Annotated in this window: 56 protein-coding genes; 19 read left to right on the top strand and 37 right to left on the bottom strand. The window is 70.5% G+C overall.

Annotation, left to right across the window (positions count from 1 at the left end; all coding sequences use genetic code 11):
- Positions 1–453 precede the first annotated feature (453 nt).
- Positions 454–777: a hypothetical protein gene (locus ACFVST_RS21755; RefSeq protein ID WP_390154452.1), complete on the bottom strand. Its 324-nt coding sequence runs from the start codon at positions 775–777 to the stop codon at positions 454–456.
- Positions 778–1959: 1182 nt separating this feature from the next.
- Between ACFVST_RS21755 and ACFVST_RS21750 the strand changes: the two genes are divergently transcribed.
- Entirely contained in the window at positions 1960–2760 is an 801-nt protein-coding gene (locus ACFVST_RS21750; RefSeq protein WP_390154450.1) for an aminoglycoside adenylyltransferase domain-containing protein, read from the top strand.
- 182 nt (positions 2761–2942) lie between these two features.
- Here the strand turns inward: ACFVST_RS21750 and ACFVST_RS21745 are convergent, their stop codons facing one another.
- Together ACFVST_RS21745 and ACFVST_RS21740 are read right to left on the bottom strand one after the other, a co-directional pair.
- Positions 2943–3653, bottom strand: coding sequence for a TetR/AcrR family transcriptional regulator (locus tag ACFVST_RS21745; RefSeq protein ID WP_390154455.1), 711 nt, complete (start codon positions 3651–3653; stop codon positions 2943–2945).
- Positions 3574–3738, bottom strand: coding sequence for a DUF1707 domain-containing protein (locus ACFVST_RS21740; RefSeq protein ID WP_390154447.1), 165 nt, complete (start codon positions 3736–3738; stop codon positions 3574–3576). Before ACFVST_RS21740 ends, ACFVST_RS21745 begins: the two co-directional genes overlap by 80 nt.
- Positions 3739–3940: 202 nt before the next feature.
- Here ACFVST_RS21740 and ACFVST_RS21735 point away from each other — a divergent pair, with 202 nt between their 5' ends.
- The 3 genes from ACFVST_RS21735 (at position 3941) to ACFVST_RS21725 (ending at position 5664) form a co-directional block, all read left to right on the top strand.
- Positions 3941–4273, top strand: coding sequence for a Rieske (2Fe-2S) protein (locus ACFVST_RS21735; RefSeq protein WP_390154444.1), 333 nt, complete (start codon positions 3941–3943; stop codon positions 4271–4273).
- A gap of 142 nt (positions 4274–4415) precedes the next feature.
- Positions 4416–5465, top strand: a complete 1050-nt coding sequence (locus ACFVST_RS21730) for an ester cyclase (RefSeq protein ID WP_390154442.1) — start codon at positions 4416–4418, stop codon at positions 5463–5465.
- A gap of 73 nt (positions 5466–5538) precedes the next feature.
- Entirely contained in the window at positions 5539–5664 is a 126-nt protein-coding gene (locus ACFVST_RS21725; RefSeq protein WP_390154439.1) for a hypothetical protein, read from the top strand.
- Positions 5665–5758: 94 nt separating this feature from the next.
- Here ACFVST_RS21725 and ACFVST_RS21720 read toward each other — a convergent pair whose 3' ends face one another.
- Positions 5759–6367 carry a TetR/AcrR family transcriptional regulator gene (locus ACFVST_RS21720; protein ID WP_390154436.1) on the bottom strand — a complete coding sequence of 203 codons (609 nt, stop codon included), beginning with the start codon at positions 6365–6367 and terminating at the stop codon, positions 5759–5761.
- 70 nt (positions 6368–6437) lie between these two features.
- Between ACFVST_RS21720 and ACFVST_RS21715 the strand changes: the two genes are divergently transcribed.
- The 10 genes from ACFVST_RS21715 to ACFVST_RS21670 all read left to right on the top strand — a co-directional run bounded on the left by ACFVST_RS21715 (position 6438) and on the right by ACFVST_RS21670 (position 17433).
- Complete coding sequence (locus ACFVST_RS21715; protein ID WP_390154433.1) at positions 6438–7040, top strand: hypothetical protein; 603 nt, start codon at positions 6438–6440, stop codon at positions 7038–7040.
- An 83-nt stretch (positions 7041–7123) separates the two neighbouring features.
- Positions 7124–8731, top strand: a complete 1608-nt coding sequence (locus ACFVST_RS21710) for a DHA2 family efflux MFS transporter permease subunit (protein WP_390154430.1) — start codon at positions 7124–7126, stop codon at positions 8729–8731.
- A 67-nt stretch (positions 8732–8798) separates the two neighbouring features.
- Positions 8799–9899 carry an FAD-dependent oxidoreductase gene (locus ACFVST_RS21705; protein WP_390154427.1) on the top strand — a complete coding sequence of 367 codons (1101 nt, stop codon included), beginning with the start codon at positions 8799–8801 and terminating at the stop codon, positions 9897–9899.
- A 103-nt stretch (positions 9900–10002) separates the two neighbouring features.
- Complete coding sequence (locus ACFVST_RS21700) at positions 10003–10566, top strand: ester cyclase (protein WP_390154424.1); 564 nt, start codon at positions 10003–10005, stop codon at positions 10564–10566.
- Entirely contained in the window at positions 10563–11120 is a 558-nt protein-coding gene (locus tag ACFVST_RS21695; RefSeq protein WP_390154421.1) for an ester cyclase, read from the top strand. The genes ACFVST_RS21700 and ACFVST_RS21695 overlap by 4 nt, the downstream gene beginning before the upstream one ends.
- Before the next feature lie 109 nt (positions 11121–11229).
- The gene (locus ACFVST_RS21690) at positions 11230–12744 is read left to right on the top strand and encodes a phytoene desaturase family protein (RefSeq protein WP_390154418.1); all 1515 of its coding nucleotides are present in this window, start codon (positions 11230–11232) and stop codon (positions 12742–12744) included.
- Between the two features lie 56 nt (positions 12745–12800).
- Positions 12801–13349 (top strand): ester cyclase, encoded by a 549-nt coding sequence (locus tag ACFVST_RS21685; RefSeq protein ID WP_390154415.1) that lies wholly within the window; start codon positions 12801–12803, stop codon positions 13347–13349.
- A gap of 28 nt (positions 13350–13377) precedes the next feature.
- On the top strand, positions 13378–14772 hold the full coding sequence (locus tag ACFVST_RS21680) for a cytochrome P450 (protein WP_390154413.1): 1395 nt from the start codon (positions 13378–13380) through the stop codon (positions 14770–14772).
- Positions 14772–16334, top strand: a complete 1563-nt coding sequence (locus tag ACFVST_RS21675) for a cytochrome P450 (RefSeq protein WP_390154410.1) — start codon at positions 14772–14774, stop codon at positions 16332–16334. The genes ACFVST_RS21680 and ACFVST_RS21675 overlap by 1 nt, the downstream gene beginning before the upstream one ends.
- A gap of 430 nt (positions 16335–16764) precedes the next feature.
- Positions 16765–17433: an RNA polymerase sigma factor gene (locus ACFVST_RS21670; protein ID WP_390154407.1), complete on the top strand. Its 669-nt coding sequence runs from the start codon at positions 16765–16767 to the stop codon at positions 17431–17433.
- On the opposite strand, the gene ACFVST_RS21665 is transcribed toward ACFVST_RS21670, so the two are convergent.
- The 14 genes from ACFVST_RS21665 to ACFVST_RS21600 form a co-directional block, all read right to left on the bottom strand.
- Positions 17404–17595: a hypothetical protein gene (locus ACFVST_RS21665; protein ID WP_390154405.1), complete on the bottom strand. Its 192-nt coding sequence runs from the start codon at positions 17593–17595 to the stop codon at positions 17404–17406. The two genes, ACFVST_RS21670 and ACFVST_RS21665, sit on opposite strands and share 30 nt — an antisense overlap.
- Before the next feature lie 193 nt (positions 17596–17788).
- Positions 17789–18751 (bottom strand): ACP S-malonyltransferase, encoded by a 963-nt coding sequence (gene fabD / locus ACFVST_RS21660; RefSeq protein WP_390154402.1) that lies wholly within the window; start codon positions 18749–18751, stop codon positions 17789–17791.
- A 59-nt stretch (positions 18752–18810) separates the two neighbouring features.
- Complete coding sequence (locus ACFVST_RS21655; RefSeq protein WP_390154400.1) at positions 18811–19377, bottom strand: flavin reductase family protein; 567 nt, start codon at positions 19375–19377, stop codon at positions 18811–18813.
- A 14-nt stretch (positions 19378–19391) separates the two neighbouring features.
- Positions 19392–20480 carry a 3-oxoacyl-ACP synthase III family protein gene (locus ACFVST_RS21650; RefSeq protein WP_390154397.1) on the bottom strand — a complete coding sequence of 363 codons (1089 nt, stop codon included), beginning with the start codon at positions 20478–20480 and terminating at the stop codon, positions 19392–19394.
- 14 nt (positions 20481–20494) lie between these two features.
- Positions 20495–20896: an acyl carrier protein gene (locus tag ACFVST_RS21645; protein ID WP_390154394.1), complete on the bottom strand. Its 402-nt coding sequence runs from the start codon at positions 20894–20896 to the stop codon at positions 20495–20497.
- A 169-nt stretch (positions 20897–21065) separates the two neighbouring features.
- Positions 21066–21833: a 3-oxoacyl-ACP reductase family protein gene (locus ACFVST_RS21640; protein WP_390154391.1), complete on the bottom strand. Its 768-nt coding sequence runs from the start codon at positions 21831–21833 to the stop codon at positions 21066–21068.
- The gene (locus ACFVST_RS21635; RefSeq protein ID WP_390154389.1) at positions 21830–24208 is read right to left on the bottom strand and encodes a beta-ketoacyl-[acyl-carrier-protein] synthase family protein; all 2379 of its coding nucleotides are present in this window, start codon (positions 24206–24208) and stop codon (positions 21830–21832) included. The genes ACFVST_RS21640 and ACFVST_RS21635 overlap by 4 nt, the downstream gene beginning before the upstream one ends.
- A gap of 2 nt (positions 24209–24210) precedes the next feature.
- Positions 24211–25512 (bottom strand): beta-ketoacyl-[acyl-carrier-protein] synthase family protein, encoded by a 1302-nt coding sequence (locus tag ACFVST_RS21630; RefSeq protein ID WP_390154386.1) that lies wholly within the window; start codon positions 25510–25512, stop codon positions 24211–24213.
- Complete coding sequence (locus tag ACFVST_RS21625) at positions 25509–25892, bottom strand: 3-hydroxyacyl-ACP dehydratase FabZ family protein (RefSeq protein ID WP_390154384.1); 384 nt, start codon at positions 25890–25892, stop codon at positions 25509–25511. The genes ACFVST_RS21630 and ACFVST_RS21625 overlap by 4 nt, the downstream gene beginning before the upstream one ends.
- The gene (locus ACFVST_RS21620; protein ID WP_390154381.1) at positions 25889–27220 is read right to left on the bottom strand and encodes a beta-ketoacyl-[acyl-carrier-protein] synthase family protein; all 1332 of its coding nucleotides are present in this window, start codon (positions 27218–27220) and stop codon (positions 25889–25891) included. The genes ACFVST_RS21625 and ACFVST_RS21620 overlap by 4 nt, the downstream gene beginning before the upstream one ends.
- Entirely contained in the window at positions 27217–27678 is a 462-nt protein-coding gene (locus ACFVST_RS21615) for a hotdog domain-containing protein (RefSeq protein ID WP_390154378.1), read from the bottom strand. Before ACFVST_RS21615 ends, ACFVST_RS21620 begins: the two co-directional genes overlap by 4 nt.
- Positions 27679–27680: 2 nt before the next feature.
- Complete coding sequence (acpS, locus tag ACFVST_RS21610) at positions 27681–28070, bottom strand: holo-ACP synthase (protein ID WP_390154375.1); 390 nt, start codon at positions 28068–28070, stop codon at positions 27681–27683.
- A 130-nt stretch (positions 28071–28200) separates the two neighbouring features.
- Positions 28201–28872, bottom strand: a complete 672-nt coding sequence (locus ACFVST_RS21605; RefSeq protein WP_390154373.1) for a response regulator — start codon at positions 28870–28872, stop codon at positions 28201–28203.
- On the bottom strand, positions 28869–29996 hold the full coding sequence (locus tag ACFVST_RS21600; RefSeq protein ID WP_390154370.1) for a sensor histidine kinase: 1128 nt from the start codon (positions 29994–29996) through the stop codon (positions 28869–28871). The genes ACFVST_RS21605 and ACFVST_RS21600 overlap by 4 nt, the downstream gene beginning before the upstream one ends.
- A gap of 267 nt (positions 29997–30263) precedes the next feature.
- Between ACFVST_RS21600 and ACFVST_RS21595 the strand changes: the two genes are divergently transcribed.
- From ACFVST_RS21595 to ACFVST_RS21585, 3 genes are all read left to right on the top strand, one after another.
- A complete protein-coding gene (locus tag ACFVST_RS21595) occupies positions 30264–30680 on the top strand; it encodes a DUF6223 family protein (RefSeq protein ID WP_390154367.1) in 417 nt (138 codons plus the stop codon).
- The gene (locus tag ACFVST_RS21590) at positions 30677–32890 is read left to right on the top strand and encodes an MMPL family transporter (RefSeq protein ID WP_390154364.1); all 2214 of its coding nucleotides are present in this window, start codon (positions 30677–30679) and stop codon (positions 32888–32890) included. The genes ACFVST_RS21595 and ACFVST_RS21590 overlap by 4 nt, the downstream gene beginning before the upstream one ends.
- Positions 32891–33305: 415 nt before the next feature.
- A complete protein-coding gene (locus ACFVST_RS21585) occupies positions 33306–34916 on the top strand; it encodes an adenosine deaminase (RefSeq protein WP_390154362.1) in 1611 nt (536 codons plus the stop codon).
- 100 nt (positions 34917–35016) lie between these two features.
- Here ACFVST_RS21585 and ACFVST_RS21580 read toward each other — a convergent pair whose 3' ends face one another.
- From ACFVST_RS21580 to ACFVST_RS21535, 10 genes are all read right to left on the bottom strand, one after another.
- A complete protein-coding gene (locus ACFVST_RS21580) occupies positions 35017–36120 on the bottom strand; it encodes an FAD-dependent oxidoreductase (RefSeq protein ID WP_390154359.1) in 1104 nt (367 codons plus the stop codon).
- Between the two features lie 137 nt (positions 36121–36257).
- Positions 36258–37220 carry an ester cyclase gene (locus ACFVST_RS21575; protein WP_390154356.1) on the bottom strand — a complete coding sequence of 321 codons (963 nt, stop codon included), beginning with the start codon at positions 37218–37220 and terminating at the stop codon, positions 36258–36260.
- A 75-nt stretch (positions 37221–37295) separates the two neighbouring features.
- Positions 37296–38408: an ester cyclase gene (locus ACFVST_RS21570; RefSeq protein WP_390154353.1), complete on the bottom strand. Its 1113-nt coding sequence runs from the start codon at positions 38406–38408 to the stop codon at positions 37296–37298.
- A 251-nt stretch (positions 38409–38659) separates the two neighbouring features.
- On the bottom strand, positions 38660–39295 hold the full coding sequence (locus tag ACFVST_RS21565) for a hypothetical protein (RefSeq protein ID WP_390154351.1): 636 nt from the start codon (positions 39293–39295) through the stop codon (positions 38660–38662).
- Complete coding sequence (locus ACFVST_RS21560; protein ID WP_390154348.1) at positions 39292–39810, bottom strand: hypothetical protein; 519 nt, start codon at positions 39808–39810, stop codon at positions 39292–39294. The genes ACFVST_RS21565 and ACFVST_RS21560 overlap by 4 nt, the downstream gene beginning before the upstream one ends.
- 76 nt (positions 39811–39886) lie before the next feature.
- Positions 39887–40540: a hypothetical protein gene (locus ACFVST_RS21555; protein WP_390154345.1), complete on the bottom strand. Its 654-nt coding sequence runs from the start codon at positions 40538–40540 to the stop codon at positions 39887–39889.
- Entirely contained in the window at positions 40540–40854 is a 315-nt protein-coding gene (locus tag ACFVST_RS21550) for a hypothetical protein (RefSeq protein WP_390154342.1), read from the bottom strand. Before ACFVST_RS21550 ends, ACFVST_RS21555 begins: the two co-directional genes overlap by 1 nt.
- 61 nt (positions 40855–40915) lie before the next feature.
- Complete coding sequence (locus ACFVST_RS21545; protein WP_390154339.1) at positions 40916–41335, bottom strand: DUF4190 domain-containing protein; 420 nt, start codon at positions 41333–41335, stop codon at positions 40916–40918.
- 101 nt (positions 41336–41436) lie between these two features.
- Complete coding sequence (locus ACFVST_RS21540; protein WP_390154336.1) at positions 41437–41841, bottom strand: hypothetical protein; 405 nt, start codon at positions 41839–41841, stop codon at positions 41437–41439.
- Positions 41842–41881: 40 nt separating this feature from the next.
- On the bottom strand, positions 41882–42040 hold the full coding sequence (locus ACFVST_RS21535; RefSeq protein WP_390154333.1) for a hypothetical protein: 159 nt from the start codon (positions 42038–42040) through the stop codon (positions 41882–41884).
- A gap of 839 nt (positions 42041–42879) precedes the next feature.
- On the opposite strand from ACFVST_RS21535, the gene ACFVST_RS21530 reads away from it, so the two are divergent.
- Complete coding sequence (locus ACFVST_RS21530) at positions 42880–43080, top strand: hypothetical protein (protein WP_390154330.1); 201 nt, start codon at positions 42880–42882, stop codon at positions 43078–43080.
- 140 nt (positions 43081–43220) lie between these two features.
- Here ACFVST_RS21530 and ACFVST_RS21525 read toward each other — a convergent pair whose 3' ends face one another.
- The 5 genes from ACFVST_RS21525 to ACFVST_RS21505 form a co-directional block, all read right to left on the bottom strand.
- On the bottom strand, positions 43221–44054 hold the full coding sequence (locus ACFVST_RS21525; protein WP_390154327.1) for a hypothetical protein: 834 nt from the start codon (positions 44052–44054) through the stop codon (positions 43221–43223).
- 283 nt (positions 44055–44337) lie between these two features.
- A complete protein-coding gene (locus ACFVST_RS21520) occupies positions 44338–44946 on the bottom strand; it encodes a hypothetical protein (RefSeq protein WP_390154323.1) in 609 nt (202 codons plus the stop codon).
- Between the two features lie 282 nt (positions 44947–45228).
- A complete protein-coding gene (locus ACFVST_RS21515; RefSeq protein WP_390154320.1) occupies positions 45229–45885 on the bottom strand; it encodes a DUF1345 domain-containing protein in 657 nt (218 codons plus the stop codon).
- Between the two features lie 284 nt (positions 45886–46169).
- On the bottom strand, positions 46170–46973 hold the full coding sequence (locus tag ACFVST_RS21510) for an IclR family transcriptional regulator (RefSeq protein WP_390154317.1): 804 nt from the start codon (positions 46971–46973) through the stop codon (positions 46170–46172).
- Positions 46974–47001: 28 nt separating this feature from the next.
- Positions 47002–47496 (bottom strand): VOC family protein, encoded by a 495-nt coding sequence (locus ACFVST_RS21505; RefSeq protein ID WP_390154314.1) that lies wholly within the window; start codon positions 47494–47496, stop codon positions 47002–47004.
- 150 nt (positions 47497–47646) lie between these two features.
- On the opposite strand from ACFVST_RS21505, the gene ACFVST_RS21500 reads away from it, so the two are divergent.
- Positions 47647–48486: a fumarylacetoacetate hydrolase family protein gene (locus ACFVST_RS21500; RefSeq protein WP_390154311.1), complete on the top strand. Its 840-nt coding sequence runs from the start codon at positions 47647–47649 to the stop codon at positions 48484–48486.
- Positions 48487–48723: 237 nt separating this feature from the next.
- Here ACFVST_RS21500 and ACFVST_RS21495 read toward each other — a convergent pair whose 3' ends face one another.
- From ACFVST_RS21495 to ACFVST_RS21480, 4 genes are read right to left on the bottom strand one after another with little or no spacing between them, the layout of a single operon-like run.
- A complete protein-coding gene (locus tag ACFVST_RS21495) occupies positions 48724–50166 on the bottom strand; it encodes an aldehyde dehydrogenase family protein (RefSeq protein WP_390154308.1) in 1443 nt (480 codons plus the stop codon).
- Positions 50163–51299, bottom strand: coding sequence for an NAD(P)-dependent alcohol dehydrogenase (locus ACFVST_RS21490; protein WP_390154305.1), 1137 nt, complete (start codon positions 51297–51299; stop codon positions 50163–50165). Before ACFVST_RS21490 ends, ACFVST_RS21495 begins: the two co-directional genes overlap by 4 nt.
- A 31-nt stretch (positions 51300–51330) precedes the next feature.
- On the bottom strand, positions 51331–52914 hold the full coding sequence (locus tag ACFVST_RS21485) for a bifunctional 3-(3-hydroxy-phenyl)propionate/3-hydroxycinnamic acid hydroxylase (protein ID WP_390154302.1): 1584 nt from the start codon (positions 52912–52914) through the stop codon (positions 51331–51333).
- Positions 52911–53666, bottom strand: coding sequence for a zinc-binding dehydrogenase (locus ACFVST_RS21480; RefSeq protein ID WP_390154299.1), 756 nt, complete (start codon positions 53664–53666; stop codon positions 52911–52913). Before ACFVST_RS21480 ends, ACFVST_RS21485 begins: the two co-directional genes overlap by 4 nt.
- Positions 53667–53682 lie beyond the last annotated feature (16 nt).

Raw genomic sequence — 53682 nt, 5'->3', positions numbered from 1 at the left:
GCCGCACGGCAAGGACGGCACACGGTTCGACTGGTACATCCGGGACCTGCACGTCGCTCCCCAGTGACGACCAGCAGTTACGGGACAGCCCTTAGAACCGGCCGAGGAAGCCCAGCGAGCAGAGGTCCAGCCAAACACACGACGACGAGCCCACACACTCACCCCTCAACGGCACAACGACCTCGACGAGTTGGGTATGCGCTGGTGACTCGTAGCGGAGAGCGGAGTCGCTAGGCCCCTGTCTGCTCGAACGGAGTTCTGCGAGTTGAGGTTTTGGTGACTCAGCCGGCGGTGCCGGAGGCTGCTTCGGCAGCTGCAGACGGCCCGCAGAGTTCCTCGTAGTCGGCGGCGGAAAGTTCCGGCTGCGGTTGGAAACCACTGACCGCTGCCTACGCCCGCTCACTCTTCTATGCGGCCTCAGAGCATTTCCCCCGAACAGGGGAAACGAATGCCTCATCTCGACCACTGTGGACAGAACTCCACATACAGTTGTTCCCAGTCACGCAATTTCGGGGGGTCGAAGTTCCAGTCGTACATGGAGCGGCAGACGTGATAATTGCAGGAGCCCGGAATGTAGAGGTTGGTGGCGGCTTTTGGCGGCCCGTACTTCGTGACGGCGAATATGTCTTTGGCTCCGTTCCGGAAGGCCCCGGGCCCGCCGGTCAGCAGTAGCGTTCCAGCGTAGACGTCCTTTTGGAGGAGGTACTGGTTCGCCGCCTTCGGGTCGTCCGGAATGTAGAAGTCGGCATCAAGGTCGGGGAGGTCCCGCTCCGGCACACTGACGGTACGGAGTTCCCGGTCAGCGTTCCCCGTACTCAACCGCTCCCGGATTCGCTTCCAGCGCGAAGGCCGCAACTGCACGGTGCGCGGGGCCAGTACGAGATCGTGCTGCTGTCTGTCCTCCCCTTCGAAAATGGGTCTGGCCGCGGTACTCCGCATCGGCAGATAGACCAACGAATGCGGCGACCGTGCCGCCAGCAGCCACAGGGCGCCGATGCGTCTGCCGTCCGTAGGTCCACGTACAACTCGTAATGTCTGCCCGGCTTGTGCAGCGCCCCGTTCTTCAGTGGTGTGGCCGGCTTGATCACCCGGTATTCCGTGCCTGCCAGCCGCACCTTCTGCACAAGAATCTTCACCCGTAGACCGTCCCGCGTCAGCGCGGCCCGTGAAGCAGTCATATTGCTCTCTCCTCCAGGAAGCTCATTGCATCAGGTCGGTGTGCGGATACTCCGGATAATTCGGGCAGATGTAGAGGTGCATGTTGTCGGTGCCGCCCAGTTCCACCTTCCCACTGCGGTCCGGCCGGATCGTGGTAGACCGTGACCAGCATTCCGAGGCGAGAATCACGGTTCTGAAGATCCTCGAAACGGCACCTGGTTCGTCCGGCCGCGATGGTTCGGGTGCGGGCTGCTGCTCGGTCCCGTCGGCCGGTTCCGCGGCGCTCGGGGACGATTTCGGAGGTGCGGGCGGCTGGGGGGAGAGCGTCTCCGGCTCCGGACTCGTGGGCAGCGTGGGTGTGGTGGGCCGGTCTGCGGTGTCTTCAACTCGGTGTGGTTCTGGGGGTGTTGACGGTTCCGGTGTGGGGCGGGGTGGTGGGGTGGGGAAGGTGTGGGTGGTGGTGTGGTCGGTGTGCCATCGGGCTGCCTGCCATGGCTCTTGGATCCACGGCAGATCACGTCCACGGGGGTGGAGAACGAGGCATGGACGGGGGCGGCCCCCGTGTCCCTGCACCTGCGCCGTCCGTTGTCCTGGGTGGCGACCTTGGACGCCTGATGTATATCTCCCCGCTCAACAGCATCGACACAGATCACGACTTCCCGGATTCGCGGTGCACCGACCTGCAGGAGCTCCGCGCCGCCGGCCGCATCCCGGGGCAGCACACCGCCGGCTGACCGTGCTCGCTCCTGGCCGTTCCGATCCTCCCCGGAGGCCATCTCGGCGATGCTCCATACTGGCCGGATGAGCGCCAGGACCGAGCTGTTTCGTGCCGTCCCTGCCGAGGTGCGGCCCTACCTGACGGAGCTCGTACGCCGCACGCGCGCGGTGTGCGGCCCCCGGCTGACCGGAGTGGTCGCGGTCGGTTCCCTCGCGCTCGGCGACTACCGGCACGGCCGCAGTGACATCGACGTCACGGTCGTCGTGGAGGGCCCGCCTCCGGCCGCGGCCCTGCGGGAACTGGCCGACGCCCTCGATCACCGGCGGCTGCCGTGCCCGGCGGCGGGGCTGGAACTGGTCGTCTACGCGGCGGACTTCGCCCGTGCCCCGTCCGGGGAGGCCGGCTATCTGCTGGATCTCAACACTGGCGCTCAACTGCCGGGCCGGGCCGCCTTCGACACGGCCGGGGCGCCGTCGTTCTGGTACGTCATCGACCGCTCCGTGGCCCATCAGGACGGGATTGCGCTGTACGGTCCGCCCGCGTCGGAGCTGATCGCGGCGCCCCGGCCGACGGACCTGTACACCGCGATCCGGGCCTCGGTGCGCGAGCACGGCGACGGTGAGGGGCATCTCGCCGACAACCGGGTCCTCAACGGCTGCCGCTCCGTGGTCTACTGCCGCACCGGGCGCTGGTTCGCCAAGCGCGACGCGGCCGGGCAGGTCGCCGCCGCGGAGGAGGACTTCCGTCCGCTGATCGAGGCCGCGGTCCACACCTTCGAACGTCCTCGCGCCGCCGCACTGCCCCTGCCCGGCCCGCAGGTCCGGGCGTTCCTCGCCTGGGTGCGAGCCCGCGTCGACGAGAACGCCGCGGCGGTCGGCGCCTGACAGGGCGTTGTCGCGGTGGGCCAGCTCGTCGCCGAAGGCGAACTACCAGCAGCGCTGGTGTACTTCAAGGAGCACGGCGGCTGGCATGACGGGACGATGACAGCGCCCGTGCCGGGGATCTACCCGGGACGAGCGCCGCGTTCGTTCCTGTGGCCACATGCCCCTCGGCGACGGCGGCCGGGCTACCGCTCCGCACAGTTCGTGAGCAAAAGGATCGATGGCAGAGGACATCGCGGGGGCGTGTGTGCTGAGTGCCCACCGCCCTCTGCGTCACCCGTCGTCGCCTTTGGTCTCCGGGCCGGGTCGCGCAGCGGGTTGTGGTCACCGCAGTCCTGGCACTCCACGGTTTCGGGGAGGATCTCGAACCTGCTGCCTGAGACTCCGAAGGAGCGGGGGTCAGTGAGTTCAGTCGGGGGTGGTGAGGAGGTGTGTGTGGCCTGGCGTGCGTGGAGTGCGGCGTCGGTGTCGCGGGTGAAGGTGGCGATCGCCATCGCGCCGTCGAAGAGGACGGCCAGTTGGTGGCCGGTCTGTCCGGGGGCGGGGACGCCGGTCTGGCGGGCCAGGTCGGTGAAGAGGGTCAGCAGGTGCTGTTTGTGGGTCCGGACCGATTCACTGACGCCGAGGGTGGCACTACCTGCTTCACCGAACGCGCCGGCGAAGACGCAGCCGTGGAAGCCGGGTTGGAGGAACCAGTCGTTCAGGAAGTCGAACGGGGCCAGCGCACGTGAGACGGGGTCCTCGTGCCGGGCCGCGTAGGTGTGGAGAGCCTCCCGCGCGATTCCGTCACGCCGTTTCAGGCAGGCCGCGAGCAGGTCACTCTTCGACGGGAACGGGCAGGTCCGCGAGAAGCCGCGCCAGCTCCTGCCGGGTCCGTGCGGCCAAGGCCGTATCAAGCCGACTGTCCAACTCCGCCTGATCGAGGCGCCCTTCCACCCGCCGCGGCCTGCAACCGCTCCACTGCCTGATCCCGCTCACCATCGGACGCCCGCAGATCTGAACGCTCTTCCATCAGCCCCGCCCCCGTCATGGAATCCGCGCCCGGGAGCATCAAGACGCCACCACTCACACGGCGAGGAGCAACACACAGGCGGGGCGTATCCACGGCGCCTTTTCGCGGATCGGGAGGGAGAGGGTGGCTGTGGCTTCGGCCGGAGTCCTGTGGATCGAGAGGAACAGAGCTGTGGACAACGAAGAACTCTGTGTGGCGAAGCTGGCGGACGTGCCGCAGGGAGAGTTGCTGAGCGTGGACTTCGGTGGGGTCCAGGTGTTGCTCGCGCATACCGATGACGGGGTCCGTGCGGTGCGTGACGAGTGCTCGCACGAGTCGGCGAAGCTCTCCGAGGGCGAGTTGGAGGGCGACACGGTGGAGTGCCCCTGGCATTTCAGCAGGTTCTGCCTGCGCACCGGGACGGCTCTGGACTTCCCGGCGATGGACCCGATCGACACCTACGAGGTGCGGGTCGCGGACGGCGGGATCTTCCTGTCGAGGGCGGCCGGGGGCGCGGCCGGGTGAGGGCGATGCGCCGGTCCCGGCGTACCACCAAGGGCCGCGTCGCGTATCCAACTCAGCGCCGGCCAGTGGGACTTGGCGCCTGGGCCGCCGCTCTTCCATGACGTTCCCACGAGTGACAGCAGAGAAGTCAGGAGGGACAGCCATGGACGTCCAGGAGATGTGCGCCATGGTCGCCGAGGTCAGCGACCGCATGTGGAACCAGGGCGAGACGGGCGCCGTGGACAAGTACTTCGGCACCGGATTCGTCGCCAATATGCCGGGAACCGCAGCACCACTCGGCACCGCGGGCTTTGTGCGGCTCGCAGAGCAGCGGCACGAGGCACTGAGCGGAGTGCGGCACCGGGTGCTCCAACTCTTCGGCCAGGGCGACCTGGTGTTCCTGCGGAGCGAGGTCTCGGGTGTGCACAGCGGGCTGCTCTCGGGGGTGCCCGCCACGGGTCGGCACATCGAGCTGACCGAGATCACCATGTGGCGCTTCGAGGGCGGGAAGGTGGCCGAACTCTGGTACCAGGGGGACGATTTCAGGGTGCTCGACCAGTTGGGGCTCGTGCCACCCGAAGGCGGCGGTCTGAGGCGGCAGTTGGGGCACGCCGCCCAGGTGGTGGGCCTCTTCGCCGGGCTGGGCGGCCGGGGTGGACGGCCGCGGCCCGCTCCGCTCCGGGCCGCCGTGGACGGCGCGGGCGGCGACGGGCGCCCGATCCCCGTGGCGGGCGGGGACGCGCTCGATCTGGGGGCGCGGGCCCTTGAGCTCGCGCGCCGTGTCTTCGACGAGCGGGACCTGGGCGCCCTGGACGAGTGCGCCACCCCTGACGCGCGGTACCGGGTGCCCGGCCGGCCCGTACTCGACAACGAGGGCTTCAAGGCCCTCGTACGGCATCTGTGGCGGGCGCAGCCGGATCTGCGCGTCGATGTGCTGAACACCGTGGTCGAGGCCCCGTACGTCGGAGTGCGGGCGAGGTTCACCGCGACCCACCTCGGTGAGTTGTTCGGGAACCCGCCGACCGGGCGGCCCATTGACATGGTCGAGATGCTCGTCCAGACCTTCGACGAGCAGGGCCGCATGGTCGAGCTCTGCCAGGAGGCGGACTACCTGGGGCTGCTCGGCGGGATCGGCGTGCTGCCGCCGCCGGACGCGGGGCCGCTGCGCTCGGTCGCCCACCTGCTCGCGGGCAGCGTCCGGCGGGCCCGCTGAGTGGTGTATCCGGTCCGGTGCGGTGCGGATCTGAAAGGGCGTACATCATCAACACCCTTTCGAGGAGAGCCATATGACCACTGCTGAATTCCCGGGCCTGGACGACGAGGCGGCCACCGGCGGGCGGAAGCGCAAGCTGGTGCTGTTCGGCACCGTGCTGTCGCTGGCCGTGGTGATGCTGGCTCGTCGCAAGCGCTGAACCCGTTGGTCGTGTCCGGAAGTTCCCTCCGGGGGTGCCCCGCTCGACGGTGGGGCGCTCCGGACATGACCTGGTTCCGCTGCCGTGCGGACCCTCAGTCGGCTGGGGAGTCGCCGGGTTCGGTGGTCAGTCCTGCGGCCACCGCCGAGGCGATGGCGTCGAGTCGGGCGGTGTCCATGGGGTCGGGGAGGACGAGCAGGGCGAGGAAGATCGGGCCGCCCAGCAGCAGATGGGCGAGCGCGGGGTCGGGTGCCCGGCGCAGTTCGCCGCGCTTGCGGGCGCGCTCGACGATGACCGCGAGGTCTCTGCGCTCGCTGGCGACGAAGGTGTTCTGGAGCCGGCCGGTGAGTTCGGCGTCGTGGGACATCTCGGCGAGCAGCGGGGGGATGACCTGGCGGGCGGCGGGGCTGGTGAGGCGTTCGTGGATGACGCGGGCCATGGCGCGGAGGTCTCCGCGCAGTGAGCCGGAGTCGGCCGGGGGCTCGATGTCCATGCCGTGCAGGGTCGCGGCGAAGAGCAGTTCGGCCTTGGAGTCGAACCTGCGGTAGATGGCGGCTTTGCCCACTCCGGCGCGGGCGGCGGTCGCGGCCATGGTGACACCGACGTAGCCGGATTCGGCGAGCAGTTCGCGCGCCGCGGCGAGCACGGCCTGGTCGATGTGGCTGTCTCTGGGGCGGCCCAGGCGGGGTGCGGGGTTCTGCATGGTCCAAGTATACGAGTCCAGAGTTTCGAAACTGCGGTATCGTAAAGCTGAGGCGTCGAGGAGGACCCCTATGGACAGCGCGGAGCAGAACGGGCGGCTGGATGTCTGGCTGCCGGTCAGCCACTGGACCACCCGGCACGATCGGCGGGTGGCGGCACCCCCAGCGGAGGTCGCCCGTGCCCTGCGCGAGGTGACACCGGGCGAGATGCGGCTGGCGCGACCGCTGGTGGCGGTGCGCACCCTGCCCTCACGGCTGGCCGGCAAGGGCCGGCAGCAGCCCACGGGCCCGCCGGACGCGGTGCACGACATGATGCGGGCGGGCTTCATCCGGCTGGACGGCGAGGCGGAGAGCGATCAGCCCGACGGCGCCGTCATCCTCGGCTTCGTGGGCCAGCCCTGGAAGCCGGTGCTGTCCAAGGCGATCGTCCGCGACGTCACCCCCGAGGAGTTCCGGGCGTTCGACCGCCCCGGCTACCTCAAAGGCCTGTACGCCATGTGGGTCGAGCCCGACGGCGCCGGGAGCCGGCTCCTCACGGAGACCAGGGTGTTCGTCACCAGCGAGAGCGCGGCCCGCCGGTTCAAGCCGTACTGGGCCCTCATCGAGCCCTTCAGCGGGCTGATCCGGCGCGACTGGCTGCGGGCGGTCGGCCGCCGCGTCGAGTGCCCGGCCTGACTCCGGACCTCGCTGTATCCAGCCCACCACCGCGCGGATCTTCAGACGGGGAGCTGTCGCTCCTCTCCCGGGAGCGGTAACCCGTGCCATCCGAAAGAGAGCTGACCGTGGAAAGATCAACTGCCCACAGCCGCCGCTGGCAGATCCTCGCCGTGCTGTGCCTCAGCCTGGTCCTGATCGGCCTGGACAACCTGATCCTCAATCTGGCGCTGCCGAAGATCCAGACGAGCCTCGGCTCGACCGGTACCGAACTGCAGTGGATAGTCGACTCCTACACCCTGGCCTTCGGCGGGCTGCTGCTGCTCTGCGGCTCCCTGGCCGACCGCTTCGGGCGCAAGCGGCTCCTCCTCACCGGACTCCTGATCTTCATGGGGTTCTCGGTGGCGGCCGCCTTCGCCGACGGTTCCACGGCCCTGATCGCGCTGCGCGCGGCCATGGGCGTCGGAGCGGCGATGATCATGCCTGCCACGCTCTCCATCATCAAGGACGTGTTCCCGCCCGAGGAGCAGGCCAAGGCCATCGGCATCTGGGCGGGTACGGCGGCGCTCGGTGTCCCGCTCGGCCCGGTCGTCGGCGGACTGCTGCTGGAGCACTTCTGGTGGGGCTCCGTCTTCCTCATCAACGCCCCGGTCGTGGTCGTGGCCTTCCTCGCCGGAGTCAAGCTGATCCCCGAGTCCCGTAACGAGAAGCACCCCGGACTCGATCTGCTCGGCGCGCTGCTGTCGGTGCTCGGCCTGGTCGCGCTCGTGTACGGGCTGGTGGAGGCTTCCAGGAACGGCTGGACCGACGTGGTGACCCTGGGCTCGCTCGGCGGCGGTGTGCTGCTGCTGGTCGCGTTCGTGCTGTGGGAGCGGCGCACGCCGTGTCCGATGCTGATGCCGGAGCTGTTCCGCGACTCCCGCTTTGGCGGGGCGGCCGCCGCCATCACCGCCATCTCCTTCGGGATGTACGGCGCGCTGTTCGTCCTCACCCAGTACCTCCAGTTCGTGCTCGCCTACGAACCGCTGGAGGCGGGCCTGCGGCTGATGCCGATCGCCACGATGATCTTCGCCGCACCGCTCTCGCCGAAGCTGGTGGAGCGCGTCGGCATGAAGTGGGTCGTGGCGGGGGGAATGGTGCTGATCACCGCTTCCATGGCGCTGACCGCGGGTGCCGGCGTCGACTCGGAGGGCCGGATCCTGGTGAGCCTCGCCCTCTTCGGCCTCGGTATGGGGCTGGGTATGCCGGCCTCGGCCAACGCCATGCTGGCGGCCGCACCGCGCGGCCAGTCCGGGGCGGGGTCCGCGGTGACCGACGCGGCGATGCAGGTGGGCGGCGCACTCGGGATCGCCGTGATCGGCAGTGTGCTCAGCACGTCCTACCGTGACGGACTGCCCGCGCTCGACGGCCTGCCGGGACCGGCGGCGGACGCGGTCAGCGACTCGGTCGGCGCCGCCACGACCGTCGCCGGGTCCGTCGGCGGGCCCCAAGGGCGGGCGCTGCTGGAAACCGCACGGGACGCGTTCATCGGCGGCCTCGGGGACGCGCTGCTAGCCGGCGCCGGGGTCACCGCGGCCGGGGTGCTCGTCGCCCTCGTCGTACTGCCCGGTGCGAGGGCTCGGGCGGCCGCCGCGGAGGCAGCGGCGGAATCGACGGTCCCGGGCGCGGCCCAGGCGCGGGAGAGCGCGGGCACGCACGGCGCGCCCCTGTAGACAACCGACACGGCGACGAGCAGCCCTCTTCGCCGCGAATTTCGCCCCCCCACATATGGAGATCTCGATGTCTCGACTACGTGTGATCGTCGCGGGTGCAGGAATAGGAGGGCTCGCGCTCGCGGGTATGCTCCGCCGCCATGACGCCGAAGTCACCATCCTCGAACGGGCCGATGACCTGCGCACCGGGCTCGGGCTAACGTTCTGGCCCAACGCCGCGATGTCGCTGCGTTCCTTCGGCGAGGACATGCTGGATGCAGTACGCACCGTGGCCCAGCCCTTCGACCGGGCCCGGATGAAGACGGTCGCCGGGCACACCGTCACCAACATCGACCTCAGCCGCTGGCTCACCCGGTACGGCGTGGCCGGGCTGGGGGTGACCCACTCCGACCTGGTAGGTGCGCTCAGCGACGTCTCCGGTGTGCCGGTGCGGTTCAGCGCCGAGGTCGTGTCCGTGACCGAGGAAGGTCAGGTCACTCTCGCCGACGGGGAGACGCTGAACGCCGATGTGGTGATCGGGGCCGACGGGGTGGGCTCCGCCGTCCGCAAGGCCATGCTGCCGCCGGGCAAGGCCGCGCCCCGCGGCCCGGCGATGGCCGGCTGGCAGGGCGTCGCCCTCGACGGCGGGCCCAAGTTCCCTGGTTTCGACGTGGTGTTCGGGCCGACGGGAGTCTGCGGCATCCTGGGCCTGGCGGGTGAGCGCACCTACTGGTTCATGCAGGCGCCCGCCGACGCCCCGCCCGACGGCGACGGATGGTCCGACACCGTGAAGGAGTTGGTGCGGGCGACCCCCGGCGACCTGATGTGGCGGGACTCGGCCCGGGACCGGGCGCCCGACCGGAACTGGGGGCGGGGCCGGGTCACCCTGCTCGGGGACGCCGCCCACCCCATCCTGCCGACGGTCGGCCAAGGCGCGTGCCTGGCCGTGGAGGACGCCGGGGTGCTCGCCCACCGGCTGGTGTCCCTGGGGGACCCGGTCGCCGCTCTGCGCCGCTACGAGGCGGACCGTTTCGAGCGGGTGACCAAGACGTACAAGCGGGCCCGCAGGCTGCGGCAGATGCAGCAGCTGATGCCCGCCGTGCGCAACCCGATGGTCTCCACCGTGCCCGACGGGCTGCTAGGCCGGATGTTCACCGAATCCGCCGAGCCCATCGCCGAGTTCCGCTGATCCCGCCCGGCGGCACGCGCGGTGCGCGCTGTATCCACCCGCGTGCCGCCGGGATCAGTCAGGGCAGAGGGGCAGCCGCCCGCTCCGGCCCGAGAGGTTCTTGATGGCACACACAGCAGACACCGCACAGAGCGAACTCAAGAAGCGGGTCGCGGACTTCACCGACCTCGTGTGGAACCAGGGCGATCTGATCGCCGCCGACACGTATCTGAGCGCGGACTTCGTCGGCCACTTCGCCGGCGGGCCCGATCTGCGCGGGGCCGCCGCCTACAAGCGGATGGCCGCCGAACTCCGACGGGCTCTGCCCGACCTCACCCACCGGACGCTCCACCTGATCCAGGAGGGCGACCGGGTGGTGCTGAGGGCCGAGATCAGCGGCTCCCAGCGCGGCGAACTGATGGGCATTCCGCCCACAGGACTACCGGTCCGCAGGACCGAGACCACCCTGATGCGCATCGAAGGCGACCGGATCGCCGAGATGTGGCACCTGGCCGACGAGATCGGCACCTTCGACCAGCTCGGACTCACCCCGCCGGAGGGCGCGGGACCGCTGGGGCAGATCGCGCACACCTTCAAGCTGATGGCCCGCTTCGCGGTGCTCCAGGCGAAGGCCGGCAAGGCAGCGAAGGCGCAGCAGGCTGCCGCCCAGGGGAGGAAGGCAGCATGACCATGTCCGAAAAGACCGCCGCCCGGACCGCAGCGGGCGACGGCACACACCTCGACCTCAAGGCCAAGGCCCGCGAACTCGCCGGGCGCACCTTCGACAAGCGCGATCTGACCGTGCTCGACGAGTTGGCCGTTCCCGAAGCGAAGTACTACATACCGGGTCGCCCCCCGCTCGGCAACGACGGGTTCAAGGAACTGATGCTGCATCTGTGGCAGGCCAAGCCGGATCTCCGGCTGGAGATCCTCGACATCGTCTCGGAGGGGCCGTTCGTCGCGTCCCGGGTCAGGTTCACCGGCACCCACCTCGGCGAACTGATGGGCATTCCGCCCACCGGACGCCGGCTTGAGCTGGAGGAGATCCTGGTCGAACGCTGGAACGACGAAGGCCGGCTCGTGGAGTTCTACCAGGAGGCCGACTACCTGGGGATGCTCACCACGCTCGGCGTCGTACCGCCCCGCGGCGCGGGCCCCCTGGGCCAGCTCGCCCACACCTTCACCAGTGCCGCCCGGTTCACCTGGCTGAAGCGCAAGGCCCGCCGCGGCGGGGGGCGTTAGCACCGTCCGAGGCGTATCCCGGGCCGCCCTGGGCGGATCTCTACGAGTGAGACCGGTGCCGAAGCCGGTCGTGCAGACCAGCGAAGTACCACTATCCCTTGGGAGAACCATGCCGACGAAGGAACCACCCGCCGCTGCCGACGACTACGACGTCATCGTCGTCGGCAGCGGTCTGGGCGGCCTGGCCGCCGCCGCCTTCCTCGCCAAGTTCGGGCGGCGGGTCCTGGTGGCGGAGAAGGCCCAAGGCATCGGCGGATACGCGCACGCCTTCCGGGCCGGGGACCGCTACTACGACCCGGCCATCCATGTCGTGCCCGGTGCGGCGGAGGGCGGCACCATCGATGTGCTGCTGCGCTATCTCGGGGTGCGCGAGATGTGCGAGTTCATCGAGTCCGACGCGCTGTACCGGGTGGTCATCGACGATGACGTGCTGGACGCGCCGTTCGGCTCGGAGGCGTTCATCGCCTCGCACATCGAGCTGTTCCCGCACGAGGAGCAGGGGATCCGCGGCTTCTTCGGGCTGTGCGAGAAGTTCCTGGAGGAGGCGCATCAGGTGCCGCTCCAGCTCTCGCCGAAGGAGCTGGGCGAGGCCGTGGTGAAGTTCCCCACCCTCTTCGGGAACCGGATGTCCACGCTCGGCGAGGTGATGGACCGGTTCATCGAGGACCCGCGCTGCAAGGCGTTCTGCAGTGCCGGCTGGCCCTATATGGGGCTGCCGCCGTCCCAGCTCTCCTTCGAGCTGTTCGCCCGCTTCCTCTACACGCAGATGCACGGGCTGTACCACTGCAAGGGCGGCTTCCAGCACCTGGTCAAGGCGTTCACCACGGCGATCGAGCGCGACGGCGGGAAGATCGTCACCAACTCCGGTGTCGAGAAGATCCTGGTGAAGGACGGCCGCACCGAGGGGGTGGTGCTGGCGGGCGGGCAGGAGTTGCGTGCCCCGATCGTCATCTCCAACGCGGACGCCACGCACACCTTCGAGGACCTGGTGGGCCTGGAGCATCTGCCGAAGGCGTACAACCGCAGGCTGCGCTCGCTCAAGAGCTCCATGTCGATGTTCGTGGTGTACGCCGCGACCACCCTCGACATCGCGGCGGTGGGCGGCGCGCACGAGACCTTCATCTACGGGAGCGACGACCACGACGTCAACTTCGCCGGCTTCGCCGAGGGCGACGCCCCGGCCACCGTCGTGGTCGTTCCCACCCTCATCGACCCCAGCCTCGGCCCGCCCGGGGAGCACCTGGTCACCTCCACGGCGCTGGCTCCCTACGAAGGCCCCGAGGCCTGGGCGGAGTTGAAGCCGAAGCTGGAGGAGAAGTACCTCGGTCTGATCGAGCGGCTCTACCCGGGCTTCAGGGACGGGCTCACCTTCGTCAGCAGTTCCACTCCGCTGACCCTGGAGCGCTTCACGGGCAACCACCGCGGTGCGGCCTACGGCTGGGAGAACACCCCGGCGCAGGCCGGCAGCAAGCGGCTCACCTACCAGACCCCGATCGAGGGACTCTACCTCTCGGGCCACTGGGCGCAGGCCGCCAGTGCCCTCCGGGTGATCGTCTCCGGCAGCCACACCGCCCAGCAGATCCTGCGGGAAGCCGGTGTCACCGACGTCGGCCCGGAGCTGTGAGCCGTATGGCGCCCCCGTCCCGTACCGCATCGACCCACCGTCCCGAAGGAACAGCCATGGCTCGTCCCCCGTACATCGACACCAAGACCGCCGAGAACGCCGACGGCTCGCTCGACGAGACGTACTACGAAATGGCCCGCCGCTACATCGAAGAGGTCTGGGACAAGAACAACGCCGCCACCGAGCGCGAGTTGCTGGCGGCGAACTGGAAGGACCACATGCCGCTGCCGGGCTGCCCGCAGGGGCCCGCCGGACACCGCGCGGCCGTCCAGTTGATGCACGACGCCTTCCCCGACCTGCGTTTCTCGCTCGACGACGTGACGATCATGGGCGACAAGGTCATCGACCGCTGGACCGCGACCGGCACCTTCCACGGTGAGCTGTACGGCTTCCCGGGCACCGGCAAGCGGATGACGATGACCGGTCTCGACTTCCATATCGTCCGGGACGGCGAGTTCTCCGAGCTGTGGCACGAGGAGAGCACCGCGGCGATGGTCGAGCAGTGCGGTATGGCGCCCGAGCCGGGCAGCGGCCCCGGCACCATCCTCAAGCTGACCTTCGGGAACATCCTGCACGTCGCCAAGCACAAGATCCGCACCCGCTGACCCCGGGTCACCAGCAGAGCGAGGCACCATGAGTCTGACTTCGAGCGGCCGCCTCCGCCAGGCCCCCGGCCCGCAGGGGTATCCGGTGGTCGGCTGCGGCCCCGACCTGGTCCGCGACCTGGTCGGTACCTTCACCCGGTCCTGGCGGGAGTACGGCGACATCGTCCGCTTCCGGCTGCCGGGCAAGCGCAATCTCTTCCTGATCGCGCACCCGGACCACATCAAGCACGTCCTGGACGACCGGCAGCCCAACTACCCCAAGGACCCGCTGTCCGTCGGCAAGTTCGAACCCTGGGTCGGCCAGGGCATGTTCACCAGTAACGGCGACTTCCACTTCCGGCAGCGCCGACTCGCCCAGCCCGCGTTCAAGGGCTCGCGGATCTCCGGGTTCGGTCCCGCGATGGTCGACGCCACCAGCGACCTGGTGGAGGAGTGGCGGGGCCGGGCCTCCCGCGAGGAGACCTTCGACATCACGCCGGAGATGTTCCGGCTGGCGCTGACCATCGTCATGCAGACGCTGTTCAGCACCGATGTGAGCAGCAAGGCCGGGGAGTTGGCCCGCGCGGTGCGCATCTGCAACGCGTACACCAATGTGCGGCTCCAGCGTTTCGTGGAGCTTCCGCAGTCGATGCCGACCAAGGCCCGCACCCGGTTCCTGGCGGCGCGCTCCCTGCTCGACTCCTTCGTCTACGGGCTCATCGCCGAGCGGCGCAGGGACCCCGAGCCCCCGGACGACCTGCTGACCCGCTTCCTGAGCGCGCAGGACGCGGAGACCGGCGAGCGGATGTCGGACAAGCAGTTGCGCGACGAGGTCGTCACCATGTTCCTCGGCGGGTACGAGACGACCGCGCTGTCGCTGGTGTGGGCGTTCTCGCTGATGTCGCGGCACCCGGAGTCGGAGCGCAGGGCGCGCGCCGAGGTGGCCGAGGTGTGCGGGGACCGGTTGCCGGCCGCGTCCGATCTGCCCAAGCTCCGCTATCTGCGCGCCTTCTACCAGGAGGTGCTGCGGCTCTACCCGTCGGTGTGGACCCTGTCGCGCAGTCCGATCGAGGACGACGAGATCGGCGGGTACCACATCCCCGCCGGGTCCCAGGTGTTCATCAGCCCCTATCTGATGCACCGGCACCCGGAGTTCTGGGAGAACCCGGAGGGTTTCCGGCCCGAGCGGTTCGAGAAGAGCGCGACCGGTGGCGCACCGCTCTACGCGTACATCCCGTTCTCGCGCGGCCCGCGGCTGTGCCCGGGATCGTCGGTGGCCGTCCTGGAGGCGCCGCTGGTCATCGCCCGGATTCTGCAGGACTACCGGCTGACGCTGGCGGGCGGGCATGTCTGCGAGCCGACGTCGAACGTCTTCCTGTATCCGCGCGGCGGGATGCCGATGCGGTTGCAGCACTACAAGGCCGACCGGGAAGGGGCCGTGTGATGGCGGGGCAGAGCGCCACGGCCACCCGGCGGCGGCCGCCCGGTCCGCTGGGCCTGCCGCTGCTCGGCTCCGCACTCGACTTCCGGCGCAACCCCCTGGAGACCTTCGTCAGCGCCTGGCGCGACCACGGCGACCTGGTGCAGTTCCGGGGGCCGGTGCCGGTGGTGCTGGTCACCCATCCCGACGACCTCAAGCACATCCTGGCGGACAACTTCGAGAACTATCCGCACCCCGACGACTTCAACCGCAAGGTGGGGGTGTCCGTCGGCCAGGGCCTGGTCACCACCGAGGGCGAGGTGTGGCGTGCCCAACGGCGCACCGTGGCACCGACGTTCCGCCGGGAGCCGCTGGAACGATTCGCCGATGTGATGGTGGACAGCACGGAGCGGATGCTGGGCCGGTGGGACGGGCTCGCCCGGAGCGGCAAGCCGATGGACGCCAGGACCGAGATGCAGAGTCTGACTCTGGAGATCCTCGCCCGGTGCCTCTTCCAGGCGGACTGGTCGCGGGACGCGCTGGCGCTGGGCTCGGCGGTCGCGGCCCAACTGGAGCACATCAACGCCAAGTTGATAGCGGTAGCGGACATCCCCGAGAACGTGCCGACGCCGCGGAACCGCCGTTTCAACGCGGCCCGCAAGGTGCTCGACGACACGGTGTACCGGCTGATCGCCGAGCGGCGCGGTGCTCCCGTCGACGGTGAGGCGCAGGATCTGCTGTCGATGCTGATGCACACCCCCGACCCGGAGACGGGCCGGATGATGACGGACGAGCAGCTCCGCGACCAGGTGATGACGTTGTTCATCGCCGGGCACGAGACGGTGGCGGCGACCCTGTCGTGGATCTGCCATCTGCTGTCCACCCGCCCCGCGGAGACGGACCGGGCCAGGGCCGAGGTCCTCCAGGTGCTGGGGGGCCGGGCGCCGACGATGGAGGATCTGCCGCAGCTCAAGTATCTGAAGCTGTTCATCCAGGAGGCGCTGCGGCTGTATCCGCCGCTGTGGCAGGTGGCGCGGATGCCGCTGAAGGACGATGTGCTCAGCGGCTACCACATCCCCGCCGGCTCGTTCCTGCTGCTCAGCACGTACATCACGCATCGCAATCCGAAGTTCTGGGACAACCCGGAGGGCTTCGACCCGGAGCGGTTCACCCGGGAGCGTTCGGCGGGGCGGCCGCGGTACGCCTATGTGCCGTATGTCGGGGGTCCGCGCAACTGCGTCGGGATGGCGTTCGCCAACATGGAGTTGACCATTGTGGTCGCCTCCCTGCTCCAGCGGTTCCACCTGGACATGGTGCCGGGGCACCCGGTGGTGATGCAGCCGGACATCTCGCTGCGCGCCAAGTACGGGATCCGGATGACGCTGCGTCCGGTGACGGAGCGGAGTCCGGGGGCGGTGGAGGTGCCGGAGGTCAGGCTGCCCGACACCGCGGCGGCGGCCGCCGCGGCCGGCTGCCCGGTGGCGCACGGCGCGGCCGCCGGAGAAGGGGAGAAGGCGGGCGGTTCCACGGCCGTGGAAGAGGCTCCGCGGTGCCCCCACGATCCGGCGGAGACGAAACAGGAATAGCAGAACTCGACATCACATCGCGCCGGGTCGCCGAGAGCGGCCCGGCGCGACGCATTTCCCCATCTGTTTCGTCCACGGTTTAACCAACAGGGGATATTCCGGATATCGAGGACCCACATTCCAAAATGGTCCGATCTGATACCAGGCGGTCCAGGGATGCTCCACCGATGATCGCAAATTAGCCACGATCGCAAGCAGTTCCGGTACTCTCAATCGGACCACAGCGGGGGTGATAAGTCGCAGTGCTTCCCTCGCCTGTGTCGCGGTGACCTCGCGATACCGGTTCAGGATGTCCGGGTGTATTTTCCGGGGCTTCGGAAGGAACCATTCCGGAGTGGTCGGCGCCTAGGTAGATGGTGGCGCCGCATCGTGGAACCGCGCCATACAGATGACTGCCCGCAGTGCGGGGCGGTGAAAGTGACGGGGGACTATGGAAAGCGTTGCTCTGCGTGACCTGGTGGACGAATGCCTAGCTGGGGACCAGGAGAGCTGGAATCGGATCGTAGAGCGTTACACACCGCTGATATGGGCCATAGCCCGGGGGCACAGACTCTCCGCGGCCGACTGTGAGGATGTCAGCCAGACCACCTGGATGCGGGTCATTCAGCATCTGGGAAAGCTGCGGGACCCGGAGAAGCTCGGCCACTGGATCTCCGTATCGGCCCGCAGGGAGAGCCTGAAGCACATCCAGAAGTCCGGCCGCAGCACACCGGTCGACGACCTGGAGGTGTTCGACCGGCCGCGGCCCTCGGCAAATCAGCCCGAGGAGACGGCACTTGACCGCGAGGCGCGGGACGAGGTGCTCCTCGCCTACTGCTCCCTGTCGCCGAAGTGCCAGGCGATGCTGGGGCTGCTGGTGGCCGATCCGCCGATGTCGTACGACGAGGTGAGCGCCACGCTGGGATTGGCCCGTGGCTCGATCGGGCCCATCCGGGGGCGCTGCCTGAAGCATCTGGAGCGCGCGCTGGAGCGTGAGGCCGGCCGTTCCGAACAGGCCAGGCAACTCTTCGACTCCATCAAGAAGATGGGCCTGCGGGCGTTCGCCGAGCAGAGCGTCTCCGAACTGGAGTCAGCGTCCAGCAGGGTGTCGATCGGCTGAGCGGGACGGCCGGCCCTCCGGTGCGGGCAGGGACTCCTCGTCGTCCGCCGGTTCGTTCTCCATCGAGGCGGCCAGCGCGACGAAGGGGAACAGCGCCTTGGCGTCGTCGACCGCCTTCTGCGTGGGCCGGCCGATGGCTTCCGAGAGCTTGCCCAGCGCCACGCTTTCAGCCTTTGTGTCGGCTTCAGGGTCTTTGTCGGCTTCGTGCAACCTGGCCACCCCCCTTACTCTGCCTCTAGTTGGCTACTTAGAAGCAGAGTAAGGGAGAGTTCCAAGAAGCGCATTACCGATGGGTATACCTTCTCAAGAACTGACCATTCCGGCCGCGCTCGGATGCGGCCGGAACAGGTGCCCTTCAGGCCGGAACCGGCCCATCCTTCTCAAGAGCGCGGAGCAGCCGGTCGATACGCCGGATCTCCCCCGCGGGATGGCAGGCGGCCTCGGGCAGCGTGCCGCGGCAGAAACCGCTCAGCACCCGTCCCGGGCCCGCCTCCACGAACGTCCGCACACCGTCGGCCCGGATCGCCTCCAGGGTGTCCGACCAGCGCACCGCCCCGGCCAGTTGGCGGCGCAGCAGGTCCCTGGCCTCGGCCCCGGTGGTGATCCGGTCCGTGGTCACATTGGCCCGCACCGGCAGGACCGGGTCGCGGAAGACGACCCGGTCCAGTGCGGCTGTGAACTCCTCCTCCAGCTCCTTCATCAGGCTGCAGTGGAAGGGAGCGCCGACGTCCAGCAGCACCGTGCGCTCGGCACCGGCGGCCTTGGCGGCCGCCATCACCGCGCGTACCGCCTCGCGTTGGCCGGACACCACATGCTGGGTGGGGCTGTTGTAGTTGGCGACCTCGACGATCGCGCCGTCCTTCTCCCGTGCCTCCGCGCACAGTTCCTCGACCCGGTGGGCGGGCGGGCCGATGACGGCGGCCATCGCTCCCGGGGTGCGCTCATTGACGCCGGCCATCAACTCGCCCCGCTTCCGCACCAGTCGCAGGGCGTCGGTCCACTCCAGCACCCCGGCGCAGACGAGGGCCGTGTACTCGCCCAGGCTGTGCCCGGCGGCCACGGACGGGGTGACGCCGTGGCCGCGCAGCACATCGAGGACGGCGACGCTGGTGAGGAAGACGGCGGGCTGGGTGATCTCGGTGGGCACCAGGTCCTCGGCGGACCCCTCCAGGCAGAGCTTGGACAGTCCGAAGCCGAGCAGTTCGTCCGCCGGACGGTGGTAGCGCTCCAGCAGCTCCGGGTGCCGTGCCACCAAGTCCCGTCCCATACCGGGCCGTTGCGACCCCTGCCCGGGAAAGAGAAAGGCGATGTCAGCCATGGGTACCTCCGTGGGGTGGGGCCGCGTCATCGCGGCAGAGGGGCGGCGAGCGGTCCGCGTCAGCGCTGTTCGCCCGGGGCCGAGTAGGCCACCACCAGGGACAGGAGCCGCCCCTGGTGGTAGGCGAGCGGGTCGGCCGAGTCGGCGAAGGTGATCCCGGTGACCTCCCCGATGAAGACGCTGTGGTCACCCGCCAGGACCTCCTGGGCCACCCGGCAGTCGAGATGGACGACGGCTCCGTCGAGCATCGGCGCCCCGGTGGCGCCGACGCGGTGCGGTACGCCAGCGAAGCCCGCGCTGCCGAGCGGCCGCCTCGACGAGGCGAACCAGCCCGCGAGCTCCGACTGCCCCCGCCCCAGCACGTTCACCGTGAAGACACCGGTGGAGCCGATCGTCCGGGCGCTGTGCGAGTTGTGGGCCAGGCAGAACAACAGCATCGGCGGTTCCAGGGAGACCGAGGCCAGGGACGAGACCGTGGTCCCGTGCGGCCCGTCAGGACCGCACGAGGTGACCACCGCCACGCCGGTGAGGAACCTCCCCATGGCCTGCCGGAACTGCCCGGCGACGACCCCGTCGCCGACGGCCGTGCCGGCCGCGGCCGGCTGTGGGCTGGTGGGGGACGTCATGGCGTTTTCCCTTCTCAGCCCACCGGGGCGGCCGCGGTCCAGTCCACGACGGCGCCGGCGTAGATCCACTTGGTGGACTCGACACCGACCAGCATCAGCCGGTCGCCGGGCTTGACCCGGCCAGTGCGCCAGGCGTCGTCGAGGAAGAGCGGTACCGCGGCGCAGCCGACGGCGCCCATGGTGGAGAGGCTGTCGAAGACCTTCCCGTCGAGCGCCTTCCACTCGGCGGTGTCGAGGCCCAGCTCCAGGAGCGCGTCCAGCATCCAGCCGACGTTGCCCTCGGGGACCAGGCAGAGGTCGATGGAGTCGACGTCCACCTTGCTGCGCTGAAGCGTCCTGCTGATCGCGTCGGTGACCATCACGGGCGTGAAGTCCCCGGCGCCGACCACGTCCACCTTCAGATCGACCAGCCGCTTGGCCTTGAGCTGCTCGTGGATCGGGGCGTGGGTGCCGCCGCCCACCGAGTGGATGCCGGCCTTGCGGTCACCGCCGATGGCCTCCATCGCGGCGCCCAGCAGACCGCCGGACTCCGCGTTCTCGTCGGCGCGCAGCACGATCGCTCCCGCGCCGTCGCCGAACATGTAGACCGGCATCCGGTCCCGCATCCGGATCTTGTACGGGTCCTTGCCGAGGAAGACCGGCGCCAGTACGGGGGAGATGGCCTCGCTCCCGATGACCAGCGCCGTCTTGTAGACCCCCGACTCCAGGTACATCCGGGCCACATCGAGGCCCTGGACGACGCCCGCGCCGCCCGAGCGGATCTCCAGGGTGGCGCAGCGGACCAGGCCGAGACGCTCCTGGACCATGTTGACGAGCGGTGGCAGCGGATAGTCCGGGGTACCGGTGGCGAGGATGATCAGGTCGATGTCGCCGGCTTCCAGGCCCGCCGAGTCCAGGGCTCGCACGGCGGCCTTGTAGGCCATGTCCGAGTTGTTCTCGCGGTGTTCGCCGGTGGCCGGGTCGATCATCCAGAAGCGGCGGTGGATGGAGAGTCCCTCGCGCACCTCGTCGGGCAGCGGCCCGACGAGGCGCGCGATCTCCTCGGTGGAGATCGGGTCACCGGGCTGGTAGCCGCCGGTGCCGATGACGTGTACCGCGGTCATCTTGTGCGGCCCCCTCAGACCGAGGCGAGGGCGGCACGGTGCTCGACCAGGCCGACCAGGTTGTCGACCGTGAACAGGCCCATGACCTTGGTGGCCTGGAGCTTGCCGGTCAGCTCCTCGGTGTCGATCTGCGGCATGACCTTCTTGAGCTGGGCCAGGCCCACGGCCGAGACGATCTCGTTCTCGTCGCCGAACTCCTCGTCCGGGATGCCGCCCTGCACGTACTCGGCCAGCTCCGCCGCCTGGATCTTGATGCCGAGGGAGCGCTGCAGGCGGAAGAGGATGTCGAGCAGGTCGATCGACTCGGCGCCCAGGTCATCCAGCAGGGTGGCCTCGGGCATGACCTCGTCGGTCTCGGCGCCCAGGGCGTCCATGACGGCCTCGTTCACTGCCTCGACGATGGTGTTGCGGTCCATGGATGTTCCTCCGGGTTGGGGCTGGAAAGCGGTTGTTCTGCGTTTTCGGGGTTCTCGGGGTTCTCGGGGTTCTCGTGACTTCAGATCCGCCGGTACGGGCCGCGGATACACCGTGATCAGCGGGCCGGGAAACGGGCGGGGGCCGGCGTGCGGGGCCGGCCCGGACCGCTCAGGGGCGGCCGAGGCCCAGCGCCGTCGTCGCGCCGCCGTCCACATTGACCAGCGAGCCGGTCATGTACGAGGACTCGGGGCCGGCCATGAACCGGACCACTTCCGCGATCTGCTCGACCTCGCCGAAGTCCCGCATCGGGATCTGCTTCTTGATGGAGCGGCCGGTGGCGCCCTCCGTCAGCCCCGCGACCAGATCGGTGGGGGCGAAGCCGGGCAGCACCGCGTTGACGCGGACACCGAAGCGCGCCGACTCCATGGCGCAGCAGCGGGTGAAGGCGTTCACCGCTCCCTTGGACGCCGCGTAGTTGGACTCGCCGACCCAGCCGCGCTCGCCCATCACGGAGGAGACGTTGACGATCACTCCGGAGCCCTTGGCCATGAAGTGCGGGAGGGCGGCCTTGGTGCAGTGGAAGACGCCGCCGAAGTTGACGTTCATGACGGCCAGCCAGTCGTCCATCTCCATGTGGAAGATGAGCGCGTCCTGGGCCACCCCGGCGTTGTTGACCAGGATGTCCAGACCGCCGAGGTCCGCCACGGTCTGGCGGACCATCTCCAGGGCGGCGGCGGAGTCCGCGACGTCGCCCTGGACGGTGATCGCCCGCCCGCCGGCCTCCTCGATCTCGCGGGCCAGTTCCTTCGCCGGGCCCTCGGAGCTGTGGTAGTTGATGGCGACGGCGGCACCGTCGGCGGCCAGTCGGCGGCAGACGGCGGCACCGATGCCCCGGGAACCGCCGGTGACCAGGGCGACCTGTCCTTGGAGCTTCATCGGGCTTCTCCAGACGCAGTGGTGGTACGGGACTCCTCGGCGCCGCAGCGGACCGCGAGCGACACATGGCTGCCGCCGAGCGAGGAACTGTTCAGCAGCACCGGCCGTCCGCCGGACCGGCCCTGGTGCAGGGCCAGCGCCAGCGTCAACGCGCCGCCGACGCCCATCGGTTCGCCGAGTACGGTCTTCGGCGCGTGCAGCGTCGGGGCCCCGTAGGGGTGGAACAGCCGCCGCACGGCCTGGTTCTCGGCCCGGTCGGCGGCACTCAGCCCGGCCGAGGCGAGCCAGACGGCGTCCACCCCGGCCGGTTCGAGACCGGCGTCGTCCAGGGCGGTGCGCATCGCGCGCTCCAGGCCCCGGCCGCGCGCGTCCCAGAGCCGGGCCCGGCTGGCGTCGGACGCCATACCGTGCCCGAGGAACTCACCGAGGATGGTGGCGCCGCGTGCGATCGCCGTCGAGCGCCGTTCCAGGACGACGGCGACGCTGCCCTCGGCGAGCGTGAACCGCCCGTCGGCCGCCGCGCCGGGCTCCCGGGTCGAGGCCGCGCCGACCGCCGCGTACGCCCGGCCGACCTGCTCGGTCAGGGTGTCGGTGGCCGTGCACACCAGGGCGTCGCAGTGCCCGGCCGCCAGCAGGTCGGCGGAGTAGGCGAGGGCGGCGGCGCCGGTGGCGTGGCCGATGGAGAGCGTCGACGTCGGCCCGCGCAGACCGAGTCGGATGGCGACCTGGCCGGCGGCCTGGTTGTAGACGGTGTTGGGGAAGACGGCGGGGTCGGCGGCGGCGGGGCCCTCGGCGAGCAGGGGGTCGGTGAACTTCTGCATCGCCTCCATCGGCCCGGTGCCGGTGCCGAAGACGATGCCGACCGCCTCGGCCGCCTCGCTGCCGGCCTCGAAGCCCGCGTCGGCGAGGGCCCTGGCGGTGGCGGCGATGGAGAACTGGGCGAGCCGGTCCATCCGGCGCCGCTCGCGCTTCGTCAGATACGGGTCGGGGTCGAAGTCGACCGGGCTGTGCCGCAGTCCGGCGTCCCACTCGACCGGGCACTGTCCGCGCAGGTACGCCGACCACACCTCGGCGGCCGTGGAGCCGGCCGGGTTGAGCAGCCCGATACCGGTGATCACCACCCGGTCGGTGTCCGGCTGCGGCGGGCGGTGGCCGTCCGCCGCCCTGGTCAGCACCAGCGAGGCGTTGGCCCCGCCGAAGGCGAAGTTGTTGGAGAGCGCGGCACCGGTGTCCAGGGGCCTGGCCGGTCCCGGGATGCAGTCGCGCGGGCAGTCCGCGTCGGGGGTGGTGTGGCCGGCGGTGGGCGGCGCCGTCTGCTCGGCCAGCGCATGGGCCGTCACCAGGGCCTCGGCCGCTCCGGCGGCGCCCAGCATGTGGCCGATCATGGACTTGGTGCTGGAGACCGGAGTGCGGTCCGCTTCCTCCTCGCCGAGCGCGAGCCGGATCGCGTTGGTCTCGGCCGGGTCGTTCTTGGGGGTGCCGGTGCCGTGCCCGTTGATGTAGCCGATCTGCTCCGGGGTGATCCCGGACAGCCGCAGCGCCCCCTCGATGGCCTTGGCCGCGCCCCTGCCCTCCGGCTGCGGGGCGGTGGCGTGGAAACCGTCGGCGGAGAGTCCGTACCCGGCGATGTCGGCGATACCGGTCAGGCCGTGCTCGTGGGCGAACTCGGCGCGGACCAGGACGACCATGCCGCTGCCCTCGCCGAGCGAGAGGCCCTGCCGTTCCGCGTCGTACGGGGCGGCGGGCTCGGGCGACAGCGACTGGAGCGAGTTGAATCCGGCGAAGCACACATCGGAGAAGGCGTCGCTGCCGCCGGCGAGTACGGCGTCGGCCCGGCCGGTGCGCAGCAGGTCGGCGGCCAGCCCGATCGCGTTGGCCCCGGAGGCGCAGGCGGTGTTCACCGCGAGCACCGGGCCACGCAGCCGGAACGCCGCGCCCACCGACTCGGCCAGCGCCTGCGGTGTGACCAGCAACGGCAGTTCGGGGGACGGGACTTCACCGTCCCGTACCGCCCGCAGCCACTCCCGGCCGGAGAGCAGCCCGGCGTTGCAGGTGCCGAGCACCACGCCGAACCGCTCCGAGTCCACCAGGCCCGCGGGCAGCGCCGTCATGGCCTCCTCGGCCGCGACCAGGGCGAGTTCGATCGCCCGCTCGCGGAATCCGTCCGGGCGGCGGTAGCGCCGCGAGTGCTCCACCGGGTCCGTCACCTCTGCGCCGAGCTTGGTGTCGAGCCCGTCCATCGCCAGGGCCTGTACCGGGCGGATGCCGACCTGTCCCTGCCGGGCGCCTTCCCACAGGTCCAGGACGGTGGGACCCAGCGCTGAGATCGCTCCGGCACCCACCACGGTCACACCACTGCTGTGTCGCGGGTCCATCGTCAACTCCTCCTCCGAGCCTGTTCGGTGGGGGCGCTCAGCACGAGCGCCGTCTGCTGCCCCTCCAGTCCGCGGCCGATGGCCACGGTGTGCCGCACCCGCGTCTCGCGGGCCTCGCCGGCCACCCAGTCCATGCCCGCGCACTCCGGGTCGACCTGGTCCAGGCCGAGCGTCGGCGGCAGGGCCGAGCCGTCGATCGCCAGCGCGCAGACCGCCGCGTTCAGCGCGCCCGCGCCCGCGACGAGATGCCCGGTGGCCGGTTTGACGCTGCTCGCCGCGGTACCGGAACCACGGCCGAACACGCTGGTCAGCGCGCGTGCCTCGGTACGGTCGCCGAGCCGGGTCGCGCACCCGTGGGTGGCCGCGTAGTCGACCTCGCCGGGCTCCACCGCGGCCTCGCGCAGCGCTCGCCGTACCGCGGCGGCCAGGGGCTCGCCGTCGGGGTGCGGGGTGATCAGATCGGGGTCCTGGGTCGCGCCGAAGCCGCCGACCTCCGCGTACACCCGGGCGCCGCGGCGCCGCGCGGACTCCCACTCCTCCAGGACCAGGAAGGCCGACCCCTCGCCCAGCACGGAGCCGCTGCGCTCGGTGTCGTACGGGCGGAAGGCGGCGGCGCCCGCCTCGTTGCGGGTGGTGAGCACCCCGAGGCCGTCCATCTTGGTCATCACCCACCAGGACGCGGCGTCGTCGAAGCCCCCGGCGATCACCACATCGGACTCGCCGTGGCGGATCGAGCGGTAGCCGCGGGCGAGCGCCGTCACTCCGGCGTCGGCGGTGCCGTGGTAGTAGGAGTTGGCGCCCTTGAAGCCGTGGGCGTGGGAGAGGTGGAACAGCGAGGCGGACTGGAGGCCCTCCACGTAGTACAGCGGGTAGAAGGCGGACGAGGCGCGCTCGCCGAGCAGCCGCAGATCCGCCCAGCCGTCCTCGCGGCGGCCCGCGAGGCTGCCGTCCAGCAGATGCTCCGGGTTGGAGATCTCCTTGTTGCCGCCGACGAACACTCCGGCCCGCTCCGGGTCGTATCCCCCCTCGTCCAGGTCGAGTCCGGCGTCCTCGACGGCCAACGCCGCGCCCGCGATGGCGAGTTGGTCGTTGCGTGTGGTCGTCCGCAGGGACTTGCGGTGGGCGTACCGGGTGGGTGTGAAGTCGGGCAGTTCGGCGGCGATCCGGGTGGAGAGGGACGAGGGGTCGTAGCCCTGGATGGGGGCGATGCCGCTGCGTCCGTCGAGCAGCGCCTTCCAGGTCTCGCCCCGGCCGTCGCCGAGGGCGGTGAGCACTCCGACTCCGGTGACGGCGACGCGCCTCATGCCGCCACCTCGCTCTTGTCCAGGCGGAGTTGGCGGATGGTGGTGATGTCCCGCCCGCCCGCCGAGACCGTCGCCTTGCAGGTGACGGAGGACTCGGTCGCCTCGGTCACCCGGACGCTGATCTCCAGCCGGTCACCGGGCTCGGCGAAGTGGCGGTAGCGCACCCGCCGCGCCTCGGCCAGCACCCAGCGGGAACCCTTGGGCAGCTCGGGGGCGGCGAGCCGGGCGGCCCGGACGATGTCGTCCAGGATCAGCACACCGGGCAGGACGGGGAACCGGGGGAAGTGGGTGGCGAAAACGCCCAGGGTGCCCGGGACGTTCCGGACGGCGACGGCCCGCTCCCCCGGCACCGCGTCGAAGACCTCGTCGAACGCTGTCATGCTGCCTTTCCTTCGCTGAGTCCGTCGCTGGCCGCTTCGCCCGTACCGGCCCTGACCACGAAGCAGGCGTTCGTGCCGCCGAACGCGAAGGCGTTGACCAGGGCGGCGCGCACCGGGCGGCGTACCGCCTGGTGGGGCACGTAGTCGAGTCCGAGCTTGGGGTCGGGGTGGTCGAGGTTGATGGTCGGTGGCACCAGGCCCTCGCGTACGGCGCCGAGCGCGGCGATCAGGTTGACCCCTGCCGCGGCCGAAGTGAGGTGGCCCGTCATGGACTTGGGCGAGCTGACGCACAGCTCCTCGGCGTGCTTCCCGAAGAGTTTCCTGATGGCGAGGGTCTCGCTGGCGTCGTTGCCGGGCGTGGACGTGCCGTGCGCCGCGATGTAGTCGATGCCGTCCGTTCCGAGACCGGACTCGGCCACCGCGTCCCGCATCGCGGAGATCGCGCCGCCGCCGTCCGGCGGGGAGTCGGTGATCCGGTAGGCGTTCAACGTCGAGCCGTAGCCGAGGAGTTCGCCGTGGATGCGGGCGCCGCGCGCGACCGCGCTGTCCCAGTCCTCCAGGACGGTGATGACGGCGCCCTCACCGAGGACGAAGCCGGAGCGGTCCGAGTCGAAGGGGCGGGAGGCCTGCTCGGGCCGGTCGTTCCAGCGGTCGGTGATGGCTCCGAGGAGGGAGAAGCCGAGGACGTCCATCCAGGTCGTCAGCGCGTCGAAGCCGCCGGCGAGCATCTGTGCGCACTCGCCCTCCTGGATGCGCCGGTAGGCCTCCCCGATGGCGTGCGCGGCGCCCGCGCAGGCGGTGGAGACGCTGACCATGGGACCGCGGCAGTCCCCCGCTCCGGCGACCGCGGCGACCCCGACGTTCTGGTTGCGCAGCAGTACGTCGCCGGGGGCCTGCCGGTACAGGTCGTGGAAGTCGCTGGCGCGCAACTGGTGTGACATGTCGACCAGTTCCTGCAACTCGGGCCTGCCGACCGTGCCGGCCACCGCCACCCCCCGGTCGTAGGGGTCGGTGGTGTGCCAGCCCTCGCCCGCGTCCGCCACCGCCTCCTGGGCCGCGGCGAGTGCGAACAGCGCGGCACGGGAGAGGTGGCGCCGCTGCTTGGCGGGGGCCACGCGCTTCGGGTCGAAGTCCTTGACCTGGCCGGCGATCCGCACCGGGAAGGCGGAGGCGTCGAAGGTCTCCAGGGTGCTGACGCCGCTGCGGCCCTCGGCCAGCCCCCGCCAGGTCTCCGCGGCGGTGTTGCCGAGCGGGGTGACGGCCCCGATCCCGGTGATGGCGACCCGCCTTGCCCGGTGTGTCCGATCCATCGGCTGCGCGTCGTTCACCGGTGACCACCGCCGACCGGCTCCCGGGTGAGGCGTTCCAGCATCCGCCGGGTGTCCTCGGGGTCCTCCAGGTCCTCCGCGGGCAGCAGGGCGCACATCACGGCCTCCGCCTTCATCACCGTCCTGCCGTTCACCGAGGCGGTGCCGGAGAGGACGGCGGTCTCGTCGCCCATGGACTCGACCACGCCGTCCAGCACCAGGGTGTCCCCGGGGCGCACCGGCTCATGGAAGGAGATCCCGTCCACCGAGAGGAGCGCGGCGCGCTGGCGCACCCCGGTGGTGGCGATGATCAGCCAGGTCCCGGCCTGGCAGAAGGCCTCCAGGATCAGCGGCTCGGGCATCTGGGGGCCGCCGCCCTCGTCCCGCCAGAAGTCCTCCAGCCAGGACGTGAGTTTGCGGGCGCTGATGGTGCGGGCCGCTTCCCAGGCGTCGATCCGGTCGATCAGATGGAAACGCATCGTCATCCTTCGTCTAGGAACATCACGGCGTGGGCGATGGCGTACTCCCCGCTGTGCGAGAGGGAGAGGTCGACCGAGGTCGCCCCGGCCTTCGCCGCCCGGTCCCCCGCCCCGCCGGACAGGTGCACCCGGGGGCGTCCGAGCGCGGTGTGGCGGACCTCCACGTCGGTCCAGTGGGTGCCGGGGCCGAGCCCGGTGCCGAGTGCCTTCAGGACGGCTTCCTTGGCGGCGAAGCGCGCCGCCAGATGGGCGAGGCGGTTGCGTTTGGCGGCGCAGTAGGTGCGCTCACGCTCGGTGAAGATGTCCTCTTCCGCAGCCGGGTTGTCCGCCAACAGCCTCCGTATCCGGTCCACTTCGACCAGATCCACCCCTACCGCGAGCCGTGTCGCCACGCCACCAACCCCCCGTCATCCGTTTTGGCACTGCCCACAGAGATCCGGGCCACCGCATCGCGGATACACCGGCGTACGGATGTATCCGGGAGCGGGGGTGCGGGATCGGGGGTGGAGGGGGGACTCTCGGTCAGGGATTACGCGGCGGTGGGACCACCAGGCCGAACTCGTAGGCGAGGACGACGAGTTGAGCGCGATCGCGGGCGTGGAGCTTGGCCATGGCGCGGTTGATGTGGGTCTTGGCGGTCGACGGGCTGATGACCAGGCGGGCGGCGATCTCGTCGTTGGGCAGGCCCCGTGCGGCCAGGGCGACCACCTCGCGTTCGCGGCCGGTCAGCACCTCCAGTCCGCCGCCGGTGTGCCGTGCGGGAGGCGGCTGGGTGACGTACCGGTCGATGAGTCTGCGGGTGACCGCGGGGGCGAGCAGGGCGTCACCGCGGGCGGCGACGCGTACGGCGTGCAGGAAGTCGTCCGGGACGATGTCCTTGACCAGGAAGCCGGCGGCACCGGCGCGCAGCGCGTCGAAGACGTACTCGTCCATGCCGTAGTTGGTCAGCATCACGACATGCACCCCGGCCAGCGCCGGGTCCGCGGCGATGTGCCGGGTGGCTTCGATACCGTCCATCACCGGCATCTGAATGTCGATGAGCGCGACATCGGGCAGATACTCCCGGGCGAGCGCCACGCCCTCCTGACCGTCGGCGGCCTCGGCCACCACCTCGATATCGGCTTCCAGATCGAGCAGGGCGCGGAACCCGCTGCGGATGAGCGGCTGGTCGTCCACCAGCAGCACCCGGATCACGACACCCCGTTCATGGGCAGCTCGGCCTGAACGGTGAAGCCGCCCTCGGCGCGCGGCTCGGTACGCAGCCGGCCGCCCAGGGCCGTCACCCGTTCGCGCATTCCGAGAAGTCCGACGCCGGGCACCGGGGCGGTGCGCGGGGTGGCTTTCCCGTTGTCGTCGACGCGGATGGTGAGGGTGTCCGGCTGGTAGTCGACGCGGACGGAGGCGGTGGTCGCGGCGGCGTGCCGGGCGATGTTGGTGAGCGATTCCTGAACGATCCGATAGGCGGTACGGCCCACCGCGTCCGGTACGTCGGGGGGATCTCCCTCGATCGTCAACGTCGTGTGCAGAGCGGCCGCTTGGAACCCTTCCACCAGGTTCGAGAGCTGGTCGAGTCCGTGCGGCGGGGTGGTGGCGTCGTCGCGCAGCACGTCGAGGGTGGCGCGTAGTTCGCGGCTCGCCTCCCGGCCGGCCTGCTGGATCGCGAGCAGGGGCTCCGGTACCCGCTCGCCCCGCCGCCGCGCCACATGGACGGCGACCTCGGACTGCACCTTGATGACCGAGATCTGATGGGTGAGCGAATCGTGCAACTCCCGTGCGATATGCAGCCGTTCCTCGCCGGCACGGCGCCGCACCGCTTCCTCCCGGGTGCGCTCGGCCTCGTCCGCCCGCCGCTCGGCCTGCCGTACCGCCTCCCCCGCGGCGAAGGCGGCGATCAGCCAGGCGATCTGGAGGGTGCCACGGGCCTGTACCGGCACCTCGCCCGCGGGCCCGTCGCGCAGGGCGAGCGCCGTGAGTTGGAGGGCCACCAGCAGGGTCACGGACGCGGTGGCGGCGAGGGCGCGGTGCCCGGCCCGTACGGTGCTGTACACCGCGACCAGGTAGGGCACGGAGAGCACGTCGAAGCCGGCTGCCTGGTAGCCGACCGCGCACAGCCCGGTGACGGCCAGGACGGCGACCGGTGCCCGGCGGTGCGCGGCCAGAGCCAGACCGCCGGCCGCGAGCAAGGCGTACCCCAACAGACCGGATTCCGTGCCGGGTTGCTCCCCCGGCCATCCGGTGCCGAGCATCAGCGCCGCCGCGCCCACGGCGATCGCCCAGTCCCCGACGGCGGCCGGTACCGCGAACCGTGGTGTACCCATGCGCGCACCCTAGCCAGATCCCCGCGCGGCCGGGTCCCGCTCACGGATGAGGCGCCCTGTACCGCGCCCGCGGTATCCGCGCGGCCCGTACCGCGTCCGCGGTAGCCGGATGCCGCGGACGCGGCAGCGGAAAGTGCCCGCGCCTGCCGGACGACCGGCGGCGGGCCCGGCGGTCAGGATCGTGGCATCGAGCAACTCACGGTGCGCATCGGGCAACTCACGGTGTGCATCGGGCAACTCACGGTGTACGAGGAGAAGGAGCACCCCATGTCCGTCCGTTACGTGCTTGCCGCGCCGGTGGCCGCGTATGCCTCGGTCCCGCCGGTCGCCGTCGGTGCCTCTGACCTGACCGTCGGGCGGCTCGTGGGCGCTGTGGCCGCGTTGGTGGCGTTGGCCGGTGTGGTCGTCGGCGCGCTCGCTCTGGCGCGTTCCTCCGGTCGGATCGGCGGGAGAGGGGGTGGTGTGGCCCTGGTGGCGGGTTTGTTCGGTGTGGTCGTGGGTGGGGTGGATCTGGCGGTGGCCGATGGCGGTCCCGGCACCGGCAACGGCGTGGTCGGTGGTGTCGTGGCGGTGGTGCTGGGGCTGGTCGCCGTGGTGCTCAGCAGGCTGGCCCTGGTCCGTTCCCGCTCCCACCGTGCCGGGCGACCGGCCGACGGTGCCGAGCACGAGGGCGCGCACCAGTGAGGAAGGAACCGGGACTTGAGAAGCCGATGACGGCGACCGGGACCGCGCCCGCGGGCGGGGCTCTGGCGGGGCTGGGCCGGTTCTGTTTCCGGCGGCGCCGCCTGGTCCTGCTGATCTGGATCGTCGGTGTGTTCGCCGCGGCCTCGGCCGGCTTCGGCTACGGCGCCGCCCCCGACAACGACTTCTCCGGCGGTGACTCGCAGTCGGCCAAGGCGCAGCACTTGCTGGAGCAGCACTTCCCCAAGGAACAGGGGGACCGGCTGACCCTCGCGATCAAGGCCGACCGGGGCCGCGTCGACGATCCCGCCGTCAAGCGGAAGGTCGTGCAGGTCATCGCCGATCTCGCCGGCTCACCGGTGACCGGGCCGGTGACTTCGCCGTATAGGGACAGGAGCCTGGTGACGCCGGATCGTCGCATCGCTCGTACCACGATCCCGCTGAGCGGCAGGGAGGTGGCGAAGGACGAGGTCAAGCCCTTGGTGGATGCCGTGAAGGACGCTTCCGGCGGCGGCGTCACGTTCGCGTTGGGCGGGTACATGGCGGAGAAGGCCGAGACTCCGGCGCAGGGTCCAGCCGAGAGTGTGGGTCTCCTGGCCGCGGCGGTGATCCTGTTCATCGCCTTCGGGTCACTGGTGGCGATGGGCTTGCCGCTCGTGACCGCGCTCCTGGCCATCGCGGTCGGCCTCGCACTGACGAAGCTGGTGGGGCATGTGTTCCCCGCGCCGGATTTCACGCTGGTCTTCGGCGCGATGATCGGCCTCGGCGTCGGCATCGACTACGCGCTGTTCATCGTCACCCGCTACAAGGACGGTCTCCGGGACGGCGACGACCCCGAGAGCGCCACGGTCAGGGCCGTCGACACGGCGGGGCGCGCGGTGCTGTTCGCCGGTACGACGGTCGTGATCGCCTTGCTGGGCCTGCTCGTGATGGGGCAGCGGCTGATGACCGGGCTGGCCGTCGCCACCTCGATCACGGTGCTGATCACCATGATCGCCGCGGTGACGCTGCTGCCCGCGTTCCTGGGCTTCACCGGCCACCGCGTCAACTCCCTGCGCCTGCCCCGCCGTTGGTCACGCGGGACCGGGGACGTCGGTGCGCCGCCCGAGGAGCGCCGTACGCTCGCCGCGCGGTGGGCCGGTGTGGTGCAGCGCAGGCCGCTGGTGTCCGCTCTCGCCGCCGGCGGGGTCCTGCTGATCCTGGCCGCCCCTGTGCTGTCGATGCGGCTGAGCCAACCCGACGCCAGCGTCCAGCCCCACGACCGGAGCAGCTACCGCTCGTACAAGATCCTCTCCGAGGGCTTCGGCCCGGGTTACGGCGCTCCCCTGGTCTTCGCCGCCGAGACCGGCGCCGGGAGCGCCGGTCTGCGTCCCGTCGTCGAAGCGGTCGCCGGGACCGAGGGCATCGCGTACGCCACACCGCCCCGAGTCAGTGCGGGCGGCCAGGCCGTCACCTTCACCGCCTTCCCCACGACCGGCTTCCAGGACGAGGCGACCACGAACCTGGTGCACAAGCTCCGCGACGAGGTGCTGCCCCAGGCCACCGGCAGCGGCAAGGTCCTCATCGGCGGGCCGAACGCCGCCACCATCGACACCGCCGACGAGTCCGGCTCCCGGCTGCCGCTGATGATCGGCGTCGTCATCGCACTGTCCGTGGTGCTGCTGATCGTGCTGGTCCGCTCGGTCACGATCGCCGCGCAGGCCGCCGTGATGAACCTGCTGTCGATCGGCGCCGCCTACGGTGTGCTGGTCGCGGTCGTCCAGTGGGGGTGGTTCGGCACCGCCCTCGGGTTCCCGGCCGCGATGCCGGTCACCACCTGGGTCCCGATGATGATGTTCCCGGTGCTGTTCGGCCTGTCGATGGACTACCAGGTGTTCCTCGTCTCGCGGGTCCGTGAGGAGTACCAGCGCACCTCGGACACCCGCACCTCCGTCGCCACGGGGCTGGCGCGGACCGCCAAGGTGATCACAGCCGCGGCCGCCATCATGATCGCTGTCTTCACCACCTCCCTCCTCGGCCCCGATGTCGCCGTCAAACAAGGAGGGTTGGGCATGGCCGTCGCCGTCCTCATCGACGCCACCCTCGTCCGGATGGTCCTCGTCCCCGCGGTGATGGAACTCTGCGGCAAGGCCAACTGGTGGATGCCCGGACGCCGGACACCGAAGACACCCTCGACCACACCGGCCAGGGCCGAGGAAGAGGCCAGGGCCTGAACTCTCCTCGGTCTCAGGTGAGTTCGTGGACGAGGACGGTCTTGCCGACCGTGGCCCCGTCGCGCAGGGCGGCCAGGACGCGGGGCCTGCTGGATCGGGGCGCGCTCGCTCGACGTCGCGAGGCCGCACAACTGACAGTACCGACAGCCGAGTTGGCCAAAGCGCGTGACGGTGAGGGGCGCGGGAAAGGCGGCGGACGGGGTGCCCATCCGATGGTCGCCGCAACTCCCCACCTCCACAACAAGGTTGGGCTGCATAGGGACATGGACGTCGGGCGGTGACGACGGCGGCGGCTTAGCAGTCATCGGGCAGTCGATCGGTCGGCATGATCGCCGCCCACTCGATCGGGTGGACGTTTCCGCCGATATACGCGGTTCGGGCGGGGCATCTCCTCCTCGAACGCGATCATTCGGCCGTGATTCCAACATTCCGGACGGCACACCGTCCCAAGTCACTGCTTCCGGCCGGGCTCGGCGCGCTCTCCGCGCTGTCCCTGCTCGCGGCTCTTCCGGCCGCCGCCGCCCCCGCGAAGGAGCCCGCGCCGCGGCCCGCCGCGCAGGCCGCGCACCGCCCGGTGACCCCGGCCGAACGCCGGACCTCCGTGTACCTCGACTCGCTGCGGGACCGGCCGGAGCGGCTGAAGGAGTTCTTCAAGGGGCTGCCCAAGGGGGGCGACCTGCACAACCATCTGTCGGGCGCCGTCACCACGGAGTACCTGATCAAGCTGGCGGCCGAGAAGGGGTTGTGCGTCGACGGGTCGATGACGGCCGTCGCGCCGCCGTGCGGGCCCGGCAGGCGGCCCGCCGCGGACGCCCTGACCGATGCGGCGTTCCGGCAGCAGGTCGTCCGGGCCTGGTCCATGCAGGACTTCCCGCCGGGCGAGTCCGGGCACGACCACTTCTTCGACACGTTCAGCAAGTTCGGCATGGCGACCTGGTTCGCCCGCGGCAAGATGCTCGCGAACGTCGCCGACACCGTCGTCAGGAACAACCAGTTCTACCTGGAGACGCTGGTCACGCCCGCCTCGGACAGCGCCAAGAAGCTGGCCGACCAGGTGGGTTACGACGCCGACCCGGCGGCCCTCCTCCGCAAGCTCGTGGCGGGCGGGAAGCTCGACCGGGTGGTCGACGAGGCGATCCAGGAGGCCGACGACACCGACGCGCAGTTCCGGGAGGCCGCGCACTGCGACACCGCCCGCCCCGCCCCGGGCTGCCGCCTGCCGGTCAAGTGGATCTCCCAGGTGTCCCGGGGCAGCTCCCCGGCCCGGGTGTTCACACAGATGGCGGTCGGGATGCGGCTGGCGGAGCGCGACCCGCGGTTCGTCGCGGTCAACCTCGTCCAGCCCGAGGACTGGCAGAGCTCGCTGGACCACTACAGCCTCCAGATGCGGATGCTCAAGTATCTGCGCGGCCAGTACCCGGACGCCCATCTCACCCTGCACGCAGGTGAGTTGGTGCCCGGCCTCGTCAAGCCGGAGGACCTGACCTTCCACATCCGTGAGGCCGTCCTCGTCGCCGGGGCGGAGCGCATCGGGCACGGCGTGGACCTGGTCCACGAGGACGACTGGCGGCAGCTCGCGCGGACGATGGCGCGGCGCGGGGTCGCGGTCGAGGTGCCGTTCAGCAGCAACAAGCAGATCCTCGGCATCGCGGGGGACGAGCACCCGTTCAACGCCTACCGCAGGTACGGCGTCCCGGTGGTCCTGGCCACCGACGACCCGGGGGTCTCACGGATCGACATCAGCCAGGAGTACCGGTACGCGGCCCGTACCTACGGGCTGAGCTACACCGAGCTGAAGGACCTGGCGCGCGCCTCGCTGGAGTACGCGTTCCACGACGGCCGCGGCCTGTGGACCGCGGGCAGGGCCCGGTCCGGCTACCGCCCGGTCCCCGTCTGCCGGGGCAGCCACCCGGGTGACGACCGCCCGAGCCCGCGCTGTGCCCGCTACCTGGCACAGAACCCGAAGGCGGCGACCGAGTGGCGCCAGGAGGTGGCCTTCGCCGCCTTCGAGCGCGACCACCGCTGAGGCGGCCACCGGGCCGGAAGGCCCACCGGCCACGGGGCGGCCCGGCACGACGCCGGGCCGCCCCTTCCTGTTCCCCCGCTGCCCAGCCGCCCCCGTCACATCAGCAGAACTCCGGGAGCGGCAGCGTGGCCCGGGTGAACAGCCGGGTCAGCAGCGCCCTGGGCATCCCGCCCATCATCCGGTCGCGCACCGGGGCCGGCAGAGCACGCATCCGCAACATGCCCCGGGCCTCCTTGAAGTGGTTCAGCACCCGGGGATGGCGGTCGCCCTCGTAGGTACGCAGGGCCGCCACCGGGTCGTCGGAGCGGGCCAGCCGGGCGGTGAGTACGCCCGCGTCCTCCATCGCGAGGCAGGCGCCCTGGCCGATGGTCGGCAGGATCGGATGCGCGGCGTCGCCGAGCAGCGTGATCCGGCCGCGCCCCCAGTTCCGTACCGGACGCCGGTCCCATGCCTGGCCGGGGAAGAGCTGGTCGTCCGGGGTTCGGGTGACCAGGTCACGGACCACTTCCGGCCAACCGTCCCCGGTGGGCGGTTCGTTGATCGAGCCGTCCACGAACCAGTACACCCGGCCCCTGGTCAGCGGGAAGATGCCGCAGGTCCCCTTGCGTCCGAAGTGGAACTCGCCGCCTCCGTACGTCCAGCCGCCGCGGTCGACGACGCCCTGCCAGCTCTCCAGCGGGTTCTCCCTGCGGTCGTCCCGCCCCTGCGGGAGCAGTCCCCGGCGAACCGTGGAACCCACCCCGTCCGCGCCGACGACGACATCCCCGCGCAGCACCTCGCCGTCGGCGAGGGTCACCGTGCCGTCCGCGTCCGCGCCGACCACCTCGGCGCCGAACCGGACGTCGGTCCCGGCCTGCGCGATCAGGGTGTCGAGGAGTTCCGCACGGGTCACGCCCTGTCCGGTGACGTCGTAGGTGTCCTGGAAGAACCGCAGGTCGAGGGAGGCGAGTTGCTTCTCGGTCGCGCCGAACATCCGGGCCCGGTCGAAGGGCTGGCAGACCTTCAGCACCGCCTCGTACAGGTCGTCGCCGCCGGAGCGGCGCAGCGCGCGCAGGGCGTTGGGCCAGACGGTGATCGCCAGGCCGTCCCGGCGCTCCGTCGAGCGCTCCAGGACGGTGACGTCCCAGTCCTGCCGGGTCAGCATTCCGGCGAGGGTGAGGCCCCCCACCCCGCTGCCCACGATGATCGCGGACCGTCTTGTCATCGCTGATCCCCCTTATTTCTCACGGAAGTTGTGGTGCCGTACGTGCCAGACGTGCCGTACGGACTTCGGAAGCGGAGCGCCGGCACCGGGCCAGAGGGTCAGTGGCCGCCGGCCGGCGCCCGCGTACGTCATGGTGGTCAGTGCAGGCCGAACGGGTTGATGGCCCGGTAGTCGAGACGGCTCCAGTGCTCGACGAACCGGCCGTCCTCGACCCGGAAGACATCGGCCCGGTTCAGCCGGAGCTCCTTGCCGGTGCCCTTCTCATGACCGTGCCAGACCCAGAGGACGACGACCCTGTCGTTGCTGGCGACGGTGTGCTTGACCTCGAAGGACAGGTCGGGAAAGCGCTCGCGGTAACTGCGCAGGTTGTCGGTGAGGCCCTGCAGGCCGGGCTCCACGCCGCGCTGGTGCTGGATCAGGTCCGGTGCGATGGCGCCGGGCACCGGGACATGGGGCCGCCGGTAGTAGGTCTCGACGGTGTAGAGCAGCGTGCCCAGATTGCGGCGCTGCTGAGGGGTGCCGCGCCAGTCGGTGCGGGTCGCGGGCTGGTCCCCGCCGGGCCGGCTGATGCCGAACGCCTCCAGGGCCGCGTAGTCGAAGACATCCCAGTGCTCGGCGATCCTGCCGTTCTCCACGCGGTACAACTCGGCGGTCTCGGAGACCAGTTCCTTGCCCGTCTTGACGTGGTGCCCCTTGAAGGTGGCCACCAGCAGCACCTTGTCTCCCTGCGGGACGACCTCGTGGATGGTGCCCGTCAGGTCGGGGAAGAGGCTGAGGAAGAGCTTGTAGTCCTCCAGGTAGCCCTTGAGCCCCTGCTGGAGTCCCGGGCTGTGCTGGATGTAGTCGTCGCGGATGAACTCACCTGCGCGGTCAAGCCGTTGCTGCGCCAGCACCTCCTGGTAGAAGCCCAGGACGACCCGCTTGCTCTCCTCGCCCCGGGTGTCGGTGTGCGGCTGCCGGGCAGCCGCACCGCCCGGGACGGCACTCGCGTTTCCCCAGGTGAACGCGGCGAGCAGCAGGCCCACCACACTCACCAGCAGGAGACGGCGGAGCCTGCCCTTCTTCCGCAGGCGCTCGCCGTTCTTCTCTCCGTTGTTCACTGACTGCGTTCCTCTCACGGTGGGTGGGACGGGGATCGGTGGTTCGAACCGGGGTGCCTGCCGCGCGGCGGGGGCCTAACTCCCGCTGCTGCGACGTGCCTTGAGTCCCAGCCAGGTGAACCGGGCGGCGGCGGTGAAGGTGTGTGCGAGCTGCCCCAGCGGGCCGGTGCCCCGCGGCGGTACGACACCCAACTGGCCGAGCATCCCGAGGTAGTCGGCCTCCTGGTGGAAGGTGACGAGGCGGCCCTCGTCGTCCCAGCGCTGGACCAGAACCTCCTCCATTTCGACCCGGCGACCGGTGGGCGGGATACCCATCAGCTCACCGCGGTGGGTCCCGGTGAACCCGACGCGGCAGGCGATGTACGGACCCTCCGAGACGAGGTCGAGAATCTCCACCCGGAGATCCGGCTTGGCCTGCCACAGATGCAGCATCAGCTCCTTGAACCCGTCGTTGCCGAGCTCGGGGCGGCCCGGAAGGTGCCATCGCGCGTCGGGCCGGGCGAGGTCGTCGAGAGCGGTCAGGTCGTGCTCGTCGAAGGTGCGCGCGGCCAACTCCCGTGCCTTGGCCTTGAGTTCGGGGCGTGGCCCGTCGCTCTGGGCCGGGTGCTGGGCGGCGGCCCCTCCGGACGCGGTGACGGTGGGTGGCAGCACCGTGTCCGGGGCTCCGCCCGCTCTGCCGGCCTTCACCTGGAGCACCGCGAAGCGTGCCATGAGCTTGAAGGTGTGGGCGATCTGCCCCAGCGGACCGGCGCCCTCCGGCGGGGTCATTCCGAGCTGTTCCAGGGTGCCCAACTCGTCGGCCTGGTGCCACACTTCGGCGATCCTGTCGCCCTCGAAGCGCAGCATGGTGGTCTCGCTCCTGCGGACCGGAAGGCCGGTGGGCGGAACACCCATCAGTTCGCCGCGCTGGGTGCCGGTGACCTCCGCCCACAGCACCACACGGTCGCCCTCCTGGATGAGGGCTCGCGTGCGAATGGCCAGGTCGGGCAGCGCGCGACGCAGTTCCGCGGCCATCTTCTGGTACGCGGCGGGCCCACACAGATCGGGGACGCCGGGGTAGTGGCCGACGAAGTCAGGGCTCAGACATGCGTCGGCGAAGCCCAAGTCGCCCTGGTTCCAGACCAGTTCGGTGAGCTCGGCGACCCGCTTCCTGAGGTCGGTCCCTACCGTGTCTGCTGTGTTCGCCATCAACAACCTCCCTGACCGGAGCGGGTGGCTGCCCCGCCGCCCTGACTGATCCCGGCGGCACGCGGACGGATACAAGGCGTTGCCGCGTACCGGCCAGATCAGCGGAACCCGGCGAGAGGGCTGCTCGTCACCTTCCGGTCGCCCGGTGCCGGCCAGATGAGGTGTTGCTGGTTCAGGCGCGAGTTACACCGACGACGCCCGCGTGACCCGCCACGAGTCCTGAGCACATCCCGTCGAGGCCCCGCGGCCGCTCAGCTCGGTCCCACGTCGACCAGGACCAGCCGGATCTGCCTGGGGCCGTCCCAGTCGCACTGGATCGTGTAGCCGACGTCCAGGCCGGTACTGGTGCCCGGTCCGGTCGACCAGCCCAGCCGCGTGCAGGTGCGCTGTGGGTCGTCGGCGAAGGAGGAGATCCAGCTCTCGACGACACCCTCCTCGATCCCGTACAACGCGACGCCGGTGCGCAGTTCCGCCACGAGTGCGTCGTTGTCGCGCGGGTGCAGCCGCAGGGTGACGCTCCTGATCTCCGGGTCGCCCGGATAGTCCTCGACGGCGATGTCGTCGGCTCCCAGCGCGACCAAGCCGTGCGGTGCGTCGATGGTGACCGCGATCGGGTGCTGACGGTCGTGGGTGGAGGCCCAGGTGGCGCTGTCGTCGGCGGAGGCCAGGCCCACGTCGGACTTGAGCAGGTGGCTGCTGCTCCAGTCGAGGTGGGCCTTCCGTGTGCTCGCGATCTTCTCCGCGCCCGCTGGACTGAACGACGAGTTGCCGCCCCTGCCGTCGAGGGGTCCCTCCTTGGGCGCGCTGCTCACCTGGCAGCCGAAGCTGCTGAAAAGGGCAACGGCGACCACCCCTGCCGCCACCGTCCGGCCGATCCGTCGTCTCACGTCGTCTCCCGCTGATCAGCCACTTGTGACACCGCAGACGACAAACTTCCGGGTCGGCCCGGAGAAACGCCGAACCAGAAGAGCGCGAGAGCGAGTTCGTCGATCGCGTCGCTGGGCTGGGAACGTTCGAGCACCGACCTGCCGAAGCTGCCCTTACGCCCGACGGCGACCATCCGGCCGTCCAGCGACAGCGTCGAGCGCCAGCGCCGCGTGTGCCGCACCTCATAGCTGCGGCCGTGCAGTCCGATCGACCCGTCATGGTCCCGTCGGCGCGATGGCTTCGGCCTCCCGTTGTCGACGACGGCCTCGCCGGCCGGGCCCGCGCCGTCGAGAAGCTGCACCGTGTGCTGCCGGTTCGGCCAGAGGCGGATGAGCTGCAGACGGGCGTTCCGCTCCTGCTGCGTCCAGGTCGCCCGGCGGTGCCCCTGCGGATCACGCAGGCACACCGTCGTGCCCTCGGCGTCGCTCGTGGCGGTCCACCCGAACGGGGACGCCTGTGTCTTGGGTTCGCGCATCGCACCTCCTTCATTCCCATGTCCCGTCCATGTCCCGGCTCGTGCCGAAGTGAGCGGTCCAGCGTTCAAGCAGCGGTCAGAGAGGCCCGTACGTGGCATTGCCGACGGGGTCGCGCCACGTGAGGAGGTCCTGTTCGAGCAGGGCGCGGAACCGAGGATCGTTCTCGGCTTTCCGGCGGAACGTCTCCCGGGACCGGCCCATGATCGTGGAGGGCACCAAGATGCAAGCCACGAGGAACAGCACGATCAGGACGTACGCACCGATCAACGCTGCCGCCGTGGATCCTCCTCGCGCCCCGCTGTTGAACGCGCCGTAGCCGAACAGCGCGCCGAAGACGATGGCGAAGAAGGCGACCATGCTGATGCCGCCCCGTGCCGATCCCGGCCCGCGCGTGATCAGAGTGCGCCGCGTGCTGGGCAGCTTGGACCGGACCCGGCGGCAGCCGAGGATCCCGAAGACCAGGAGCCCGGCTCCGATGATTCCGAGGGCGGCCAGAGGTCCGACGCCTCCGCCCATGACAGTGATGAAGACCCCGGTGAGCATGAGAACCGCGCCGGCCCCGATCCCCGCTCCCCAGGCTGCTGTCAAAGTGCCCTGGGTGTCGGCCAGTTCGCGCAGACGGGAGCGGGCTTCCGGTGGGCTCAGCCGGGCCAGGTCCGGGGAGAGCCAGTACTCCAGTGGCCGCTCCGGCAACGAAGAATAGGACAAGCGCCCCAGCCGATCGTCCATCACTTGTCCTCCTTGTTGACGGAGAAGTACCGGATGAGCAGGCCGAGCAAGATGAGAGCCATCACGAGCCCGAACACGCGGGATCCTGCCAGGGCCCAGGACACCGTGCTGTCGCCCCTGATCGCCATGACGATGACATCGATCGCGATCATGCCCCCGCTGCTGCCGGCCTGCGACCGTGTGCCCGAGCCGTTCAGCGCGACCATCGAGCACGCCACCCACCCGAGCCAGGACGCGAAGAGGCACCAGAGAACAGCCTTCAACTGCCAGGCCATCCTCTTCCTGGGGACGGCGTTCCCCCGTGACGTCTCCATGGCGTTCTCTTTCCTTCTTCGATGATTCGATGACCCGGCCGATGACGTGATCGGACCGCGGTCAGGGGTGGTGGACGCTCGCGGCGTAGTGGCTCACCAGCAGCACCAGCGTCCAGAAGAGAACGGTGAGTGCCGTCGTGATCCAGCCCACGACGACAGCAGCCACAGCGGATCCGTTCGGGACCCCGGTCTTCCTGCTCTGAGCCCGGGCCACATACCCCAGCACCAGCCCTACGACCGGAGCCAGGACCGCCAAGACCAGTGCGACCGCGCCGAGTGTCCTCGCGTGGCTGCCGTCCCGCCTTCCGGCGCGCACGGCCTGGAGGACAGCGAGACCGAAGACCACGACGCCGAGAGCGATCACCACGGTTCCCGTGGTGGCGAAGCCTCGCGCCAGAGCGTCGAAGCTGCGAGTGTCCCCGCCTCCTCCGAGCACGAACAGCAGATAGGGGAGGACGCAGATGCCTCCGCCTGCCAGCATCACGGAACCGCCGATGAGAATTCCCGCGAGCCCTGGCCCCTGCGAGGAGCCCTTTCGGGGCACCCCGGATCCGCTCTGCCCAGGTCCAGGGAAGGCCGTACTCATCGGTCCCCCGGATCCGGAGTGCCGCGGCTCCGGCGGATCTTCGTGGCCCGGTACTCGTCGCGGGCCAGGCCGAAGAAGTACCACCCCAGCAGGCCGGCGAAGACCGTCACGAACAGGACTCCCCACGGGGCGGAACCACCGCTCGCGAGGGGGAGGAACACCACCACGAGGGTGCCGAGGCCGAGCACCACCATGAGGCAGAAGAGGATGCCCATGCCCCACCAGGTCCGCACCTGGGGTGTTCCACTGCCGGCGAGAAACCCGATTTCGTCCTCGCGATAACTGTGGAGTTCACCGTTGGTCGTGGATTGGAGGATTCTCTTTTCGCCCCGGGCGAGGGCTGCGCGATGTTCGGCGTACACCTCATCATTGCGGTGTTTGCGATCTCTGTCGTAGACCATGTCTCAGTCCTGCCTGTCGGGCGTCGTAGTCAGTGCGGGCTCAACTGCCCAGGAGCAGCCGCAGGAAATAGAACGACCCGAGGCAGAACGCGGCCATGAACGCGAACATGCAGCCGAGCGTGGCCCGACTGACCTTCTCGACCGGATACGACTCGGTGGGCTTGCCGGGATTGACGCACACCGCCAAGGCCTGATGCATCGGCAGCGGCCGGGTTTTACTCCAGACTGTCTCTCCCTGATATGTCTGACCGTCCGGCCGACGTACTGATAGACGCCGATGTAGGAGCTCGACAGCGGCAGGTCGCCACCAGAGCTCACGCCAGGCACTGCCTTGTGGTCGACGATGGCGGCCTGGACATGGGGCCAGGTGCGCATACCCATCTCGCGATGCCTGAGTTTGCGCATCTGGAACGCCGAAACCAGGATCACGATCAGGACGAACCCGCCCCAGCAGCTCCACGCCACGGTATGAATGGTCGTCACGAGCCGGCCTTCCTTTCACGACGACTCATCGCAATGCGCCCCATCCTCCGGCGGCCCGGCAGATTCCTGCTGCTCACGCATCCCCCTACGATCGGCTTTACCTCTCACCCCATGTGTGGATTCAACACCAAACCGACGGCAGCCACTGACCACCGGCTTATGAAATCGATCACGGCAGAAGACGTTTCGCACCGCCAGATGGTTCTGCTCACGACCAAGGACCCCCTACAGCCTGGCAACAACTCGTCTGTCGGGCTCGAAGCGCTTCACCGTGGGCGCACAACAAAGCAGAGCCCGCAACCGAACTGATGTGAGTCCCGGCATGAACCGCTCACAGACGTCAGCCGCCGACCGCAGATCTGCGGGCGGCGGGTGACGTAAATCCCGTTTGCCTTCTGTGGCCCAGTGATCCCCGCCACCACGCGGGGGCCGCGGCAAGGAGTTGGCCAGTCCGCGACGGCCTTCGATCGGCGGTGGGACGTTCGCGTGCGTCACCATCCGGCCGCCAGGTGGACCATGTAGGCGGCCGACGCTACCGAGAGGACCGACGACTGTGTGCGCGTCGCCGACACCGCCCTCGTCCCACCCGGTACGCCGACCGTAGTCACCGGCGCGCACACGGTCGCCGAGGAGACGACGCTGTTCGCCGACCGGATCCGCGCCAGCACACCGATGCTCGTCGAGAGCCGCCCGGCCCACGCCATCGCCCCCGGCGGTCACCTACTCGCGGTCATCACCCTCGCCACCCGGGACTGACGGGTCGCCCGGATCGACATCAGCCGACCCTCCGGGCACACGGCGTTCGCCATGCGGAAACGATGACTCCGGCCGGCCCGCGTACGCGCGGCGAGGCTGTGCACGGCGGACGGGATCACCCCACCACGCCCGGCACCTCCTCACCCGTGCCGCAAGGTCACCCCCGAGCGGGTTCGGAGGCGGTGGATCTCCCACCAGGAGAGGGCGGTCACCGTCGTCGGGCCGCCGATGAGCATGGCGTATGCGAGGGGTGGTGGGCCGGCGGGTAGGCCGTTGAACAGGGCGAGTTCCCAGACCAGGATGCTGGTCAGCAGGGCGGGGAGCGCCGGGTGGACCGCGGCGACGCCGAAGCCCGTCTGTACGACGGTGGCCGAGGAGAACAGGAACAGGCACAGCGACCAGATGATGCCGATGAGACCGGCGAAGGTCGGCCATCCGTCCAGTGGTGATCGGCCGATCAGGGACGTGAGGGCGAGCGCGGCGGGGACGAGGGCGATCGTGCCGATGTAGCAGGCGAGTTTGCGCAGCGGGCCGCGTACGGCGGTGCGCATGGGGCGGCGCCGGTGGGCCGGCGCGCACAGGATGAGGATCGAGACCACCACGGGTGCGGTGGCGATGAGCAGCCAGGGTGTGACGAGGAGGGCGATCGAGCCGTCCGAGAGGATGTCGCGGAGGTTCTGGTACCCGATGGCGTAGATGGCCACGGACACCGCGATCGCCACCCATGTCCGGAACTTCTTCACGCGGTCCACCGTCTCGTCGTGCCCAGGGGCGGACGCCGCGGCGGGAGGGGTGCGGAAGATGCGGGTGGCGGTGACGCGGGCGCTGCGCAGGAAGACGTAGAGCAGGGGCACGGGGAAGAAGACCAGTAGTAACAGGATGACCAGGGGCGCCAGTTGGCCGGTCAGGGGTGCCAGCCGGCGGGGCAGTCGCCGCTGGAGCAGTGTCGACAGCGGGGGCCATTCTCCGGGCACCGTAGGGGGATGGGGCGGAAGCGGTGGCGGGGGTGGTGGCTGAGGCGGGTTCCGCGGATCGGGTCGGTACGGTCCTGTCGATGCGCGCGTCCGTCGTGGCGGGTGCGGCCCGTTGGGCGCGCCGGAGGGTCGTGTGGTCTGTCCAGGCCGCGGCGTAGTCACTTCTGGTCTGCCTCCCGTTGTTCTCGAACTCCCGGCGGTGTCCGGCGGACCGCGCTGTACGGGGGCCGCCATGTACCACTACGGCGGCGGGGCCCGTTCGGTTCCTTCTCGTCCCTCTGGTTCATGCCGATGGATGAGCGGTGGGGGCGGGAGGCGTCGTGCCGCGGAGCCGGTCCTCCAGGTACGGCACCATGCCCCGTTCCAGGAGCGCCTGGTGCCACGCCTGCCGGGCCGCGGCCTCGGCCGGGTCGACTTCACGGAGGTGGTCCGCGTACGCGACAGCCCGATTGCGGCCCGCGCTCACCAGCAGGCCGGCGAGACCGAGGAGCGCGGCGAGCGCCGCGACGGCCGCGGCGCACCACCCCGCGGTCACCAACTCGCCTGCCGGACTGGTGGTTTGGCCGGTGAGGCGCAGGCCGTAGCCGAACACGAGGAACACCAGCGCGGCCATGGCGGCCAGCACCGGGATCAGGAACCCCAGCGCCCCGAGGAGGCCGCGGCTCCGGCCGGCTGTCGGCCCGGCACCCTTCTCGCCGCCGCGGACGGCGGTGGCGCGCCGGCGGCGGTAGTGGCGGTACTCGTGCTGGGCGGCGGCCATGATGGCGGCGTGGTCCTTCAGCGCCTGGGTTCGCAACTGCTCGGTGGTGTAGGCCCGTTGGGCGTTCTGCGTCCGGTCCGCACCGCGCCGGGCGTCAAGGATCTGAGGGGACTTCAGCGCCCGATCGAGCACACCCTCGAAGTCTCGTCTGTCCTCCGCACTGAGTCGGCTGAATCGGCTCACGCATCCCCCCGAAATTCGTCAAGTCCGGCTGTCCGCCCGCCACTTCGCGCCGAACACCGCTCCCGCTCCGGTCCCGTCCGACCCCGGCGTCGACCGCCCGCAGCACCTCTTCACGCTTGCAGCCTTGCGCAAACTATATGACTGTCGATCCGCGCGGTCGCCCCTCCCCGCCCCCTCTCCGCCCCTCAGCCCGCCGCGCGAGGTGTGCGGGGAACGTGAAGTCGGCTGCTGTCAGCCGCTGTTGAGGGCTGAGACGACGCTGGCGACGGTGACGGTGTTGAACACGAAGGCGACGACCGAGTTGACCGTCACCGTCCGGCGCATCTCCCGCGACAGCACCACGACGTCCGTCGTACCGAACGTCGTCATCAGGGAGAACGCGAAGTAGACGTAGTCACCCCAGACCGGGAGCTGCTCGCCGGGGAATCCCAGGCCCCGTTCGTCCTCCACCAGATTGTCGGCCTGAAAGCTGACGGCGAACGCCACGGCCACGCAGACCCAGGCGACGGCGACCAGGGCGAACGCCATCGAGATACGGGGAATCCGGCCCAACTCGGAAGGGACGTGCCCGGGAAGCCAGACCATCGCCACCAGGAGCGCGGCCGCGGCGATGAAGGTCGACACTCCCGGGCCGGGCGCCGTCCCCAGGACATACCGCTGAAGCACCGTGCCCCGGTCTTCGCGGCGCGCCCAGTCGCATACCTGTTCCGTGTCGGCGGCCGCGAACGCCGCGGAGGTGAGCAGCAGATACGTGAGGAGGTAGGCGAGCAGGACGAGGGCGCCGGTGTCGGCCGCCGACACCCGCGCCCAGCCCCGGTCGACGCCCAGCAGCACTCCGGCGGCGGCGGCCGCGATGCAGGTGCTGGTTGCCGACGAGGAACCGTCCACCTGGCTGATGGACCGCCTCCCTGGCTGAGTCGATCGCCCGGTCTGCGGTGCACGGGGCGGCGTGGGGCGCCATCGCCGTCGCCGTCGATGAAGTCCCTGCCGTAACTCCGGGCTCAGGCTTGCCGGTTGTGCGGGATTGCGCGTGCCGGGAGGTTGACGGCGAGTAGGCAGAGGGCCACCGCGGCGGCGAAGGTGGCGTAGAGCAGCGGGGACACGTACGGGGGGGCTGGGTCGTGGGTCGGGTCGGCGACTGCTCGTCGGCGAAGGTGGAGAAGGTGTCCTGGTCAGTCGTCGACGACCGCGAGTTGGTCGCTGGCGGATTCGGCGGCGTCGCGGACCGCTGTGACCACCTCGTCGAGTCGGCGGTCCGGGATGCGGTGTTCCAGTGCGGCGATGCTCAGGGCGGCCACCACGTCTCCGGAGGAGCCGCGGATCGGGGCGGCGATGCCGAGGATGTCGGCGTCGAGTTCGCCTCGGCTGACGGCGAAACCGTCGTGCCTGATCTGCGCGAGCCGCTCCATGAGGGCGTCGACGTCGGTCATGGTGCGTGCGGTGAAGCGCTGGAGCCGCTGGGCTTCCAGCAGTTCACGGCATTCCTGCTCGGGGAGCCGGGCGAGCAGGGCCAGGGCGGAGGCGCCCGCGTTGGCGGGGAGCATACTGCCGCGTTCGTAGGAGATCCGCACCGGATGTTCCGCCTCGCACCGCTCCACGCAGATGGCGAAGCCTCCGGCGCGGCGGGTCAGCAGGACCGTCTCGCCGACCTGCGCGCACAGCTCCCGCATCAGGGGCAGGGCGATCTCCGAGAGTCCGTACCCGCGGCGGGCGAGGCGCGCCAGTTCCAGTACGCGCAGGCCGAGACGGAACCCGCCCCGGGGGTCCTCTTCCAGGAAGCCGCTGCCGACGAGGCTCTGCAGATAGCGGTAGGCGGTGGAGCGTGCCGTCCCCAGCGCGGTCGCCACCTCCTGGCCGGAGAGGGACAGCCTGTCCTCCGAGAACAGTCCGAGGATGTCCAGCGCTCGGTCCGCGGTCGAGTTGCGTTCCCGGTACTGGCCCGCCGGAGCAGCCATTTCCGACTTACGTCCTGTCATGCAGGACATCGTACGCGAACCCGCCCAGCTACTGGACCGGCTGGTATGCGGCACCGCCGTCGCCGAGGAGCCGCTCGGCCTCCGCGTGGATCTCCTCCGGCGAGCGGCTGAAGTCGATGGTCTTGCGGAAGGGCTGGCGCACCTCGCGCTCGATGCGCAGGTAGACCTCGTTGCGGTTGCCCTCGGGGTCGAAGAAGTAGATGCCGAAGGCATTGCCGTGGGTCACCTCCTGCTGGACCCTGACGCCCTCCGCCTCGAACCGCCGGTGGAAGGTCCTGAGGTCCTCGATCGACTCCACCCGCCAGGAGATCTGGTGCTGTTGCCTGTCCCCGAAAGGGGAGGTCCGTCCGGACTGGAGGACGAACTCGTGGTGCTCCTCGTCGGGCCGCGCGCTGAGGAAGACGATCGCCAGGCCCTCGTCCTCGTCCGTCACCGTCAGCCCCATGACGCGCTCGTAGAAGTCCCGCATCTTCGGCAGGTCGTAGACCCACAGTCCGGTGTGACCGAGTCCGGTGATGGCCATATCGGCTCCTTCGCGTCGCACGTGTTTTGTCTTGAGCGTCTTGCCTTGCGTGGCTCGTGTGTCTCATTTTGCAGGACAGATATCCTGTATTTCGCGACTAGAGTACGATCGGGTCCGGATTCAGTCAATGAAGGAAGAGGTGCATCAGGTATGCGACTGGCGACTCTGCGGACGGGCGACGGCACCCGGGCGGCTCGGCGTGAGGGGGATTCCTACGTCCTGCTCCCCCAGGCCGACGTGGGCGAACTGCTGGGTGCCGGGGGCGACTTGGCCCGGGTGGGTGCCGCGGCTGGCAGCGAGGTCGTCGACGCGGCCGAGGCGGTCTTCGCCCCGGTGGTACCGCACCCGAACAAGATCATCTGCCTGGGGCTGAACTACCTCACGCACATCAGGGAGATGGGGCGGGACACCCCGCGTTATCCCACCCTGTTCGCGAAGTACGACGCCTCCCTCATCGGTGCCGCTGACCCGGTCGTCCTGCCCACGGTGAGCGACACCGTGGACTGGGAGGCGGAACTGGCCTTCGTCATCGGCCGGAGCGCCCGCCATGTCCCGAAGGCCGAGGCGCTCGGCTACGTGGCCGGGTACACCGTCAGCAACGATGTGACCGTGCGCGAATACCAGCGCCGCACCCGGGAGTTCCTGGCGGGCAAGACCTTCGAGGCGACCACACCGCTGGGGCCCGAGCTGGTCACCGCGGACGAGTTCGGCGGCGAGGAGCCGGACCTGGAGATCCGCTGCGAGGTGGACGGTGAGGTGATGCAGTTGTCCCGCACCTCGGACCTGCTGTTCGGGATCGCCGACATCGTCGCGTACATCAGCGACATCATCACGTTGCGGCCGGGCGATGTGATCCTCTCCGGCACTCCGGGGGGCGTCGGCGACGGCCGCGATCCCAAGGTGTACCTCAAGGAGGGCCAGGTCCTGCGGACCGTCATCGAGGGCCTGGGCGAGACCCGCAATGTGTGTGTCCGCGAGGGGCGGGGCTAGGCCGTGTCGTTTGGATCTCCGTGGAGCAAGGAGCGGGGTCTGGTGCGTGCTCTCGGTGCGCCGGCCAAGCGCCCTCGTACTGGACGTACTTGGGCGTTTGGCCGGCGCGGCGAGAGTGCGTGCCAGGGCACGCGACGCCACGGAGATCCAAACGACACGGCCTAAGGCTCGACCGCCGTGGCGTGGGTTGCCGTGGCACGGTGGCCCACGCACGGCAGCCCACCGCGGGAGCCTTCGTCAGCCGGTCCGGGGTGTGTGGACCAGGTGTTTGATCTCCTGGAACTCCGCCAGCGCCCGGGGGCCGTTGAGCCTGCCGAGGCTGCTCTGCTTGAAGCCGCCCTCCTCGAACTGGTCGCGGATCACGCCCCAGTCGTTGATCCAGACGGTCCCGGCGTCGAGTCGCCGCCCGACCCGCAGCGGCCGGTCGACGTCCCGGCTCCAGACCGAGGCGGCGAGGCCGTACTCGGTGGCGTTCGCCCGGTGCACGGCGTCGTCCTCGTCGTCGAACACCTCGAAGGTGGCGACCGGTCCGAACACCTCCCGCTGGATGATGGGGGCCGCGAGGTCGTCCACCTCCACCAGGCTCGGCCGCAGATAGGCGTCGTCGCCGTCGGGTGTGAGCAGTCCGCCCCGGACGAGGATCCGGCCGTGGTCGGCGGACGCGGCGACCAGGGAGTCGATACGCAGGGCCTGGGCGCGGTCGATGACCGGGCCCATGGCTGTTTCCGGGTCGGCGTCGGGGCCGACCGGGACCGCCTCCACCGCGGTGATCAGCCGGTCGCGCAGCTCGTCGGCCGCGGACCGCTGGACCAGGATGCGGCTGCCGGCCATGCAGAACTGGCCGGAGAACGTGGTGAGGGCGGCGGTCAGCACGGGCACGGCCGCGTCCAGGTCGGCGTCGTCGAAGACCACCATCGGGGATTTGCCGCCCAGTTCGAGTGAGCAGCCCTTCAGCCGCCGGGCGGCCTCCGCCATGATGACGCGGCCGACGGCCGTCGAGCCGGTGTAGCTGACGACATCGGTACCGGGATCGGAGACCAGGAGGGGCGCGCCCTCGTCGCCGGACTCGGTGAAGGCGTTGACGACGCCGGCCGGCAGTGCGGTGGTCTCCGCGATGATCTCGTACAGCAGGCCGTTGGTCAGGGCGGTCTGGGCGGGCATCTTCATGGCGACGGTGCAGCCCGCGGCCAGGGCCGGGGCGAAGGAGCGCACCGCCAGGATGACCGGGGAGTTCCACGGGACGATGACGGCGGCGACGCCGGCGAGCTGGTGGAGCGTCATCGAGTAGCTGTGGGGGGCGGTCTCCGCGGCGCGGCCGGTGTCGGTCAGGGCGAGGGCGGCGTTGTAGCGCAGCTTGGGGATCGCGGCGTCGACTTCCATGGCCGCGTCCGCCCGTCGTTTGCCGTTCTCCAGGGAGAGCAGGTGGACGAGTTCGTCGCGGCGGGCGGCCATCCGGTCGGCGAGTTCGGACAGGGCGCTCGCTCTCCGCTGCCGGTCGTGGGCCCAGGGGGTTTCGTTGAAGGCGCGGCGGGCGGCGTCGATGGCGCGGCGGGCGGTGACGGCTCCGGCGTCGGCGTAGGTGCCGATGGCCTGCCCGGTGGCGGGTGCGCGGGCGGTGCCGGCCGCGTGTCCTTCGTGCCACTGTCCGTCGATCAGGTTGCGGGCGTGCGGCAGGCTCAACGTGCCTCTCCTGTCCGGTTGTTGAAGCGGATCACCGGTTTGATGGTGTGCCCGGAGCGGGCGTCGGCCACCGCCTGGTGGAGCTGGTCCTCGGTGTAGTGGCGGACGAACTTCTCGTAGGGCAGGCGTCCTTGGCGGGCCAGGTCGATGAGGGCGGGGATGAAGGTGGTGCGGTCGCTGCCGCCCTCGGTGACGCCGCGGATGGTGCGGCCGTCGATGAGGGCGTTGATGTCGAAGGAGGCCCGGCTGCCGGCGGCGGGGGCGCCGATGACGGCGACGGTTCCGTCGGCGGTGATGGCCGTGGCGGCGAGTTCCAGCAGTGCGGGGACGCCGGTGGTTTCCACGATGTACGTCAGGCCGCCGGGGCCGGCCAGGTCGGTGAGGCGGGAGCGGAGGTCCTCCGTGCCGCTGTCGATGGTGTGGGTGGCGCCGAGTTCGGTGGCGAGGGCCAGCCGTGAGGGGACGACGTCGACGGCGACGATGGTGCGGGCGGGGGTGAGGCGGGCCGCCATCACGGCGGACAGTCCCACCGCGCCGGCGCCGAAGACGGCCACGCTGTCCCCGTAGCGGGGTCGGAGCAGGTTGAGGATGGCGCCGGCTCCGGTCTGGATGCCGCAGCCGACGGGCGCCAGCAGGGTGAGCTCGTCCTCGTCCGCGACGTCGACCCGGACGACGCTCTGCGCGGCGACGACGGCGTGCCGGGCCAGCGAGGACTGCCCGAAGAACAGGCCGCCGAGCGGTGTGCCGTCCTCGGTGCGGATCGGGGTGCTGCCGTCGGCGCGTGCGGCGCGGAAGTTGAGGGGGAAGTAGGTGGGGCAGGTGGTGGGGCGGCCGGTGCGGCAGGCGTCGCAGTGGCCGCAGGAGTTGAAGGAGAGCACGACGTGGTCGCCGGGGCTGATGCCGGCCACGTCGGGGCCGACGGCTGCCACGGTTCCCGCTCCCTCGTGGCCGAGTACGGCGGGGAGCGGGGTGGGCAGGCGGCCGGCGAGGACGGACAGGTCGGTGTGGCACAGGCCGGCCGCGACGAGGCGGACGAGGACTTCGCCGGGGCCGGGGTCGTCGAGGACGGCGCGTTCCCAGTGGAAGGTGTCTTCGCCGGGGCGGGCCACCGCGACGGTGGTGGGAGTGGGCAAGGCTTCTCCTGCGTGGTCGTCGGCGAGATCCTCAACTGGTCTTCTGGCGCAGTGTGTTGGCGACGGCGGGGATGTCGTCCGGTCCCATCACGGCGGCGATATAGCGGTCGGGCTTGACCAGGACGAACCGGTTGCGGGCCGCCGCGAGGGCGTCGTCCAGGCGGCCGTCGGCGTCGGCGATGGCTTCGCGGGCCGCGTTCGCCGGTGGCAGGCGGTCGTCCAGGAGTACGTCGATCCGCTTGATGTCGAGCCGGTCGTCCGGCCACCCGGTGTTCTCGAAGTGCCGCCAGGCGGCTTCCGGGACGTTGACGCCGAGCAGTGCGTAGGACGGGCCGAGGACCTGGTCGAACCACCGGGGGTGCAGGCTCGGTGGGACCAGGACCCGCGGCTGGGGGAGCTGGGTGCCCGTCAGTGCGTGGGCTCCGGCGACCAGGCCGGCCTGGTGCCGCGCGGGGGGCCGGAAGCGCATCTCGGTGAGGTAGCGGCGCCCCGGCGGTGTGCGCAGCAGGGCGCGGGCGGCGGCGTCCCGGAGGAGGGCGCGGCGTGGGTCGGTGGTCATGACGATGTCGCCGAGGCGTTCCGAGTAGCGGACCATCGCGGTGGCGTGGGGGCGCCGCTCCGCCTCGTAGGTGTCGAGCAGGCGGTCTCCGGCCCGGCCGTGCCACACGTCGTCGATCTTCCATACGAGGTTGGCGGCGTCCCTGATACCGGAGTTGAGGCCCTGGCCGGCGAAGGGCGGCATCATATGGGCGGCGTCGCCGAGCAGCAGGGTGTGGCCCGCGCGCCACCGGTCGGCGACGACGGCGTTGAAGGTGTACGCGGTGCAGCGTTCCACCTGGTCCTCGGTGAGGGGCCGGTAGGGCGCGACCAGGCCGCGCAGGGTCTCGAAGCCGGGCCGGACTCCTTTCTCGCCCTCCCCGGGCCGCAGCAGGAACTCGTAGCGGCAGCGGCCGCCGCGGCCGGGCACGATCACGGTGGGCCGGCCGGGGGTGCCGTGGTGCATTCCGTAGCGCTGGTCGTGGTGGTCGCCGGTGGTGTCGGCGACCAGCCAGACCTCCTGGTGGCTGGCGCCGGTCATGCCGATGCCGTGCAGTTCGCGCAGGGTGGAGCGGCCCCCGTCGCAGGCCAGGACCCAACTGGCCTGGAGGGCTTGGGTGTTGGTGGCGCCGGGTGCCCGGATGGTGGCGGTGGCGCCGTCGGGGTGGTCGTTGACGGTGACCAGTTCGGTGGCGAAGCGGATGTCGGCCTCGGGGTGGGATTTCAGCTCGTCCAGGAGGAGTTGCTCCAGTTCGGGTTGGGCGAACTGGTTCTTGAACGGGAAGCCGAGGCGGTAGGGCTGCGGGCCGCGCGCGTGGAACAGCGGGCGGCCTTTGCGGTCGTAGTAGCGGGTGCCGGTGCCGGGGACGACGATCTCCAGGATCTTGTCGGCCAGGCCCGCCGTCTGAAGGGTGCGCAGGGACTCGTCGTCCAGGCTGATGGCCTTGGCCTCGTCGCTGGTGGCGGCGTTGCGCTCGACGAGGATGAGGGGCACGCCCCGGGCGGCGAGGAGGTTGGCCGCGGTCAGGCCGACCGGGCCGCCGCCCACGACCAGGACGGGAAGCCGTGCGGCGGTCATGGGTTGACCACCGCCATCCAGATCGGCTCCGTCCGGTCCCGCATCGCGGCGACGGCTTCCCCGGCCGCCGCCAACGGGTAGCGGTGGGTGATGAGTTCCTCCGCGTCCAGTGCGCCCCGTGCGAGCAGGGTGAGGGCTTCCTGGGCGTCCGTGCGGGTGCAGGCGCGGGTGCCGACGACGCGCCAGCAGTTGACCATGACGGCGATCATCGGGAGCGTCAGCGGGCTGCGGTTGGCTCCCATGTGGACGAGGCTGCCGCCGGTGGCCAGCGCGGCGAGCGCCTGGGAGGTGGCGGGTCCTTCCGGTACGAAGTCGAGGACGGCGTCCGCGCCTTGGGGGACGAGGGTGCGCAGGGCGCGGGTGAGGCCGCCTTCCTGCGCCCAGTCCGACGGCAGTTCCTCCAGTGCCACGACGTCGGTGTGCACGTCGCCTGCGAGTGGCCGGACCGCGTGCAGCCGTTCGGCGCTGCGTCCGACGAGGACGAGGCGGGAGACACCGAAGTGCCGGGCCAGTCTGACGGTGGCGGTGCCCATGGTGCCGGTGGCGGCGGTGACCACGAGGGTGGCGCCCAGGGGCAGTTCGGCGCGTTTGAGGGCGCGGATGGCGTTGGCGAGGTCGTGGACCTTGGCGCCGACGTCGAAGGACACATGGTCGGGCAGCGGGTCGGCCAGCCTGTTTTTACCGGGCTGTTTCGGTGCCGGTGATCCGGTGAGTTCGGGTACCGGTGGATCTCCGGTGAGTTTGGGAGCCACTTGGTCTGATGGTGTG

The sequence above is a fragment of the Streptomyces sp. NPDC058045 genome, assembly GCF_042885635.1.
In the GTDB taxonomy this organism is placed as follows: domain Bacteria; phylum Actinomycetota; class Actinomycetes; order Streptomycetales; family Streptomycetaceae; genus Streptomyces.
The sequence above is the reverse complement of the archived record's forward strand: the minus strand, read 5'-3'. Positions and strand labels throughout refer to the sequence as shown.

What these genes read in the sequence shown, in the direction of transcription:
- ACFVST_RS21750 (WP_390154450.1), top strand. Translation starts at nt 1,960, where the DNA reads ATGAGCGCCAGGACCGAGCTGTTTCGTGCCGTCCCTGCCGAGGTGCGG.
- ACFVST_RS21740 (WP_390154447.1), bottom strand. Translation starts at nt 3,738, where the DNA reads ATGGTGAGCGGGATCAGGCAGTGGAGCGGTTGCAGGCCGCGGCGGGTG.
- ACFVST_RS21730 (WP_390154442.1), top strand. Translation starts at nt 4,416, where the DNA reads ATGGACGTCCAGGAGATGTGCGCCATGGTCGCCGAGGTCAGCGACCGC.
- ACFVST_RS21725 (WP_390154439.1), top strand. Translation starts at nt 5,539, where the DNA reads ATGACCACTGCTGAATTCCCGGGCCTGGACGACGAGGCGGCCACCGGC.
- ACFVST_RS21720 (WP_390154436.1), bottom strand. Translation starts at nt 6,367, where the DNA reads ATGCAGAACCCCGCACCCCGCCTGGGCCGCCCCAGAGACAGCCACATC.
- ACFVST_RS21715 (WP_390154433.1), top strand. Translation starts at nt 6,438, where the DNA reads ATGGACAGCGCGGAGCAGAACGGGCGGCTGGATGTCTGGCTGCCGGTC.
- ACFVST_RS21705 (WP_390154427.1), top strand. Translation starts at nt 8,799, where the DNA reads ATGTCTCGACTACGTGTGATCGTCGCGGGTGCAGGAATAGGAGGGCTC.
- ACFVST_RS21700 (WP_390154424.1), top strand. Translation starts at nt 10,003, where the DNA reads ATGGCACACACAGCAGACACCGCACAGAGCGAACTCAAGAAGCGGGTC.
- ACFVST_RS21695 (WP_390154421.1), top strand. Translation starts at nt 10,563, where the DNA reads ATGACCATGTCCGAAAAGACCGCCGCCCGGACCGCAGCGGGCGACGGC.
- ACFVST_RS21690 (WP_390154418.1), top strand. Translation starts at nt 11,230, where the DNA reads ATGCCGACGAAGGAACCACCCGCCGCTGCCGACGACTACGACGTCATC.
- ACFVST_RS21685 (WP_390154415.1), top strand. Translation starts at nt 12,801, where the DNA reads ATGGCTCGTCCCCCGTACATCGACACCAAGACCGCCGAGAACGCCGAC.
- ACFVST_RS21680 (WP_390154413.1), top strand. Translation starts at nt 13,378, where the DNA reads ATGAGTCTGACTTCGAGCGGCCGCCTCCGCCAGGCCCCCGGCCCGCAG.
- ACFVST_RS21675 (WP_390154410.1), top strand. Translation starts at nt 14,772, where the DNA reads ATGGCGGGGCAGAGCGCCACGGCCACCCGGCGGCGGCCGCCCGGTCCG.
- ACFVST_RS21670 (WP_390154407.1), top strand. Translation starts at nt 16,765, where the DNA reads ATGGAAAGCGTTGCTCTGCGTGACCTGGTGGACGAATGCCTAGCTGGG.
- fabD (WP_390154402.1), bottom strand. Translation starts at nt 18,751, where the DNA reads ATGGCTGACATCGCCTTTCTCTTTCCCGGGCAGGGGTCGCAACGGCCC.
- ACFVST_RS21655 (WP_390154400.1), bottom strand. Translation starts at nt 19,377, where the DNA reads ATGACGTCCCCCACCAGCCCACAGCCGGCCGCGGCCGGCACGGCCGTC.
- ACFVST_RS21650 (WP_390154397.1), bottom strand. Translation starts at nt 20,480, where the DNA reads ATGACCGCGGTACACGTCATCGGCACCGGCGGCTACCAGCCCGGTGAC.
- ACFVST_RS21645 (WP_390154394.1), bottom strand. Translation starts at nt 20,896, where the DNA reads ATGGACCGCAACACCATCGTCGAGGCAGTGAACGAGGCCGTCATGGAC.
- ACFVST_RS21640 (WP_390154391.1), bottom strand. Translation starts at nt 21,833, where the DNA reads ATGAAGCTCCAAGGACAGGTCGCCCTGGTCACCGGCGGTTCCCGGGGC.
- ACFVST_RS21635 (WP_390154389.1), bottom strand. Translation starts at nt 24,208, where the DNA reads ATGGACCCGCGACACAGCAGTGGTGTGACCGTGGTGGGTGCCGGAGCG.
- ACFVST_RS21630 (WP_390154386.1), bottom strand. Translation starts at nt 25,512, where the DNA reads ATGAGGCGCGTCGCCGTCACCGGAGTCGGAGTGCTCACCGCCCTCGGC.
- ACFVST_RS21625 (WP_390154384.1), bottom strand. Translation starts at nt 25,892, where the DNA reads ATGACAGCGTTCGACGAGGTCTTCGACGCGGTGCCGGGGGAGCGGGCC.
- ACFVST_RS21615 (WP_390154378.1), bottom strand. Translation starts at nt 27,678, where the DNA reads ATGCGTTTCCATCTGATCGACCGGATCGACGCCTGGGAAGCGGCCCGC.
- ACFVST_RS21600 (WP_390154370.1), bottom strand. Translation starts at nt 29,996, where the DNA reads ATGGGTACACCACGGTTCGCGGTACCGGCCGCCGTCGGGGACTGGGCG.
- ACFVST_RS21595 (WP_390154367.1), top strand. Translation starts at nt 30,264, where the DNA reads ATGTCCGTCCGTTACGTGCTTGCCGCGCCGGTGGCCGCGTATGCCTCG.
- ACFVST_RS21580 (WP_390154359.1), bottom strand. Translation starts at nt 36,120, where the DNA reads ATGACAAGACGGTCCGCGATCATCGTGGGCAGCGGGGTGGGGGGCCTC.
- ACFVST_RS21570 (WP_390154353.1), bottom strand. Translation starts at nt 38,408, where the DNA reads ATGGCGAACACAGCAGACACGGTAGGGACCGACCTCAGGAAGCGGGTC.
- ACFVST_RS21560 (WP_390154348.1), bottom strand. Translation starts at nt 39,810, where the DNA reads ATGCGCGAACCCAAGACACAGGCGTCCCCGTTCGGGTGGACCGCCACG.
- ACFVST_RS21555 (WP_390154345.1), bottom strand. Translation starts at nt 40,540, where the DNA reads ATGGACGATCGGCTGGGGCGCTTGTCCTATTCTTCGTTGCCGGAGCGG.
- ACFVST_RS21550 (WP_390154342.1), bottom strand. Translation starts at nt 40,854, where the DNA reads ATGGAGACGTCACGGGGGAACGCCGTCCCCAGGAAGAGGATGGCCTGG.
- ACFVST_RS21545 (WP_390154339.1), bottom strand. Translation starts at nt 41,335, where the DNA reads ATGCTGGCAGGCGGAGGCATCTGCGTCCTCCCCTATCTGCTGTTCGTG.
- ACFVST_RS21540 (WP_390154336.1), bottom strand. Translation starts at nt 41,841, where the DNA reads ATGGTCTACGACAGAGATCGCAAACACCGCAATGATGAGGTGTACGCC.
- ACFVST_RS21535 (WP_390154333.1), bottom strand. Translation starts at nt 42,040, where the DNA reads ATGCATCAGGCCTTGGCGGTGTGCGTCAATCCCGGCAAGCCCACCGAG.
- ACFVST_RS21510 (WP_390154317.1), bottom strand. Translation starts at nt 46,973, where the DNA reads ATGACAGGACGTAAGTCGGAAATGGCTGCTCCGGCGGGCCAGTACCGG.
- ACFVST_RS21505 (WP_390154314.1), bottom strand. Translation starts at nt 47,496, where the DNA reads ATGGCCATCACCGGACTCGGTCACACCGGACTGTGGGTCTACGACCTG.
- ACFVST_RS21500 (WP_390154311.1), top strand. Translation starts at nt 47,647, where the DNA reads ATGCGACTGGCGACTCTGCGGACGGGCGACGGCACCCGGGCGGCTCGG.
- ACFVST_RS21485 (WP_390154302.1), bottom strand. Translation starts at nt 52,914, where the DNA reads ATGACCGCCGCACGGCTTCCCGTCCTGGTCGTGGGCGGCGGCCCGGTC.